The 50,303-nt window shown below is 66.2% G+C and carries 43 protein-coding genes and 3 pseudogenes; 24 read left to right on the top strand and 22 right to left on the bottom strand.

Features of this window, described 5'->3' with window-relative positions:
- From IX761_RS27230 to IX761_RS22620, 4 genes and pseudogenes are all read right to left on the bottom strand, one after another.
- On the bottom strand, positions 1-221 hold a 221-nt coding region (locus IX761_RS27230; protein WP_228533867.1), incomplete at its 3' end, for a hypothetical protein.
- Positions 222-468: 247 nt separating this feature from the next.
- A pseudogene (locus tag IX761_RS22630) lies at positions 469-639 on the bottom strand (methylmalonate-semialdehyde dehydrogenase (CoA acylating)); the annotation flags it as partial.
- Positions 640-767: 128 nt separating this feature from the next.
- Positions 768-2,261 (bottom strand): CoA-acylating methylmalonate-semialdehyde dehydrogenase, encoded by a 1,494-nt coding sequence (locus IX761_RS22625; protein ID WP_194791730.1) that lies wholly within the window; start codon positions 2,259-2,261, stop codon positions 768-770.
- Positions 2,262-2,332: 71 nt separating this feature from the next.
- On the bottom strand, positions 2,333-3,679 hold the full coding sequence (locus IX761_RS22620) for an aspartate aminotransferase family protein (protein WP_194791729.1): 1,347 nt from the start codon (positions 3,677-3,679) through the stop codon (positions 2,333-2,335).
- Between the two features lie 117 nt (positions 3,680-3,796).
- Between IX761_RS22620 and IX761_RS22615 the strand changes: the two genes are divergently transcribed.
- The 5 genes from IX761_RS22615 (at position 3,797) to IX761_RS22595 (ending at position 8,184) form a co-directional block, all read left to right on the top strand.
- Positions 3,797-4,717, top strand: a complete 921-nt coding sequence (locus IX761_RS22615) for a LysR family transcriptional regulator (protein ID WP_194791732.1) — start codon at positions 3,797-3,799, stop codon at positions 4,715-4,717.
- A gap of 85 nt (positions 4,718-4,802) precedes the next feature.
- Positions 4,803-5,465 carry a TetR/AcrR family transcriptional regulator gene (locus IX761_RS22610; protein ID WP_194791728.1) on the top strand — a complete coding sequence of 221 codons (663 nt, stop codon included), beginning with the start codon at positions 4,803-4,805 and terminating at the stop codon, positions 5,463-5,465.
- A gap of 9 nt (positions 5,466-5,474) precedes the next feature.
- A complete protein-coding gene (locus IX761_RS22605) occupies positions 5,475-6,059 on the top strand; it encodes an IMPACT family protein (protein WP_194791727.1) in 585 nt (194 codons plus the stop codon).
- 402 nt (positions 6,060-6,461) lie between these two features.
- The gene (locus tag IX761_RS22600; protein ID WP_194791726.1) at positions 6,462-7,148 is read left to right on the top strand and encodes an SDR family oxidoreductase; all 687 of its coding nucleotides are present in this window, start codon (positions 6,462-6,464) and stop codon (positions 7,146-7,148) included.
- An 85-nt stretch (positions 7,149-7,233) separates the two neighbouring features.
- Positions 7,234-8,184, top strand: a complete 951-nt coding sequence (locus IX761_RS22595; RefSeq protein ID WP_194791725.1) for an adenosine deaminase — start codon at positions 7,234-7,236, stop codon at positions 8,182-8,184.
- 16 nt (positions 8,185-8,200) lie between these two features.
- Here IX761_RS22595 and IX761_RS22590 read toward each other — a convergent pair.
- Positions 8,201-8,851, bottom strand: a pseudogene (locus IX761_RS22590) (transcriptional regulator); the annotation flags it as partial.
- 527 nt (positions 8,852-9,378) lie between these two features.
- Here IX761_RS22590 and IX761_RS27225 point away from each other — a divergent pair.
- Entirely contained in the window at positions 9,379-9,576 is a 198-nt protein-coding gene (locus tag IX761_RS27225) for a hypothetical protein (protein WP_228533861.1), read from the top strand.
- Here the strand turns inward: IX761_RS27225 and IX761_RS22585 are convergent.
- Complete coding sequence (locus IX761_RS22585) at positions 9,527-10,708, bottom strand: multidrug effflux MFS transporter (RefSeq protein WP_194791724.1); 1,182 nt, start codon at positions 10,706-10,708, stop codon at positions 9,527-9,529. The genes IX761_RS27225 and IX761_RS22585 overlap by 50 nt on opposite strands.
- Before the next feature lie 245 nt (positions 10,709-10,953).
- On the bottom strand, positions 10,954-11,151 hold the full coding sequence (locus IX761_RS22580; protein ID WP_194791723.1) for a heavy-metal-associated domain-containing protein: 198 nt from the start codon (positions 11,149-11,151) through the stop codon (positions 10,954-10,956).
- A 146-nt stretch (positions 11,152-11,297) separates the two neighbouring features.
- On the opposite strand from IX761_RS22580, the gene IX761_RS22575 reads away from it, so the two are divergent.
- The 5 genes and pseudogenes from IX761_RS22575 to IX761_RS27725 all read left to right on the top strand — a co-directional run bounded on the left by IX761_RS22575 (position 11,298) and on the right by IX761_RS27725 (position 16,822).
- The gene (locus IX761_RS22575) at positions 11,298-11,684 is read left to right on the top strand and encodes a hypothetical protein (RefSeq protein WP_194791722.1); all 387 of its coding nucleotides are present in this window, start codon (positions 11,298-11,300) and stop codon (positions 11,682-11,684) included.
- A gap of 54 nt (positions 11,685-11,738) precedes the next feature.
- A complete protein-coding gene (locus IX761_RS22570; protein WP_194791721.1) occupies positions 11,739-14,138 on the top strand; it encodes a heavy metal translocating P-type ATPase in 2,400 nt (799 codons plus the stop codon).
- Positions 14,135-14,539: a Cu(I)-responsive transcriptional regulator gene (cueR, locus tag IX761_RS22565; RefSeq protein WP_194791720.1), complete on the top strand. Its 405-nt coding sequence runs from the start codon at positions 14,135-14,137 to the stop codon at positions 14,537-14,539. Before IX761_RS22570 ends, cueR begins: the two co-directional genes overlap by 4 nt.
- A gap of 336 nt (positions 14,540-14,875) precedes the next feature.
- Positions 14,876-15,964: pseudogene (locus IX761_RS27730) on the top strand (cache domain-containing sensor histidine kinase); the annotation flags it as partial.
- Between the two features lie 90 nt (positions 15,965-16,054).
- The gene (locus tag IX761_RS27725; RefSeq protein ID WP_416366809.1) at positions 16,055-16,822 is read left to right on the top strand and encodes a methyl-accepting chemotaxis protein; all 768 of its coding nucleotides are present in this window, start codon (positions 16,055-16,057) and stop codon (positions 16,820-16,822) included.
- A 106-nt stretch (positions 16,823-16,928) separates the two neighbouring features.
- Here the strand turns inward: IX761_RS27725 and IX761_RS22555 are convergent, their stop codons facing one another.
- Positions 16,929-17,717, bottom strand: a complete 789-nt coding sequence (locus IX761_RS22555) for an AraC family transcriptional regulator (RefSeq protein ID WP_194791718.1) — start codon at positions 17,715-17,717, stop codon at positions 16,929-16,931.
- A 125-nt stretch (positions 17,718-17,842) separates the two neighbouring features.
- Positions 17,843-19,120 (bottom strand): acetyl-CoA C-acetyltransferase, encoded by a 1,278-nt coding sequence (locus tag IX761_RS22550; protein ID WP_194791717.1) that lies wholly within the window; start codon positions 19,118-19,120, stop codon positions 17,843-17,845.
- A gap of 117 nt (positions 19,121-19,237) precedes the next feature.
- Between IX761_RS22550 and IX761_RS22545 the strand changes: the two genes are divergently transcribed.
- The 7 genes from IX761_RS22545 (at position 19,238) to IX761_RS22515 (ending at position 26,020) form a co-directional block, all read left to right on the top strand.
- Complete coding sequence (locus tag IX761_RS22545) at positions 19,238-20,590, top strand: 3-oxoacyl-ACP reductase (protein WP_194791716.1); 1,353 nt, start codon at positions 19,238-19,240, stop codon at positions 20,588-20,590.
- Between the two features lies 1 nt (position 20,591).
- On the top strand, positions 20,592-21,443 hold the full coding sequence (locus IX761_RS22540; RefSeq protein ID WP_194791715.1) for a MaoC family dehydratase: 852 nt from the start codon (positions 20,592-20,594) through the stop codon (positions 21,441-21,443).
- 60 nt (positions 21,444-21,503) lie between these two features.
- Entirely contained in the window at positions 21,504-21,809 is a 306-nt protein-coding gene (locus tag IX761_RS22535) for a MazG-like family protein (RefSeq protein WP_194791714.1), read from the top strand.
- Complete coding sequence (locus IX761_RS22530; protein WP_194791713.1) at positions 21,806-22,555, top strand: methyltransferase domain-containing protein; 750 nt, start codon at positions 21,806-21,808, stop codon at positions 22,553-22,555. Before IX761_RS22535 ends, IX761_RS22530 begins: the two co-directional genes overlap by 4 nt.
- 20 nt (positions 22,556-22,575) lie before the next feature.
- Positions 22,576-23,205, top strand: coding sequence for a DUF4136 domain-containing protein (locus IX761_RS22525; RefSeq protein ID WP_194791712.1), 630 nt, complete (start codon positions 22,576-22,578; stop codon positions 23,203-23,205).
- Between the two features lie 19 nt (positions 23,206-23,224).
- Positions 23,225-23,785, top strand: coding sequence for a DUF4136 domain-containing protein (locus IX761_RS22520; protein ID WP_194791711.1), 561 nt, complete (start codon positions 23,225-23,227; stop codon positions 23,783-23,785).
- A 276-nt stretch (positions 23,786-24,061) separates the two neighbouring features.
- Entirely contained in the window at positions 24,062-26,020 is a 1,959-nt protein-coding gene (locus tag IX761_RS22515) for a pilus assembly protein TadG-related protein (protein WP_323744600.1), read from the top strand.
- Here IX761_RS22515 and IX761_RS22510 read toward each other — a convergent pair.
- The gene (locus tag IX761_RS22510; RefSeq protein ID WP_194791710.1) at positions 26,005-28,644 is read right to left on the bottom strand and encodes an ATP-binding protein; all 2,640 of its coding nucleotides are present in this window, start codon (positions 28,642-28,644) and stop codon (positions 26,005-26,007) included. The two genes, IX761_RS22515 and IX761_RS22510, sit on opposite strands and share 16 nt — an antisense overlap.
- Positions 28,641-29,084, bottom strand: coding sequence for a TadE/TadG family type IV pilus assembly protein (locus IX761_RS22505; RefSeq protein WP_194791709.1), 444 nt, complete (start codon positions 29,082-29,084; stop codon positions 28,641-28,643). The genes IX761_RS22510 and IX761_RS22505 overlap by 4 nt, the downstream gene beginning before the upstream one ends.
- Positions 29,085-29,159: 75 nt before the next feature.
- Here IX761_RS22505 and IX761_RS22500 point away from each other — a divergent pair, with 75 nt between their 5' ends.
- A complete protein-coding gene (locus IX761_RS22500; protein WP_194791708.1) occupies positions 29,160-29,630 on the top strand; it encodes an A24 family peptidase in 471 nt (156 codons plus the stop codon).
- Between the two features lie 111 nt (positions 29,631-29,741).
- Positions 29,742-30,524: a response regulator transcription factor gene (locus tag IX761_RS22495; protein WP_228533859.1), complete on the top strand. Its 783-nt coding sequence runs from the start codon at positions 29,742-29,744 to the stop codon at positions 30,522-30,524.
- 131 nt (positions 30,525-30,655) lie between these two features.
- Here IX761_RS22495 and IX761_RS22490 read toward each other — a convergent pair whose 3' ends face one another.
- The 8 genes from IX761_RS22490 to cpaB are packed head-to-tail and all read right to left on the bottom strand — an operon-like array spanning position 30,656 to position 38,107.
- Positions 30,656-30,910 carry a DUF3613 domain-containing protein gene (locus IX761_RS22490; RefSeq protein WP_194791706.1) on the bottom strand — a complete coding sequence of 85 codons (255 nt, stop codon included), beginning with the start codon at positions 30,908-30,910 and terminating at the stop codon, positions 30,656-30,658.
- A 15-nt stretch (positions 30,911-30,925) separates the two neighbouring features.
- Entirely contained in the window at positions 30,926-31,627 is a 702-nt protein-coding gene (locus IX761_RS22485; protein WP_194791705.1) for a hypothetical protein, read from the bottom strand.
- A gap of 10 nt (positions 31,628-31,637) precedes the next feature.
- Entirely contained in the window at positions 31,638-32,525 is an 888-nt protein-coding gene (locus tag IX761_RS22480) for a type II secretion system F family protein (RefSeq protein WP_194791704.1), read from the bottom strand.
- Positions 32,526-32,527: 2 nt separating this feature from the next.
- Positions 32,528-33,409, bottom strand: a complete 882-nt coding sequence (locus IX761_RS22475; protein WP_194791703.1) for a type II secretion system F family protein — start codon at positions 33,407-33,409, stop codon at positions 32,528-32,530.
- Complete coding sequence (locus IX761_RS22470) at positions 33,406-34,662, bottom strand: CpaF family protein (RefSeq protein ID WP_194791702.1); 1,257 nt, start codon at positions 34,660-34,662, stop codon at positions 33,406-33,408. Before IX761_RS22470 ends, IX761_RS22475 begins: the two co-directional genes overlap by 4 nt.
- A complete protein-coding gene (locus IX761_RS22465) occupies positions 34,659-35,849 on the bottom strand; it encodes a pilus assembly protein (RefSeq protein WP_194791701.1) in 1,191 nt (396 codons plus the stop codon). Before IX761_RS22465 ends, IX761_RS22470 begins: the two co-directional genes overlap by 4 nt.
- Positions 35,846-37,144, bottom strand: coding sequence for a type II and III secretion system protein family protein (locus tag IX761_RS22460; protein ID WP_194791700.1), 1,299 nt, complete (start codon positions 37,142-37,144; stop codon positions 35,846-35,848). Before IX761_RS22460 ends, IX761_RS22465 begins: the two co-directional genes overlap by 4 nt.
- Before the next feature lie 18 nt (positions 37,145-37,162).
- Entirely contained in the window at positions 37,163-38,107 is a 945-nt protein-coding gene (gene cpaB, locus IX761_RS22455) for a Flp pilus assembly protein CpaB (protein ID WP_194791699.1), read from the bottom strand.
- A gap of 290 nt (positions 38,108-38,397) precedes the next feature.
- Between cpaB and IX761_RS22450 the strand changes: the two genes are divergently transcribed.
- Complete coding sequence (locus IX761_RS22450; protein WP_194791698.1) at positions 38,398-38,580, top strand: Flp family type IVb pilin; 183 nt, start codon at positions 38,398-38,400, stop codon at positions 38,578-38,580.
- Positions 38,581-38,628: 48 nt separating this feature from the next.
- Positions 38,629-39,036, top strand: a complete 408-nt coding sequence (locus IX761_RS22445) for a response regulator (RefSeq protein ID WP_194791697.1) — start codon at positions 38,629-38,631, stop codon at positions 39,034-39,036.
- A 183-nt stretch (positions 39,037-39,219) separates the two neighbouring features.
- Here IX761_RS22445 and IX761_RS22440 read toward each other — a convergent pair whose 3' ends face one another.
- Both IX761_RS22440 and pbpC read right to left on the bottom strand, forming a co-directional pair.
- Positions 39,220-40,884 carry a ShlB/FhaC/HecB family hemolysin secretion/activation protein gene (locus tag IX761_RS22440; RefSeq protein ID WP_194791696.1) on the bottom strand — a complete coding sequence of 555 codons (1,665 nt, stop codon included), beginning with the start codon at positions 40,882-40,884 and terminating at the stop codon, positions 39,220-39,222.
- 87 nt (positions 40,885-40,971) lie between these two features.
- On the bottom strand, positions 40,972-43,320 hold the full coding sequence (gene pbpC / locus IX761_RS22435; protein WP_194791695.1) for a peptidoglycan glycosyltransferase PbpC: 2,349 nt from the start codon (positions 43,318-43,320) through the stop codon (positions 40,972-40,974).
- Between the two features lie 68 nt (positions 43,321-43,388).
- Between pbpC and IX761_RS22430 the strand changes: the two genes are divergently transcribed.
- Positions 43,389-43,682 (top strand): hypothetical protein, encoded by a 294-nt coding sequence (locus tag IX761_RS22430; protein WP_110992927.1) that lies wholly within the window; start codon positions 43,389-43,391, stop codon positions 43,680-43,682.
- Between the two features lie 163 nt (positions 43,683-43,845).
- On the opposite strand, the gene IX761_RS22425 is transcribed toward IX761_RS22430, so the two are convergent.
- Complete coding sequence (locus IX761_RS22425; protein ID WP_194791694.1) at positions 43,846-48,744, bottom strand: alpha-2-macroglobulin family protein; 4,899 nt, start codon at positions 48,742-48,744, stop codon at positions 43,846-43,848.
- Between the two features lie 265 nt (positions 48,745-49,009).
- On the opposite strand from IX761_RS22425, the gene IX761_RS22420 reads away from it, so the two are divergent.
- Positions 49,010-50,303 (top strand): MATE family efflux transporter (locus IX761_RS22420; protein ID WP_194791693.1); only part of this gene is annotated, 1,294 nt, incomplete at its 3' end.

The following is a 50,303-nucleotide window of genomic DNA, read 5'->3' as shown; positions in this document are numbered from 1 at the left end:
ATCTTTGTGACTATCAGTCCGTACTCACAAGCACCCACACGAATTGCTTGATTCAATTTGTTAAAGAGCGGTTGGCTTTCAGCGCTTCGCTTCAGCCGAGGCGCGCATTCTACGCTTTCCTCATTTCGTGTCAAGCGTTTATTTTGAAGTTTTTTCCGAGAAACTCGTTTAGCTTCAAACACTTGACTCGCTGCGATCTCTCGTAGCGGGAGGCGAATCATACAGCGTTACAACCTGCTGTCAACCACCTTTTTTCACCGCTATCGATCGTGAGACCGAAGCACTTCCGGATCTTTCGAATCGCTTAACTCGTTGATTATCAATGAGTTTTGCGTTCCGTTGTCGCTGGAAGTGGGGCGCATTATAAGGGGATCTGAAACCCCGTCAACCTTTAATTTTATGAAACTGTCATTTGGCTGAAAGCAAAGCGGGGAGGCCTTCCGGCCTCCCCGCTTCTATATAGCCGCCTTAAAGGCTAGGGAACGCAAACTGCGACGCCTCGTGGCTGGCACGCTGCGGCCAACGCTGGGTAATCGCCTTGCGACGGGTATAGAACCGCACCCCATCCGGACCATAGGCATGCAAGTCACCGAACAGCGAACGTTTCCACCCGCCAAAGCTGTGGTAAGCCACCGNCGTTGTCGCTGGAAGTGGGGCGCATTATAAGGGGATCTGAAACCCCGTCAACCTTTAATTTTATGAAACTGTCATTTGGCTGAAAGCAAAGCGGGGAGGCCTTCCGGCCTCCCCGCTTCTATATAGCCGCCTTAAAGGCTAGGGAACGCAAACTGCGACGCCTCGTGGCTGGCACGCTGCGGCCAACGCTGGGTAATCGCCTTGCGACGGGTATAGAACCGCACCCCATCCGGACCATAGGCATGCAAGTCACCGAACAGCGAACGTTTCCACCCGCCAAAGCTGTGGTAAGCCACCGGCACCGGCAACGGCACGTTGACCCCGACCATGCCCACTTCGATCTCGTCACAGAACAGCCGCGCCGCTTCGCCGTCACGGGTGAAGATGCAAGTACCGTTGCCATACTCGTGATCATTGATCAGCTGCATGGCCTGCTCCAGGCTGTTCACCCGCACCACGCACAGCACCGGGCCAAAGATCTCTTCTTTATAGATACGCATTTCAGGGGTGACCTTGTCGAACAAGGTCCCACCCACGAAGTAACCATCTTCATTACCCGACACACGCAGGCCACGGCCATCGACCACCAGCCTGGCGCCAGCGGCAACGCCATCGTCGATATAGCCCACCACCTTGTCACGCGCAGCCGCAGTCACCAGCGGCCCCATGTCCAGGCCACAGGAAGTGCCGGCACCGATCTTCAGCGCCTTGATCTGTGGTTCCAGCTTGGCAATCAATGCATCGGCCACCTGGTCACCGACGCACACCGCCACCGAAATGGCCATGCAGCGCTCGCCGCACGAACCATAGGCAGCGCCCATCAGCGCGCTGACTGCGTTATCCAGGTCGGCGTCCGGCATCAGCACGGCGTGGTTCTTCGCGCCGCCCAGTGCCTGAACGCGCTTGCCGCGCTTGGTGCCTTCGGTATAGATGTACTCGGCGATCGGGGTCGAACCAACGAAGCTCAGGGCTTTCACCTCTGGCGCCTCGATCAGCGCATCGACCGCTTCCTTGTCGCCATGCACGACGTTCAGGATGCCCTTGGGCAGGCCGGCTTCCAGCAGCAGCTGGGCAATGTACAGCGTCGAGCTTGGATCGCGCTCGGACGGCTTGAGGATGAAGGCGTTACCGCAAGCAATGGCCAGCGGGTACATCCACAGCGGCACCATGGCCGGGAAGTTGAACGGAGTAATACCGGCAACCACGCCCAGCGGCTGGAAGTCGGACCATGCATCGATATTCGGGCCAACGTTGCGGCTGTACTCGCCTTTCAGTACTTCCGGTGCGGCGCAGGCGAACTCGACGTTCTCGATACCACGCTTCAGCTCACCCGCAGCGTCTTCCAGGGTCTTGCCGTGCTCCTCGCTGATCATCTGCGAGATCTTCGCCTCGTTCTGCTCAAGCAGCTGCTTGAAGCGGAACATGACCTGGGCGCGCTTGGCCGGCGGCGTGTTACGCCACGCAGGGAAAGCAGCCTTGGCCGAATCGATGGCCTCCTGGACAGTGGCGCGGCTGGCCAGTTCGACCTTGCGCACCGCCTGGCCGGTGGAAGGGTTGAAGACATCGGCGGTACGTTCACCCTTGGTAACCAGCTCGCCGTGGATCAGGTGCTGAACAATGCTCATGCAGAACTCCATATAAAGAAGGCAGAGCCAGGCGCGCGTCAGTCACGCACCCGGCATCAGAATCAGAATGATCAGTCGATCTTGTTGAGGGCTTCGCCCACCGCGTCGAACAGGCGGTCCAGCTCCTGCGGCTGGGTGTTGAACGTCGGCCCGAACTGCAGGGTGTCGCCACCAAAGCGCACATAGAAACCGGCTTGCCACAGTTTCATGGCGGCTTCGTACGGGCGAACGATGGCATCACCATCGCGCGCGGCGATCTGGATCGCCCCGGCCAGGCCATAGTTGCGGATATCGACGATGTTCTTGGTGCCCTTGACGCCGTGCAGCAGCTTCTCGAAGTGCGGCGCCAGCTCGGCGGCGGATTGCACCAGGTTCTCTTTCTGCAGTAGGTCCAGCGCAGCGATACCCGCGGCGCAAGCAACCGGGTGCGCCGAGTAGGTGTAGCCGTGGGGGAATTCCACCGCGTACTCGGGCGTCGGCTGGTTCATGAAGGTCTGGTAGATCTCACCCGTGGCGATCACTGCGCCCATCGGGATGGCACCGTTGGTAACTTGCTTGGCGATGCACATCAGGTCCGGGGTCACACCGAAGGCTTCGGCGCCGGTCATGGCGCCCATGCGGCCAAAGCCGGTGATGACTTCATCGAAGATCAGCAGGATGTTGTGCTGCGTGCAGATCTCACGCAGACGCTTCAAGTAACCCTTCGGCGGCGGCAGCACGCCAGCGGAGCCCGCCAGTGGCTCGACGATCACTGCGGCGATGTTCGAGGCATCGTGCAGCTCGATCAGCTTGAGCATCTCATCGGCCAGGGCGATACCGCCCTCCTCCGGCATGCCCTTGCTGAAGGCGTTGGCCGGCAGCACGGTGTGAGGCAGATGGTCGACATCCAGCAGTTGGCCGAACATCTTGCGGTTGCCGTTGACGCCGCCCAGGCTGGTGCCGGCGATGTTCACGCCATGGTAGCCACGGGCGCGGCCAATGATCTTGGTCTTGGTGGCCTGGCCTTTCAGGCGCCAGTAGGCACGGACCATCTTCAGCGCGGTGTCGGCGCACTCGGAGCCGGAGTTGGTGTAGAACACGTGGTTCAGGTCACCCGGTACCAGGTTGGCAATCTTCTCGGCCAGCTGGAACGACAGCGGGTGGCCGAACTGGAAGGCCGGGGAATAGTCCAGGGTGGACAGCTGGCGGGTCACTGCGTCGGTGATTTCCTTGCGGGTGTGCCCGGCGCCGCAGGTCCACAGGCCCGACAGAGCGTCGAAGATCTTGCGCCCTTTGTCATCGACCAGGTAGTTGCCTTCGGCCGCCACGATCAAGCGCGGATCGCGCTGGAAGTTACGGTTGGCGGTGTAGGGCATCCAGTGGGCGTCCAGCTTGAGCTGGCTGGCCAGACCGGCATGGGCGGTTTCGGGCATGTTCATCGGGCGGTTCCTCGGAAGACGATTAGGCAACGATGGATCTTGTTGCAGCTAAATTGGCACGGCGATAAAGTCCGGAAAACCCAACAGTTCTAACCTTCAGTCAGCAATAGGCTAAACATAATGAGCCGTCGCCCCGCCCCCCTCGCCCAGGTCAGTGATTTCGATATCCGCCTGCTCAAGATCTACCGCAGCGTGGTGGAATGCGGCGGTTTCTCGGCAGCCGAAAACGTGCTGGGCATCGGCCGCTCGGCCATCAGCCAGCAGATGAACGACCTCGAGCAACGCCTGGGCCTGCGCCTGTGCCAGCGCGGCCGTGCCGGGTTTTCACTGACCGAGGAAGGCCGCGAGGTCTACCACTCGGCCCTGCAACTGCTCAGTGCCCTGGAGTCGTTCCGCACCGAGGTCAACGGCCTGCACCAGCACCTGCGTGGCGAATTGAACATCGGCCTCACCGACAACCTGGTCACCCTGCCGCACATGCGCATCACCCATGCCCTGGCCGAACTCAAGGACCGCGGCCCCGACGTGCGCATCCAGATCCGCATGATCGCCCCCAGCCAGGTCGAGCAAGGCGTACTCGACGGCAGCCTGCACGTCGGTGTGGTACCCCAGACCAGCCCGCTGTCGGGCCTGGAGTACCAGCCGCTGTACAGCGAACGCTCACTGCTCTACTGCGCGGTCGGCCACCCACTGTTCTACGCCGACGACCAGCAGATCGATGACCAACGCCTCAACAGCCAGGACGCCATCGCTCCGACGTTCCGCCTGCCCGCCGATATCCAGGCGCATTACCAGGCCCTGCACTGCACCGCGAGCGCCTCGGACCGCGAAGGCATGGCCTTTTTGATCCTCACCGGGCGCTACATCGGCTACCTGCCCGACCACTACGCCAGTTTCTGGGTCCAGCAAGGCCGCCTGCGCGCCCTCAAGCCCGCACAGCGCTTCTATGACCTTGGCCTGAGCTGGGTCACCCGCAAAGGTCGACGCCCCAACCTGGTACTGGAAAGCTTCCTGGAAAGCCTGGCTGCGACACGTTGATACGTATCTAGGCCGCAAATGCTTGTCACTTCGGCGCAGGCAGGTAATCTGTCGGACATTCGAAACGACCCGTCCGGAATCGTCCATGACCCTAGAAGTCCCTGCGCATCGCTCCCCAGCCTCGGGCAAGCCCGCCGGCCGCATCCGCCAGAAGAACGAACAGGCCATCATCCAGGCTGCCGAAGACGAATTCGCCCGCCACGGCTACAAAGGCACGAGCATGAACACCATCGCGCTCAAAGCCGGGCTGCCCAAGGCCAACCTGCACTACTACTTCACCAACAAGCTGGGCCTGTACATCGCCGTGCTGAGCAACATCATCGAGCTGTGGGACAGCACCTTCAACGCCCTGAGCGTCGAGGACGACCCGGCCGAAGCGCTGAGCCACTACATCCGCACCAAGATGGAGTTCTCCCGGCGCAACCCGCAAGCCTCACGGATCTTCGCCATGGAAGTGATCAGCGGCGGCGAATGCCTGAGCGAGTACTTCAGCGCCGACTACCGCGAGTGGTTCCGTGGCCGCGCCGCGGTGTTCCAGGCATGGATGGAAGCCGGCAAGATGGACCGGGTCGACCCCGTGCACCTGATCTTCCTGCTCTGGGGCAGCACCCAGCACTACGCCGACTTCGCCACCCAGATCTGCCAGGTCACCGGCCGTAGCCGCCTGACCAAGCAGGACATGGAAGACGCCAGCAACAACCTTATCCACATCATCTTGAAAGGCTGCGGCATCACGATGCCCGCCTGACCCAAACCTATGCCTTCTACCCTGCTCGAACTCTGCGAATTCCGCGAGGACATCCGCAAGAGCCGCTTCATCACCCTCGCCGGCCCGATCACCAGCCCCGCCGAGGCCATGGCCTTCATCGAACGCCACAGCGATCTCGCCGCCACCCACAACTGCTGGGCCTGGAAACTCGGCGGCCAGTACCGCAGCAGTGACGACGGCGAGCCCGGCGGCACGGCTGGTCGTCCTATCCTCGCGGCCATCGAGGCCCAGGATTGCGACCAGGTGGTGGTGCTGGTGATCCGCTGGTACGGCGGCATCCAGCTGGGCACTGGCGGCCTGGCCCGCGCCTACGGCGGCGGTGCCAACAAATGCCTGCAGCAGGCGCCCAAGCGGCTGTTGGTCCAGCGCAGCGAGTTCAGCTGCAACTGCACCTTCAGCGAGTTGGCACTGCTCAAGCTGCGCCTGGCCGAAGTGGACGGCCTGGTGCTGGATGAACAGTTCACCGCCAATGGCGTCGACCTGCACATCGCCCTGGGTGATGCGCACCTGCAAAACCTGCAACAGCAGTTGGCTGACCTCAGCCGAGGACGCATCCTGCTGGAACGCCGCTGAGCGTTGCCCACAACTACTGTGGGCCTGCCTGTGGATAAGCTTTGGGCAAGGTGATGCAGCCCTTACGCTACAAGGCCCGCAGAGCTTTGATCAGATTTTGATCACAATTGTGTGACAGTGACTCAAGTCACTGAAAGCCTGTGAGTTATCCCCAGGTTTGGCCTGCACGTTGCTCTGGATCGCGCCTTTAGAACTCGCGGGGCTTGCACACAATTCCTGTGGAGCAGCTTGTGGATAACCCGTGAACCACCGCACCAAAGCCCAGCGCCACCGGCCTCCCATCGTCCTGGTTACTTTTTGATCACCCTTATTCAGCACAACCGGGCAGCCCGCAAACACCTGGGATATGCTCATCAGCCTGGTTCTACTGCGTGATCGCCCCCCTCATCAAGGAGCATTGCAATGACTGCACACAAGACCGCACTGATCATCGGCGCCTCCCGTGGCCTCGGCCTGGGCCTGGTGCAACGCCTGCACGAAGATGGCTGGAACATCGTCGCCACCGTACGTGACCCGCAACAGCCCGGTGCCCTCAGCGCAGTGCCAGGTGTGCGTATCGAACGCCTGGAGATGAACGACACCGCTCAACTGGACAGCCTCAAGCAGCGCCTGCACGGCGAGGTGTTCGACCTGGTGTTCGTCAACGCCGGCGTGATGGGCCCGCTGCCGCAGGACCTGGAAAGCGTACAAGCGCAGCAAGTCGGCGAGCTGTTCATGACCAACGCCGTGGCGCCGATCCGCGTCGCCCGCCGCCTGGTCGGCCAGATCCGCCCAGGTACCGGCGTGCTGGCATTCATGAGTTCGATCCTCGGCAGCGTGACCATCCCCGACGGTGGCGAGATCTGCCTGTACAAAGCCAGCAAGGCCGCGCTCAACTCGATGATCAACAGTTTCGTGGTCGAACAGCAGCGCCCCGACCTGTGCGTGCTGGCCATGCACCCCGGCTGGGTGAAGACCGACATGGGCGGCGAGAACGCCGAAATCGACGTGCTCACCAGTACCCGCGGCATGCTCGAGCAGATCAAGGCGCACAGCGGCAACGGCGGCCTGCGCTTCATCAACTACAAAGGCGAGACGCTCATCTGGTAAGGCCCATGCCCAGGCCTGGACAGGCGCAATGCCCAGCCAGGCCCTGTAGAATGTCGGCCAACCGTACCTGATCGAGATTACACACATGTATGAATGGCTGAACGCCTTGCCCAAGGCGGAACTGCACATGCACCTGGAGGGCTCGCTGGAGCCCGAGCTGCTGTTCGCCCTGGCCGAACGCAACAAGATCGCCCTGCCCTGGGCGGACGTGGAAACCCTGCGCAGCGCCTACGCATTCAACAACCTGCAGGAATTCCTCGACCTGTATTACCAGGGCGCCGACGTGCTGCGTACCGAGCAGGACTTCTACGACCTGACCTGGGCCTACCTGCAGCGCTGCAAAGTGCAGAACGTCATCCACACCGAGCCGTTCTTCGACCCACAAACGCACACAGACCGTGGCGTTCCCTTCGAAGTGGTGCTGCGCGGCATCGAGAAGGCGTTGAAAGATGGCCGCGAACAACTGGGTATTGGCAGTGGCCTGATCCTCAGCTTCCTGCGCCACCTGAGCGAAGAAGAAGCGCAGAAAACCCTCGACATGGCGCTGCCGTTCCGCGACACGTTCATCGCCGTTGGCCTGGACAGTTCGGAACAAGGCCACCCGCCGAGCAAATTCCAACGCGTGTTCGACCGTGCCCGCAGCGAAGGCTTCCTGACCGTCGCCCACGCCGGTGAGGAAGGCCCGCCCGAGTACATCTGGGAAGCCCTCGACCTGCTGAAGATCCAGCGCATCGACCATGGCGTACGCGCCATCGAAGACGAGCGCCTGATGCAGCGCATCATCGATGAGCAGATCCCGTTGACCGTCTGCCCACTGTCCAACACCAAGCTGTGCGTGTTCGACCACATGAGCCAGCACAACATCCTCGACATGCTCGAGCGTGGCGTGAAGGTCACGGTCAACTCCGATGACCCGGCCTACTTCGGCGGTTACGTCACCGAAAACTTCATGGCCCTGCATGAACACCTGGGCATGACCCAGGACCAGGCTCGCCGCCTGGCGCAGAACAGCCTGGACGCCCGCCTGGTGCGCTAACCACAGCCCTGTCCGGCAGCCGGGCAATAGCTTCGATCTGCTGCAGTCCCACAGCAGTGATGTGCACCGCCCGGCTTCCTTCCTGCTCGCGAATCCAGCCCGACTGCAGGAACAACTTGAGCAAGGCCTGCCCCAGGCTCCCGCCCAGGTGCGGGCCTTGGTCACTCCACTCGCTGCAATGGCAGATCACGCAATTTCCCCGCTGCCCCGGCGCCAGCGCATCGATAAAGACCCCCATCGCCTCTAGCCGCGACCGGCCCTCCCGGCTCACGGTCAGGTACTGTTCACTGCCCTCGAGCCAACCGCTGGCAAGCATGCGCTGAAGGAGCTCGGCAACGATCTCTCCGCCCAGGTGGCCATCGCACAGGCGCGCCCGACGCATCGACAACGGAATCTGCATGGGCGTGGCGAGTTGCCCGGACGGGCGGTTTTCCAGCTGCACGCTGGCCAGTGCTTCCACCGCCGCGATCACGGCTGGCGTGGCCAGCCGGTAGTAACGCTTGCGCCCGCGCGCTTCGAGCCGCAGCAAGCCGGCTGCGGCGAGTAGCGAAAGATGGGCGCAGGCAGAGGATGTGCTCAGCCCGGTCATGATCGCCAGTTCATTCGCCGCACGGGGGGTGCCATCGATCAGAGCCCACAACATGGCGCTGCGTTTGGGTTCGGCCATCAGGCCGGCGGCCTGACTGATGCTACGGACTGCGTTCGTCAACCTGAAGCTCCCTGAATCTTCTCGTCTGATAACAGAGCGAGCCAGGCCAGATCCCGACATCGATGAACGATGACGATGAATGCGATCCCCCTGCAACTCCCTGAGCGCTCGGTTGCCCTCCTGGCAGGGAAGTATCGCTGGCTGGCACTGGCTGCCGCGGGCCAGTATAAGCCGACAGGAAATTCACGCCTCACCCGCGTCGGTGGCCTTGCCCGGCGCCAGGCTGGTCGCGACCAGCGCTGGCAAAAGTGCCCAGCAACAGCCCGGGCCCTTGATATGGCTGGCGCCGTGGGCATGGCCGGAAAGGCTGAGGGGCTGGCGCAGACAATACCCACATCGCCCTACGCCAATAGCACCTGACAAACCAGAAAGCTTCCCGCCCTCAGCCCGCCATGACCGTCAGTCAGTGTTCAGATATCGGTCATGCCGGGCGCTTCTGGCAGCGCTACACTTCATCGGCTCTCGCTCACTGGAGGTGGATCGCCATGAAGATTGTCGTCAGTGCGTCGAACCGAAACCCCAATTGCCCGTGGCTGGTCCAACTCGACCAGCATGTGGTGAGTTTTCGCAGCGAGGGCGAGGCGCGGGCCTTCGTCGCCCTGCTGGAAACACGCCTCAACGCCCCTCACCCGCTCACGCAGGGCGGTTGGCCTGCCAGCGCCGGGTCAGCAGTGCGACACTGACCACCAGTGCTCCGCACAGGCTGATCACCAGCGCCATGGGCACCGCGCTGCCGTCATGCAGCACCCCCACCAGCGCCGCCGCCCCTGCGGCGACGCTGAACTGCAGGCACCCCATCAACGCCGAGGCGCTGCCGGCTCGTGCACCCTGGCCGCTCATCGCGCAGGCCGAAGCGTTGGGGATGATGCAACCCAGGCTGGCGATGCACACGAACAGCGGTACCAGCAGCGGCCACAAGGCCACCGGGCGCAGTGCCGCCACCGCCAGCAGCAGCAACGCCGCCGCCAGGTACAGCCAGACCGCGCGCGCCAACAGGAACGCCGGGCCGCGCTTGGCCAGCAGCCGCGCATTGACCTGGGCCATGAGGATAAAACCGGCGGCATTGGTGCCAAACAGCCAGCCGTAGTGTTCCGGCGGCACGCCATACAGCTTGATGAACACGAATGGCGAACCGGCGATGTAGGCGAACATCCCGGCGATGGCGATACCCCCGGTCAGCGCATGGCCGACGAACACCCGATCGCCTAGCAGGCGCAGGTATTGGCGCAAGGCACCGTTAAGCGGCTGACGCGGCACGTGCGCTGGCAGGCTCTCCGGCAGGCCCAGGCCCACCGCCACCAGGCAGGCGGCACTGAACAGGCTCAGGGCGAGGAAGATCGACTGCCAACCGGCCACGTTCACCAGCACACCACCGAGCATGGGCGCCAGGATCGGCGCCAGGCCCATTACCAACATCAGTTGCGAGAACACCTTGGCCGAAGCCACCGCGTCGCACTTGTCGCTGACGATCGCCCGCGACAGCACCATGCCGGCGCAGCCACCGAGGGCCTGGACGAAGCGGGCCAGGATCAGGCTGTCGAGGTTGGGCGCATAGGCGCAGGCCAGGGAGGCCAGGGTGAACAGCCCGACGCCGAACAACAGTGGAATGCGCCGGCCAAAGCGGTCAGCCACCGGCCCATAGGCCAGCTGGCCGAGGGACAGGCCAAGGAAATACGCGGCCAGCGTGGTCTGCACGTGCTGCTCGTCGGTGGCGAATGCGTGCGCCATGGCTGGGAAGGCGGGCAGGTAGAAGTCGATCGCCAATGGCCCGAACGCACTCAAGGCGCCGAGGATCAGCAGGGTTCGCAGGTTCATGAAGAATCCATAGCAGGCTAAGCAAGTGCGTCAGTCTACCTGCATGGACCGTTCAGGCGATGAAAAGCTTTGTAATAATTCCACCACGCCTAGGCGAGGGTTGTGCTTTCGCGCAGGAGCAAGGATGCCCCAGCGTACCGCGAACCCTGTGGAGCGGCTTCAGCCGCTCCCACAGGTGCCTTAAAAACAATCGGTTACGTGCAGCCCGCTGCCACTGAGTGGGATTGCAGTCCGGAAGATGTGCATCAGGCCACTTCGGCCTGGTACCCCTCCTCTCGAATCGCCGCCAGGATCTGTTCGGCGCCCAGCGAACTTTCCACCCGCACCTGCCTGCCTGCCAGGTCGACTTCCACCCGCGCCTGCGCATCCTGCTCCTGCACCGCCCGGGTCACGCCCTTCACACAATGGCCACAGGTCATGCCTTGTACGTTGAACACTTGCATCGAGGTTGCCTCCTTGTGGGTTTTGCCCAGTCTCTTCCTTGCCATCGGGGCAAGGTCAAGTTCTGCGTTAAACGGCCGGGCTGGAAATCCGCGCTCGGCTCGGCCAAGCTGCGCCTTTGACGTTTATGCCAAGCAGGAGATTGTTCATGATCAGGACCGCATTGACCCTCGCCGGATTGCTCGGTGCCCTGGCCGTGGTGCCACCGGCCAGCGCCGAGGGCAACTCGGACTACAGCGTGCTGATCATTTCCCGGGAACGCCTGGAAGTGGCCACCAGCTGCGAAATCGGCATCTACCTCAACGACCAGTTGTCCGGCCGCCTGTTCCAGGAACAGGCGACCTCCTTCAACCTGCCGCCCGGCCCAGTGGACGTGCGCCTGCGCCTGCTGCCGGGCCAGGTGCCGGGCTGCGCGCCGGGTGTCGAGGACCAACGCAGCACACGCCTGACGTTGCAGGCGGGCCAGATCAACAAATACCGCATTGCCATGGGGCACAATGGCCTGGTGCTCAAGCGAGCCGGCCTGGGCTATTGACCTTGACCGCATGGCAAGGTTGATGCTGCTGGCACGTCCACGGAGGAATCAGCCATGCCCGCATCCACCACCTTCGACCTGCCGATCGCCGGCATGACCTGCGCCAGTTGCGCAGGTCGGGTCGAGCGCGCCCTGCGCAAGGTTTCCGGCACCCAGCACGTCAGCGTCAACCTCGCCACCGAACAAGCCCGGGTCCAGGCCCCGGCCGACAGCCTGCCAGCACTGGTCGATGCCGTGCGCGATGCCGGCTACAGCGTCCCCACCCGCACCCTCGAACTCAAGATCGACGGCATGACCTGCGCCAGCTGCGCCGGTCGCGTCGAACGCGCCCTCGGCAAAGTGCCGGGCGTCGAGCAGGTCAGTGTCAACCTCGCCAGTGAACGCGCCCATCTCGAAGTGCTGCAAGCAGTCGATGACAGCCTGCTGATCGCCGCCGTCGACAAGGCCGGCTACAGCGCCAGCCTGCCGCGCACCCACGATGACGACCTGCACCAGGCGCAACGTCGCTTGCGCAATGAGCGGCTGGCAGTCGGCGCGGCTCTGCTGCTGGCATTGCCCCTGGTGCTGCCGATGCTGGTGCAACCGTTCGGCCTGCACTGGATGCTGCCGGCCTGGGCGCAGTTCCTGCTCGCCACCCCGGTGCAGTTCATCCTCGGCGCACGCTTCTATGTCGCCGCCTGGAAGGCCGTGCGCGCCGGTGCCGGCAACATGGATCTGCTGGTCGCCCTGGGCACCAGTGCCGGTTACGGCCTGAGCCTTTATCAATGGGCCAACGCCCATACGGGCATGGAGCCGCATCTGTATTTCGAGGCTTCGGCGGTGGTGATCGCCCTGGTGTTGCTCGGCAAGTACCTCGAAAGCCGCGCCAAGCGCCAGACCGCCAGCGCCATTCGCGCGCTCGAGGCCCTGCGCCCGGAGCGCGCCATGCGGGTGGTCGATGGCCAGGAACAGGACGTGGCGATCAGCCAACTGCGCCTGGGCGACCTGGTACTGGTCAAGCCCGGCGAGCGCTTTCCGGTGGATGGCCAAGTCATCGAAGGCAGCAGCCACGCAGACGAAGCATTGATCAGCGGTGAGAGCCTGCCCGTACCAAAACAGCCCGGCGACAGCGTCACCGGCGGCGCAATCAATGGCGAGGGTCGGTTGCTGGTGCAAACCCAGGCGCTGGGTACCGAAACCGTCCTGGCGCGGATCATTCGCCTGGTCGAGGATGCCCAGGCGGCCAAGGCCCCCATCCAGAAACTGGTCGACCGGGTCAGCCAGGTGTTCGTTCCGGCGGTGCTGGTGCTGGCATTGATCACCCTGGTCGGCTGGTGGCTGGCAGGCGCGCCGTTGGAAACCGCGCTGATCAATGCCGTCGCCGTGCTGGTGATCGCTTGCCCCTGTGCCCTGGGCCTGGCCACCCCCGCCGCAATCATGGCCGGCACCGGCGTCGCCGCCCGCCACGGCATCCTGATCAAGGACGCCGAAGCGCTGGAGCGCGCCCACGCCGTAAACCGCGTGGTGTTCGACAAGACCGGCACCCTCACCTCGGGCAGCCCGCGCATCGTCCACAGCCAGTCCGCGACCGGCGACAGCGGCGAACTGCTGCGCCTGGCCGGCGCCCTGCAACGCGGCAGCGAGCACCCGCTGGCCAAGGCGGTGCTCGACGCCTGCAAAGAACAAGGCCTGGAGGTCCCTTCAGTAACCACCAGCCAGTCACTGACTGGGCGCGGCATCGCCGGGCAGGTGGAGCATCGCGAGCTGGCCCTGGGCAACCGCCGCCTGCTCGATGAAAGCGGCCTGCAACCGGGCAAGCTGGCCGACGCGGCCCACGCCTGGGAAGCCGAAGGCCGCACGCTGTCCTGGCTGATCGAGCGTGGCAACCAGCCCCGCGTGCTCGGCTTGTTCGCCTTCGGTGACAGCCTCAAACCCGGCGCCGCCAGTGCCATCGACGCCCTGCATGTCCGCGGCATCAGCAGCCACCTGCTGACCGGCGACAACCGCGGCAGCGCCAAGGTGGTGGCCGATGCCCTGGGTATCGACGACGTCCACGCCGAAGTGCTGCCCGCCGACAAGGCCGCCACCGTCGCGGCATTGAAACAGAACGGCGTGGTGGCCATGGTCGGCGACGGCATCAACGACGCCCCGGCCCTGGCCGCCGCCGATATCGGCATTGCCATGGGCGGCGGCACCGACGTGGCCATGCAGGCCGCCGGCATCACCCTGATGCGCGGCGACCCAAGGCTGGTGCCAGCGGCGCTGGAGATCAGCCGCAAGACCTACGCGAAGATCCGCCAGAACCTGTTCTGGGCCTTCATCTACAACCTGGTCGGCATCCCCCTGGCGGCCCTGGGCTACCTCAACCCGGTGCTGGCCGGCGCCGCCATGGCCCTGTCCAGCGTCAGCGTGGTGAGCAACGCTTTGTGGCTGAAAACCTGGAAACCCACCAGCACCGACCAGGAGGCCCCATGAACATCGGCCAGGCCGCCCGCCGCAGCGGGCTCAGCGCCAAGATGATCCGCTACTACGAGTCCATCGGCCTGCTGCGCCCGGCCAAGCGCAGCGACAGCGGCTACCGGCTGTACCAGCAGGACGACCTGCACAGCCTCGCGTTCATCAAGCGCTCTCGGGACCTGGGGTTCTCGCTGGAGGAAGTGGCCAAGCTGATGACCCTGTGGCAGGACCGCCAGCGCGCCAGTGCCGATGTGAAAGCACTGGCCCTGCAACACATCGACGACCTCAACCGGCGTATCGAAGAGTTGGTGAGCCTGCGCGACACCCTGGGCGAACTGGTCGCCCACTGCCAGGGCGACGACCGGCCGGATTGCCCGATCCTCAAGGACCTGGCCAATGGCAGCGGATGCTGTCACTGACCTTTGCCGTAGGATCATGCCTCCTGTGTTGCATGTCCCGGCCCATTCGCCGGCAAGGCCGGCTCCTACGGATAAAGCGTGATCCTGGCTTCGTAGGAGCCGACTTGCCGGCGAACAAAACCACGCGTTGCCAGGCACCGGCTCTGCCGGTGTTCGCCGGCAAGCCGGCTCCTACAAAAAAACTTGGTATGCCATATTAGCCTTACCCCGACCGAATCCCCCTCAAAAGCACCTTTCGTCCAATAAATACGGGCATTTCCCTTCAAGAAACCCAGACGCTGCCGATGGCCTGAGTACCTGCCTCATGTCTCGAAAAAAACAACTCCGGGAGCGTGGATGAACATCAAGCAAAAACTCACCTGGGCCTTCGCCGTCATCGCCGGGCTGCCCATCGTCATCGTCGCCACCCTGGTGGTGGTCAACCTGCGTGGCGAAGCCCGCGACGATTTCCTCGACAACAGCAGCCGCGAGATCCGCCAGGTCGGCAACGCGATGAACCTGTTCTTCCAGGGCATCACCCAGAACGTCGACTACCTCGCCGCGCAGCCGCTGGTGGCCGCCAGCGCCGACAACGTGAAAAAGCACATCAGCGCCGACGCCGCCAGCATCGCCCCCGGCGAGCAGGACAAGGCCCTGTTCGACCTGTTCAGCCGCCTGGCCCAGAGCCACCCGGACTACGCCTACGTCTCCTATGGCCTGAAGGACGGCGGCTACGCGTTCTGGCCGGGCGACCCGAAGATGGCCAACTACGACCCGCGCACCCGCCCCTGGTACCAGGCCGCCATGGCCAACCCCAACAAGACCCTGCGCACCGCCCCCTACTACTGGGCCGGTGACGACGCGGTGCTGGTCAGCACCGTGCGCGCCGTGGCCAACCAGTTGGGCAGCCCGGGCGGCGTGGTCAACATCGACGTGTCGCTCAAGGGCCTGACCGAGATCGTCAAGCAGATCAAGCTGGGCGAAAGCGGCTACCTGATCCTGATGGAGAACAACGGCAACGTCATGGTCGACCCCCGCGACGCCAGCCACAACTTCAAGCAGCTCGCCAGCTTCGGCGACGGCTATGCCGAGCTGGCCAAGGCCGGCAAGGGCCTGGTCGAAGTCCAGATCAACGGCGAGCGCTACATGGCCAACATCTACCCCGACGAGCAACTGGGCTGGACCTTCATCGGCCTGATCCAGCACGACGAAGTGATGCAGACCACCACCCGCCTCACCTGGCTGATCGGCGCCGTGGCGCTGATCCTCGCCGCCGTGTTCGCCGCGGTGGGCACCGCCTTCGCCAAGCTCATCGTGCGCCCGATCAACAGCGTCACCAACGGCCTGGAAGACATCGCCCAGGGCGAAGGCGACCTGACCCGCAACCTGGAAATCCGCGGGCGCGACGAAACCGCGCAGCTGGCCAGCTGGTTCAACCAGTTCCTGGGCGCCATTCGCAGCCTGATCCAGCACATTGGCGCGGCGGCCAACAAGATCCTCAGCACCTCCAGCAGCTCGACCCGGGTCTCCGGCGACATGGCTGAAGCCGCCGGGCGCCAGCGTGAAGCGGTGGACATGGTGTCGACCGCCTTCCACGAAATGGTCGCCACCGCCAACGAAGTCGCGCGCTCCTGCAGCCAGGCGGCGATGTCCGCCGACAGCGGCCAGCAGCAGGCCCGCGAAGGCCAACAGCAAATCGACGCGGCGGTGCAAAGCGTCGACCGCCTGAGCCAGGAGATCGAGCAGTCGGCGCAGTCGATCCAGCAACTGGAGCGCGACAGCAACGCCATCCAGTCGATCCTCGGCACCATCCGTTCGATCGCCGAGCAGACCAACCTGCTGGCGCTCAACGCCGCCATCGAGGCCGCCCGCGCCGGCGAGCAGGGCCGCGGGTTCGCCGTGGTCGCCGACGAAGTGCGCGCGCTGGCCAAGCGCACCGCCGACTCCACCGCCGAGATCGACGGCCTGCTGGGCAACCTGGCCAGCCGTACCGCCGAGGTGGCGCAGCAGATGCACGCCAGCATCGAAGTGTCGCAGCAGTCGGTCAGCCGCATCGGCCTGGCCCGCGACAGTTTCGGCCAGATCCGCGAGTCGGTGGATGTCATCCGCGACATGAACACCCAGATCGCCACTGCCGCCGAAGAGCAGCACCAGGTGGCCGAGGACATCAACCGGCACATCAGCCAGATCCATGGTGACGCGCAACTGGTGGCCGAACTGGCCCAGGCCGCGCGCCAGGACTCCGAAAGCCTGGCCGGGCTGTCCAACGAGCTGGATACGCTGGTGCGCAGGTTCCGTACCTGACAGTGCCCCCTATCGCCGGCAAGCCGGCTCCCACAGGTCTGCTGCAATCGCGAAACCTGTGGGAGCCGGCTTGCCGGCGATAGGCCCTCCCGATCGTGCGGTATCGCTACAACTTCAATTCCCCCGGCGTCGCCCCGAACAGTTGCCTGAACGCCGCGATATAGGCCGAAGTCGAGTCATAACCACACCCCAACGCCGCCTGGGTCACACTCTCCCCCGCCTCCAACAGCGCCAGCGACGACAACAGCCGCATGCGCTGGCGCCAGTTGCGAAAACTCAACCCCGTCTCGCGCTGGAACAGGCGCATCAGGGTCTTCTCCGACACCCCCAACTGCACGGCCCACTGCTGCAAGGTCTGCGGCTGGTCTGGCGCGGCGATCAGGCCATTGCACAGCGCCAGCAACCCGGGGTGGCGAGGCAACGGCAGGCAGAAGCCCACCTGCGGCAAAGTCCGCAACTGGTCGAGCAACACGGCCACCAGCCGCGCCTCGGCACTGTCCCCTTCCGGGTAGTCGACCGCAAACGTACAAAACTGCTTGATCAATTCACGGGCCAGCGGCGTGACTTCCAGCACACGGCATTCATCCGTCGCCCAGGGGCAGGCATCGCGGCGCACATAGAGGCTGCGCATCTCGGCCTGCATCGACGTCACCACTTCGTGCTCGGCCCCGGCCGGTATCCACACCCCCCATTGCGGCGGTGCGAAATAGCTGCCGTCGCGGGTGTAGACGCCGAGCACTCCGCTGATGGCATAGGAGAACTGCACCCAGTCATGCTGGTGGCGCGTGGTCCAGGAGCCGGCGCCAAGGCTTTCGGCGCGGGCATAGAGCGGCCTGGGCAACGCGTCCAGGGCCGGAATCGCTCGGGGGGCGGGAATGTGTCCGGTGGCCGACATGATCTCCTCACAGTGTTTCCGGTCGGACCAGACTATCAGGTAAGTGGCAGCGCATCGCGGGGCAAGCCCGCTCCCACAAGATCCGTGGAGCGGGCTTGCCCCGCGATGAGGTCTCTGTCTGCTCGCTATCGCTCGACGATCGCCGTCACCCCCTGCCCACCCGCCGCGCAGATCGAGATCAACCCGCGCCCCTTGCCGCGCTGCTTCAGCAACTTGGCCACGTTGGCCAGGATGCGCCCACCCGTCGCGGCGAACGGATGCCCCGCCGCCAACGAGCTGCCCTTGACGTTCAGCTTGCTACGGTCGATGGCCCCCAAGGGCGCGTCGAGCCCCAGGCGGGTGCGGCAATAGTCGGGGTCCTCCCAGGCCTTGAGCGTGCACAGCACCTGGGCGGCAAAGGCTTCGTGGATCTCGTAGAAGTCGAAGTCCTGCAGGGTCAGGCCATTGCGCGCCAACAAGCGCGGCACCGCATAGACCGGCGCCATCAGCAGCCCCTCCTGGCCATGCACGAAATCGACAGCGGCGTTTTCGCCGTCGACCAGGTAGGCCAGCACCTCCAGCTCATGGGCCTGGGCCCACTCATCGGTCCCCAGCAACACCAGCGAGGCGCCATCGGTCAGCGGTGTGGAGTTGCCAGGCGTCAGGGTGCCCTGGCCACTGCGGTCGAATACCGGCTCGAGCCTGGCCAGTTGCTCCAGGGTGAGGTCGGGGCGCAGGTTGTTGTCGCGGGTCAGGCCCAGGTAGGGCGTGAGCAAGTCGTCATGCCAGCCCTCGGCGTAGGATGCCGCCAGGTGCTGGTGGCTGCGCAGTGCCAGCGCGTCCTGCTCGGCACGCTCGATGTGCCAGGTTTGCGCCATGCGCTCGCAATGCTCGCCCATCGACAACCCGGTGCGTGGCTCGCCATTGCGCGGCAACGCCGGCTGCAGATGGCGCGGGCGCAGTTTCAGGAATGGCTTCAGGCCCTCCCTCAGGGTTTTGCCCCGATGCGCCTGCAACAGGATCTGCCGCAACCCCTCGTTGACCGCGATCGGCGCATCGGAGGTGGTGTCGACGCCACCGGCAATGCCACTGTCGATCTGCCCCAGGGCGATCTTGTTGGCCACCAGCAGCGCCGCCTCGAGCCCGGTGCCGCAGGCCTGCTGGATATCGTAGGCCGGCGTGCACGGCGACAAGCGGGAGCCGAGCACGCATTCGCGGGTCAGGTTCATGTCATGGGAGTGCTTGAGCACCGCGCCCGCCGCCACCTCGCCCAGGCACAGGCCATGCAGGCGGTAACGCTCGATCAGCCCTTCCAGCGCAGCAGTGAGCATCGCCTGGTTGCTGGCCCTGGCGTAGGCGCCGTTCGAGCGCGCGAAGGGGATCCGGTTGCCGCCCAGAATCGCGACCCGACGAATAGAACGCATGCCTGTACCTCCCAAAGCAAATAGATCCGTAAGCGTAGGTTCTTTTAGCCCGGTCGAACGCCCCTGCCACAAACTTGGTCCACACTTGCATGCTTGCCATCAGGGAGAGACCCACACATGAGCGATCGCTATCTCGGTTTTGCCAATTCCAACCTCGGTCGGCGCCTGGTCGATGCCCTCGGCCTGCCACGCCCGGTGCCGCTGGAGCGCTGGCAGGCCGGCCGCCTGCGCCCGGTGGAGGGCGCGCTGGTGCTGGGTGGCGGGCCACTGGCCAAACAGGTCGAGGCATTTGCTGCGCGCCTGACCGGCGAATGCTACCGCTTCGATGACGACACCCTGGCATCTCCCGCCTGGGTCGCCGGGCTCGGGCCCAAGCTCAAGGCCCTGGTGTTCGATGCCAGTCATCTGTCCGACAGCGACCAGCTCAAGCAGTTGCGCGAATTCTTCCAACCCCTGCTGCGCAGCCTGGCGCCCTGCGCGCACATCGTCATCCTCGGCCGCCCGCCGGAAAGCCTCGACGACCCGCAGGCGCTGGTCGCCCAGCGCGCCCTCGAAGGCTTCAGCCGGTCACTGGGCAAGGAACTGCGCAACGGCGCCACCGCCAACCTGCTGTACGTCGGCAGCGATGGCGAGGACCAGCTCGAAGGCGCGCTGCGCTTCTTCCTCTCGCCCAAGAGTGCGTTCGTTTGCGGCCAGGTGCTGCGCCTGGGCCATTGCACCGCGCACGTCGAGGACTGGACCCGCCCGCTGGCCGGGCGCCGCGCGCTGGTCACTGGCGCCGCCCGTGGCATTGGGGCGGCCATCGCCGAAACCCTGGCCCGTGACGGTGCCCAGGTGACGCTGCTTGACGTGCCCCAGGCGCAAAAAGACCTCGACGCCCTCGCCGAACGCCTGGGCGGCCGCGCCCTGGCCCTGGACATCTGCGCCGCCGACGCCGCCACGCAGCTGGTCGAGTCGTTGCCCGAAGGCCTCGATATCGTCGTGCACAATGCCGGTATCACCCGCGACAAGACCCTCGCCAACCTCACCCCCGAGTACTGGGACGCGGTGCTGGCGGTCAACCTCAAGGCCCCACAGGTGCTGACCCAGGCACTGTTCGAGGCCGGCAAGCTGCATGACGGCGCGCGTATCACCCTGCTCGCCTCGGTCAGCGGCATCGCCGGCAACCGCGGCCAGGCCAACTACGCGGCGAGCAAGGCCGGGCTGATCGGCTTCGCCCAGGCCTGGGCGCCCAAGCTCGCCGAACACGGCGCCAGCATCAACGCCATCGCCCCCGGCTTCATCGAAACCCATATGACCGCCGCCATGCCCATCGGCCTGCGCGAAGCCGGGCGGCGCCTGAGCTCGCTGGGCCAGGGCGGGCTGCCACAGGATGTCGCCGAAGCCATCGCCTGGCTCAGCCAGCCGGGCTCGGGCACGGTCAACGGCCAGGTCCTGCGCGTCTGCGGCCAAGCACTGATGGGGGCCTGACATGACCGTTACCTGGCATGACCTGCACAGCCCCGACAACCGTGCGAGCCTGTACCTGCGTGCGCTGCGCAAGCGCAGGATCAGCGGCAGCCGGCTGCCGGAGCAAGGCCTGCGCTGCTTCCTGCGGGTCGACACAGGCAACCTGGCGGCCTATCGCAGGCTCTGCCACTTCGCCGACGATGGCCGCCTGCCGGGCACCTACCCGCACATCATGGCGTTCGCCCTGCAGCTGCAATTGCTCACCGCCCACGGTTTCCCGTTCCCACTGCTGGGCATGGTGCACCTGCACAACCGCATTGACGTGCTGCGCCCGCTCGGCGGTATCGACGGGCTGCGGTTTTCGGTGCATGCCGAAAACCTCAAGCCCCACGAAAAAGGCGGCACCTTCGACCTGATCACCGAGGCCGAAGATGGCTTGGGCCTGCTCTGGCGCGAAAACAGCCGCATGCTCGTGCGCGGCCTCAAGCTCGAGGGCAACAGGCACGCCGCTACCGAAAGCGAACCCGCCGAGATGCCCGAAGCCACCCGATGGTATGCCGACAGCGATATCGGCCGGCGTTACGCACGGGTGTGCGGCGACTACAACCCGATCCACCTGAGCGCAGTCAGCGCCCGCCTGTTCGGCTTCCCCAAGGCCATCGCCCACGGCATGTGGAGCAAGGCCATGGCGCTGGCGGCGCTGCAAGGTCATCTGCCCAAGGCGGGCTACAGCTTCGAGGTGGATTTCCGCAAGCCGGTGCGGCTGCCGTCGGAGGTGGTGCTCAGCGCCAGCGCGGCGGCGCCTGAGGGCGAGCTGCGGCTGGATGGGCATGGCGGGTTGCAGCACATGGTCGGGCGCTGGCGTTCCGGCTGAGTGATGTCACTTGCTTTAGTGCACGCCTCGCCGGAAGCTATGCGCCACGAGGAGAGCCCGATGAACCTGCAAGCACTGACCGAGCGTCTGCACCGGATCCGCGACAGCAACGACTGGCGCGGTTTCCACAGCCCGAAGAACCTGGCCATGGCCGCCAGCGTGGAAATGGCCGAACTGGTGGAAATCTTCCAGTGGCTCAGCGAAGACCAGTCACGCCAACTGCCCCCCGAGCAACTCGCCCACGCAGGCCAGGAAGTCGGCGACATCGTCCTCTACCTGTTGCTGCTGTGCAGCGAACTGGGCCTGGACATGAACGAGGTGGTGCAGGCCAAGCTGGCCGACAGCGAGAGGCGCTTCGCCAAATGAACGACCGTCACTTCGATGAACTGGCCACCCGCTTCGCCGAAAAGATCTACGGCGGCGCCAAAGGCGCGATCCGCCTGGCGGTGCTCCAGGCCGACCTGGCCGAGGCCCTGCCCGACCGCCCGCTGCGCATCCTCGACATTGGCGCCGGCCTTGGCCACATGGCCTTGTGGCTGGCCCAGCGCGGCCACCAGCTGACCTTGGCCGAGCCCGCCGAACCCATGCTCGAAGGCGCCCGCGCACGCTTCGCCGAGGCCGGTGTGCAGGCCACGTTCATCCAGGCGCCATGGCAGGATTTGCTCGGCCAGCTCACCGAGCCCTACGACCTGGTGCTGTGCCACGCCGTGCTGGAGTGGCTGGCCGAGCCGGAAACCATCCTGCCAGTGCTGCACCAACTGACCGCGCCCGGCGGCTGGTTGTCGTTGGCCTTCTACAACCGCGACGCACTGGTCTACCGCAACCTGCTCAAGGGCCATTTCCGCAAGTTGCGCAGTAACCGCCTGGCCGGCGAAAAGCAAAGCCTCACCCCGCAAAAACCGCTTGATCCACGCCAGTTGCGGGCGCAACTTGAACCTCAGTGGCAAGTCGAATGCGAAAGCGGCGTGCGCGTGTTCCACGACTACATGCCCAAGGAGTTTCAGGACAAGGCCGAGCTGCTCGACCTGCTGGAGATGGAACTGGCGCACCGTCGCCACCCAAGCTTCGCCGGGCTGGGCCGCTACCTGCACTGGATCTGCCGCCCGCACTGACATCAACGCCAGGAGGAACCATGCCGTACCGCTTGCTCTGCCTGGCCCTGTTGCCCCTCGCCCTGGCCGCCTGCCAGGGCAGCAACCCCTACGTGGCCAGTGGCAATCCGATCCCACCGGCGCCGCCCCAGGCCGCCGGCACGTTCGATGCCAGCGCCTACCCATCACCGCCCCGCGACTATGGCCGCTATCGCAGCTGGCGCTGGCGCGAGCAACCCGCGGGCCTGGCCAACGCCGCACCTGGCCAGCTCGCCGATGCCGTCAGCGGCGCCCTCGACCAGCATGGCCTGCGCCCGGCCCACAGCGGCGCGGCCGACCTGCTGGTGAGCGCCGACATCCGCCTGGAGCGGCGCCTGCGCCAGGTGCGTGACTACGACTACTACGACCCCTACTACGGGCCTTACCCCTATGGTGGGGTCGGCGTGGGCGGCTACCGCAACGGCTATGGTGGCTACGCCAGCGTGCCCATCGTGCGCACCTACGAAGTCGAAGTGATGGTGGTGCGCATCGACCTGTTCGACGCCCGCGACGGCCAACCGGTGTGGAGTGCCAGCGCCGAAAGCGGCAGCGACAAGGACTCGCCGCGCGATCGCGAAAACGCCCTGCGCGAATCCGTGAGCAAGGCGCTGAGCGGCTATCCTCCCAGTTAACATTTAACGGAGAACCATCATGTTGCGCCGTCTCGTGCTTCTGTCCTTCGCGCTACTGCTCACCGCCTGTTCGAGCAACAACGTCCAGCAGGATTTCGATGCCAGCCGCGATTTCGCCGCCTACCGCAGCTGGGCCTGGCAGGAACCCGCCCTGCAGTACCGCCCGGATGACCCACGGATCAAGAGCGACCTTACCGAACAACGCATCCGCCAGGCCGTCGCCGACCAGCTCGACCAGCGTGGCCTGCGCCCGGCCCAGGGCAACGCCAAGGCCGATGTTAAGGTGCGCGCCTACCTGATCGTCGAGGACCGCCAGCAGCAGATCACCACCAACTACGGCGGTGCCTGGGGCGGTTACTGGGGTGGCTACTGGGGCGGGCCGATGTACAACGAAACGCGCAGCGTCGACTACAAGGTGGCGACCATCCAGGTCGACCTGTTCGACGGCCGCGACGGCAAGCTGGTGTGGCGCGGCAGCGCCGAGCAGATCATGAACAACTACCCGCCCAGCCCGCAGGAGCGCAACGCCGCGATCCAGAAGACCGTCACCCAGGTGCTGAGCCACTACCCGCCGCACTGAGAGCGCCGTTGCCCCGACAAACCGTCTCCTACAGCTTTAATTTTGCACATTCCCTGTAGGAGCGGCCTTGTGCCGCGAAAGGGCTGCATCGCAGCCCCGGCTATCTGTGGCGCACGCTAGGGCCATGGGGCCGCTTTGCGGCCCTTTCGCGGCACAAGGCCGCTCCTACAGGGCGAACAGCCACGGTAACGCCACCAAGGCAACGTGCCATCACCTTGACTACACTCCTTGCACCGCCGCCGCGCTGCCGGGCCACTGGCCGGCAAAGGAGTGCCCGTGGTTCCCCGATTCGCTGTGCGCCAACGCGGCGCAATCGGCCTGATGGCCGCGCTGACCCTGGGCTTGGCCCTGTTGTTCATGCTGCTGAGCGTCGACAGCGGGCGCCTCTACCTCGAGCAGCGCAAGCTGCAGCGTATCGCCGACATGGCCGCGCTGGAGGCCGCCGAACACGCTGGAGTCTGTACCGGCAGCGGCCCGCAGGCTTCGGCCTTGGCCCGCACCGCCGCCACCCGTAACGGTCATGCCGTCAGCGACCCGCTGGTGGCCAGCTGCGGCTACCTGACCACCGGCGCCGGCAACCTGCGCAGTTTCACCGCCGACGCAAACCGCCCCGAGGCGATCAAGGTCGAAGTCGGCAAGCAGGTGACCACCAGCGTCGGCGGCGGGTTGTTCAGCTGGATCGACGGCAACTTCGCGCGTACCACCAACTTGCATGCCAGCGCGGTGGCGGCCAAGGCCAGCCCACCGCAGGCGATGCTGAGCATCCGCAGCAGCCTGGCCACGGTCAACTCGAACCAGGGTGCCGTGCTCAATGCCCTGCTAAAGGCCTTGGGTGGCAATACGCAGCTTGACCTGCTGGGTTGGCAGGGCATCGCTAACACCCAGCTCAACCTGCTCAAGTACCTTGATCAACTGGCGGTGGACCTGCACCTGGATGTGGGCGACTACCAACAACTGCTGAACCTGGACACCAGCGCCACCACCTTGCTCAAAGCCGCAGCCACCGTGCTGCAAAAAGGGGGCGTCGCCGCCGACGTGACGACCAATCTGCTCAAAGTAGCGCTTGACCTCCCCGATCAGATGACCGTCGGCCAATTGCTGAATATCCAGAGCGGTACCGCCCAGGCCGGGCTGGATACCAGCATCCAGCTGTTGCAGCTGGTGCAGGGCGTCATTCTGGTAGCGACCCAGGAACGCGCGGTCAATGCCGAGCTGCCCATCAGTATCCTGGGGTTGGCGAGCGGTAAAGTTCAGCTGCGCATAATCGAGCCGGCCCAAATGTCCGCAATCGGTGATCCACGCACCGATACATTGCGGGTACACACCGCCCAGATCCGCGCACTGATATCACTGGACCTGCCCGTCTTGCAGTTCGTCACCGGTCTGCTCAATGCCGTCCTCGACCTGGCGGCCCCGCTGACCAATGTCCTCAACAACCTGCTCAGCCTCAACCTGCTGGGCACCGTCAACTCGCTGACCTGCGCACTGGGTGTTCCCTGCAAGGTCAGCGACATCATCCTGGTACCCGGCAACGCCAGCTTGCAGGTCGGTCTGGAGGTGGCACAGGCCAGCAGCCGGTTGCGGCCAGCCCCCCCTGACAACTACAGCTGCTCACCGAAGAGCCTGACCACCCTGACCCAGCGCTCGGCGGCAAAGCTCTCTGTCGGCCGTTTCGACTCACCGCAACGGTTCCTCGAACAAGGCAGCGACCCCATCAACAACCCGGTCAGGCCCCTGCCTCTCATCGACATCGGCACCAACGTCTGTAGCCGCATCCTGTTCCTGCCGCCTGCCTGCGGCACTCGAGTACCACTCGCTGGCGGCGGTATCGGCGTACGCATCGACAGCACCGTGCTCGCAGGAGCGCCGGGCGAAAAGCTGCTGGTATTCGCCAGCAACTTCGCCCCATCGAACATCGGCCAGAGCCCGACCTGGCAGTTGATGGACAGCAATCAACCCCAGGTAGTCGCCAGCCTCTCGAACACACTCCTGGGCGTCCATCTGGAAGCGTACAAGCCGAAAAGCAGTACTGTACTTGGCGACGTTCTGGTGCTCACCGCCGGCCTGCTCGATGGGGTGAAGAACATCCTCGAGCCGCTGATCAAGAACCTGTTGAGTACCCTGCTCGACCCGCTGCTCAATGGTTTGCTCAAAGGCCTCGGTATCGACCTGGCCACTGCCCAGGTCGGCGCCAACCTCAGTTGCACCAGCGGCCACGCTCAACTGGTGCAGTGAACCGGCAACTCGATCCGGAAGCACGCCCCCGCTTCGCCGTTGCTCACCGTCAGGCTGCCGCCCATGTGGCTGACGATGCCATGGCTGACAGACAAGCCCAGGCCAGTACCCACCCCGGCCGGCTTGGTGGTGAAGAAGGGTTCGAAGATGCGCTCGTGCAGGTGCGGGTCGATGCCGCCGCCGTTGTCCTCCACCTGCAGGCACAGGCGTGCGCCTTGCAGGCACTGGCGCACCCGGATCCAGGGCTGTGCACAGCGCTGTTCGAGCAGCGCGTCGCGGGCGTTGACCACCAGGTTGATCAGCACCTGCTCCAACTGGTCTTGCTGGCCCAGCACCTGCGGCTGCTCGGCGGGCGCGTCGATATGCAGACTCACGCCCTTGCCACGCAGGCCCTCCTCGAGCAGTGCGCGCGCCCCCTCTACCGCGCCCCAGGCGGCAAAGCCCACGCGCTCGACCGCCGAGCGCCGGCCATACACGCGCATATGCTCGACCAGCCGCGCAGCACGCTCCACCTGGGCCTCGATACGGCGCAGCTTGTCTTGCAAGTAGGCCGGGTCGGCCGCACCGTTCTCCAGGCGCTTGAGTGCATTGACCACCGCCATGCGCATCACGTTGAGCGGTTGGTTGATCTCGTGCACCAGGCCCGTTGCCAGCTCGCCCAGGGTGGCCATCTTCGCCCCCTGCAGCAGTTGTTGCTGGCTGCGCCGCACCTCGGTGTTGTCGCGGCCCACCGCCTGAATCTCCAGCAGGCGCCCTTGCTCGTCGAACAGCCCACGGTCCGCCCACACCCACCAGGCATGCTCGCGGCCGGGCAGCTCCAGGCAGATTTCCGCACTGCTCTGGGGCTGCTCTGGTGTCAGTGCCCGCAGGCGTTGGACGAAGGCCTCGCGCTGGCTGGTGGACATCCATTGGCCAAGGTCGGCGCCCACCAGTTGCTCGGGCGTGCAATGCAGATAGTCGGCCAGCGGCCGGTTGCCGAATACCAGGGTCAGGTCAGGGCGGTAGCGGCAGATCATCGCAGGGGAATCCTCCACCAGCAGCCGGTAGCGCTCCTCGCTCTGGCGCGTGCGCTCGGCGGCCTCGGTGGCTTCGCTGACATCCAGCCACAAGCCCACCACCTCCTGCGGTTGGCCGAGGTCGTCGCGCAGCAGGCGCGCTTCGTCGAGCATCCAGTGATACCCACCCAGCTGGTCGCGCAGGCGATAGCGGCAGCGCACCTGGCCCTCGCGCAGCAGGCAACGGGTGCGCTCCAGCCACAACGGGCGATCGTCCGGGTGCACCGCCAGGCCCGGCTGACGTGCCAGCTCGCCATCGGCCGGCCACCCCAGCAGCGGCCCCAGGCTGGCACTGAAGAAGGTGCTGTGCAGCGCCCCGTCGACGCAGGCCTGCACGTAGATCACCGCCGGCGAGCTGGCGATAAGGTTTTCCAGCCGCGCACGGGCGGCGCCGGCCTGTTGCTCCTGGGCCTTCAGCGCGCTGATGTCGAGCAGAAAGCCGCGCAACTGCCGGCCCTGCAATTGCCCCACCCAGTGGAACCAGCGCGGCGCGCACGCGGTATCGGCTTCGCACACACGCAGGCTCAGGCTCAGCGCCTGGCCCTCGCGGGCCTGCTGCAACGCCAACTGCGCAGGCTCACGGTCAGCCGGGTGCAGGTGCGCCAGCCACTGCTCCAGGCCGAGCTGGCGCGGCAAGCCCAGCGTCGCCGCCAGTGCCGGGTCCAGTTGCAGCGCGCCCTCCAGCGGCCACTCCCACCAGCCCGCGCCCAGCTGCTGCTGGAGGTCGTCGAGATGGCTGGCCTGTTGCCCCAATTGCTGGCGACGATGGCGGGCCAGCAGTGGCTCGACCAGGGTTCGCGCCAAGGCCAGCGCCATGTCGGCCGGGGGTACCTGGGCGGCGCCTGCGCACAATAACCAAGCCTCGGCATCCTGCCCCTGCCGATAGGGCAGCAGGAACAACGAGACGCCACCACACAGGGCCAGCAGCTCGGGGTCATCGTTCACTTCGATCAGGGTTTGCGCAGGCAGGCGCAGCAGCCAGCGCTGCAAGCGGCCATCGTCCGGCCACGGCCAGCGGCCCTCGCTGCTGGCGAAATGGCGCCAGCCGCCGTGCTCGCGCAGCATCAGGCGCAACGACGTGGCCTGCCAGTGCTCGGCCAGGGTTTGCAACTGCTCGCTGGCGGTCTGCACCAGGCGCTCGGCACCGCATTCGCGCAAGGCGTGGCCGATTTCACCGAACAAGGGGCGTTGTCGGTCCCAGCGCTGCTCGCGCAACAGGTCGCCAATATCGAACAGCTGCAGCAGCCAGGCCTGGCCATGGCGTTGCAACCAGCCCCGGGTATGCAGGTCGTGGCCCATCACGGTATGGAAGTCCAGGTCCAGCGGCTGCCCTTGCCAGTCGCCGGGCTCGCCCTCGATCACCAGCCAGCTGTGCCGTTGCAAATAGTCATGCAGCCGCGCACCAGGCTGCCCGGGCAACGCCAGCAAGGTGCGCAGCGGCCCCGCCAGGCGCAGCACCCGGCCTTCGTCGTCGAGCAGCAGCTGCAAGCCGACGGCAGGCAAGGGCTCTGGCTCATAAGCGGCTGGCGCTGGCGGCGTGCGCCAGCGGTCGAACAGGCTGCCGCTCACAGTTGCAGGCTCGCCTGGGCCTGCAAACGCTCGGGCAGCTTCGGCACTTCGCCGATCACCGGCAGCACCAACACCGGCACCACCCGTTCAAGCCGCTCACGCGGGTAGTCGATGGCCACCGTCAGCAGCTTGTCCGCCCCCACGGTGACCCGGGTGTCACCCGCGACGCTGAAGCCCAGGGCCGCCGGCATCCAGGCCAGTTGCTGGCCGATCACCTGGCGCGCCACGCCCTGCACGTCGCTGGCGTAGGTGGCGCTCGCCGGGTCGACGGCCACGCAACGGCGCACCGCCTCGCTGCTGGCCTGGTTGAACGACTGCAGCATGAGCATCGGCAGCGCATAGCTGACCACGCCATAGAACACCGCGAAGAACACCATGAACACCGCGACAAACTCGATGGCTGCCGCGCCTTTTTGCCGTCCCGCCGGGCTTGCTTGCATGATCGCGTCTACCCTGACTGTGAGACCTGTCTGACAGCATAGAACCGTTCAACGAATAGGGATGGCAATTTGCCAATGCAAAGCATTGTTCTCCTGATGTGGCTTGCCTTGTGCACCGAACAAGATGTCCGCGAACGACAGATTTCCAACGCCCTGACCCTCGGGGGCGCGGCCTGCGCGCTGCTGTGGCTGTTCAGCACCGGGCACAGCTGGATCGGCGCCGATGCCAGCGAAGCCGGCTGGGCCTTGGCCATCGTCATGCTGCTGACGCTGCCCGGCTACATGCTCGGCCGCTTCGGCGCCGGCGACGTCAAGCTGATGGGCGCCCTGGCCCTGGCCACCAGCCCGCAGTACGTACTGGGCACCTTCATCGGTGCCGGTATCACCGTGCTGGCCTGGCTGCTTGGCCGGCGCCGGCTGTGGACCCTGCTCAACCCCAAGCTGAAGAAGCGCTTGCAGAAGCTCGCCGAAGAAGTCGGCGACAAGCAGCCCTTTGCCCCCTATGTGCTGGCAGGCTTCCTGCTCACCGCCGTTTGGATCCAATAGCGACTGAACCACCGGAATAGGTGTAGAGTCCATGTACATAATTGCAAAGTGCGACTACTTTTCTTGCTGCCATCGCCTCTGGCCCGGGAGCGAGGCCGATACGACAGGGAGTTGATCGTGAACAAGTCCGTCAGTGAGGTTAAGGTTCTGGTTGTCGACGATCAGCCATTGATCGTCGAAGAGCTGTGCGATTTTCTTGAACATGCCGGCTACCGCTGCATCCCGGCTCATTCCACCGACCAGGCCATCGAGTGTTACATCGCCGACGAAGCCATCGGCCTGGTGCTGTGCGACCTGCACATGCCCGAGCGCGATGGCATCGAACTGGTTCGCGCCTTGAAGCAGATCACCGGCAGCCAGCGCATGTTCGAGGCGATCATGCTGACCGGCCGCGCCGAAAAGCAGGACGTGATCCGCGCCTTGCGTGAAGGCTTCGCCGACTACTACCAGAAACCCATGGACCTCGACGAACTGCTCGAAGGCATACGCCGCCAGGAAGAGGCGTTGCTGGAGCGGCAGCGCAACGTCCACGTGCTGGGCAGCCTCAACCAGCGTTTGCAGGAACTGGCGGAGTCCATCGACGACCTCTACCAGGACCTGGAAAAAGCCCGAGGCCAGGGTACCCACCGCAGGTCCACGGATGTCGAAGACACCGAGCCCGAGCTGCCACCGGCCTTCGAAAAGTTGTCACCCCGCCAGCTGGAAGTGGCCAAGCTGGTGAGCAAGGGCAAGACCAACTACCAGATCGCCTGCGAGCTGGGCATCACCGAGAACACGGTCAAGCTCTACGTCTCGCAGGTACTGCGCCTGACCCACATGCACAACCGCACCCAGCTGGCGCTGGCGCTGACACCCCGCTCCTCGCCCGTGCATCAGCGTTTCATCACCCACTGAACAACAAGCATGCGCGGTCGCCGTAGGAGCCGGCCTTGCCGGCGAACACCGGCCTAGCCGGTGCCATGCCCCGCGTTGCCTGGTTCGCCAGCAAGGCTGGCTCCTACGGGATGACGCTGTCCGGCCCCCTCTCACCCGCCATTGTTCGACGAGCTGATCTTGGTCCAGCGATAGAAGTCGGGAATCTCGTACTTGTAGGTGTCCAGCCAGCGCTGCATCGACTGGTCCCGCTCCTTGTCGGTCTGTTGCTGAAGCACGGGCGACGCCTGGCGGTTGCTGGCCTGTACCCGCAGCAGCGCTTCGGTGGCCGTTTCGGCCCTTGGTTCCTGGGCCTGCGCCAGCAGTGGCATGGCCAGGCACGCCATGAGTGTCCAGGGTCTGAACATGATCACCTCCCCTCTTTAATTGATGGCCGTCGCCGGTGTGCTGCTCACCGCCAGCCGGCCGCGCCCGCTGGCCTTGAGCTGCGTGGCACGGGCCTGGGCCTCGGCGAACTGCTCGGGCTTCAGGTGCAGGCGCTTGACCAGGTCCTCGGCCTGCGCCCAGTTGTCCTGCACCAGCGCCAGGGTGACCAGGTTGACCGCTGGCAGGGCGTTGTCATCTTTCAGCTCGATGGCGGTGAGGAACTCGAAGCGCGCCTGCTCATGGTTGCCCAACTTCATCTGCACCAGCCCCAGGTCGTTGCGCACTTTCTCGTCGGTCGGCGCCAGGCGCACCGCCCGTTGCAGGTTGCGCAGGGCCTGGGTGTCATCGCCGCGGGCCGCAGCCAGCTGGCCAAGGCCATGTTCGCCCTCAGCCGCCAGGCAGCCACCCACCAGGCTGCGGTAGAGCGGCTCGGCCTCGCCGCGCCCGAGCAGGCGCAACACCTTGGCCTTGCGCAGGCGCACCTGGTCGAGGGTTTCAGGCAGTTGTTCCAGGTGCGCAAGCCCGGCATGCGGGCGGCCTTCGCTGATCATCTGGTCGGCCATGTCCAGGCTCAGTTGCTGGTCGGCGTCGGGCTTGCCACAGCTGCCACCGCTGAACAGGCGGCCCAGGCTTTCACTCGACTGGCCGGCACAGCCGGTCAACAGCAACAGGCCCGTCAACAGCATGATCGCTTTCATCCATTCCCCCTCAGGATCCCAATGCCCGCGCCAACGCGGAAAAGCCCGGCCCGGCCAGCACGATGAGCAAGGCCGGGAACAGGAACACCATCATCACCGCCGACATTTTCGCCGACATCTTCGACACCCGCTCCTGCAGGCCCGTCAGGCGCCGGTCGTCGAACAACGCCTTGAGCGCCAGCAGCGACTTCATCGAGCCACTGCCCTGCACCAGCAACTGCTGCAGCACCACACAGGTGTCGATGAACTCGTCCACCGCCAGCAGGCGCGCGGTCTTCTCAAGCTCCGGCCCCAACGCCAGGCCCGAGTCGACCCGCTGCAATACCAGGCGCAACTCTTCGCTGATGTTCGGCACCAGGCCACGCCCCTCCTGGGCCAGCACCCGCAAGGCCTGCTCCACCGCAAGGCCGGTCTCGAACAGAATGCGCAGCAAGGGGATCAGCAGGCTCACCTCCAGGGCGATCCGCCGCTGGCGGCGCGCGGCGGCGGCCGCCAGCAGGCGCTTGGGCAGCAGGTAGCCGGCGCCCAGCGCGCACAGCACCAGCACCATCCAGTTGCCACGGCGTTCCCCCGGCAAGCCATGCACCATCACCAGTACCACCCCGGTCAACAGCAGCGGCAGCCCCAGTTGCAGGGCGGCGAACAGCGCCCGCTGCCGGCTGCGCCGCCAGCCCAGGCGATCGAGCAGCGCCTGGGTTTCGCCATCCAGCCGTTGCAGGCGCTGCCCCAGCGGGCTGCTGCCCAGCCAGTGCAGCCAGTCCCCCAGGCGCTCGTCCCGGGCCAGCCGGCCTTGCAGGCGCCGCGCTACCCGCTGACGGGCGCGCAGTTGGCGTGCCGCCTGCAAGGCCAGCAGGGCGAAGGCGGCGAACAGGCACAAGGCACTGAGCAACAGGGCCATGGTCACAGGCTCCTCATCATGCGCCACAGCACCAGGCAACCGATGGCTTGCAGGGCGAAGGCCAGCAGCAGCATCGACTGCCCGTGGCTGTCGCGCCACATGGCCAGCAGGTAGCCAGGGTTGGCGAGCAGGAAGTAACCGACCATGCCCAGCGGCAGCGCCCCGAGAATCCATGCGGTGATGCGGGTCTCGCCGGTCATCGCGCGCAGTTGGCGATCGCCCTGTTCATGCTCGCGGATCAGCTTGATCAAGTTCTCCATCAGTTCGCTGGCGTTGCCACCGTGGCGCTGGTTGATGCGCAAGCCCAGGGCGAACAGGCGCAGCTCGTCCTGGCGGTACAGCTCGGCCAGCTCGCTGACCGCATCCTCCAGCGCCACGCCCAGTTGCACGTTGCGCCGCACCCGCAGCATCGCCGAATGCAGTGGCTCGCGGGTGCTGTCGATGCCGCCCAGCACCGCGTCGCTGAGCGTGCGCCCGGCCTTGAGGCTGCGCACGCTGTAGTCGAGCAACCCGGGCAGTTGCTGGACGATGCGTTGCAGCCGGCGCCGGCAGCGCCAGACCAGGTAGCCATAACCGAGCAAAGGCAGCCCCGCCAACACCAGCAGCGCCGCCCTCCAACCACCGGCCAAGCCGGCCGCCAGCGCCAGGCCGAACCAGGCCATCAGCCAGTAGCGCAGTCGTAGCTCGCCCTGGGCCAGGCCGGCGCGCTGCAACAGCGGGTCGAGCCAGTCGCGCCGGGCGCTGCCGGCACGCACCGCGCGGTAGGCCCGGCCCAGGCGTTGCAGGATGCGTTCCTCGCCGCGCTTGCGCAGGGCCAGGCGCCACAGCAACAACGCCATGCCCAGGCACAGCGGTGCCAGCGCCAGCAGCAGCGGGCCGATCACAGCACGCCCTCGTGGCGCAGCTTGGCCCCGGCCGGGTGCGGCGCCTCGCGCAGGAAGACATCGCCGCCGCGCCGATCGAGGCGGAACAGGGTGTTGGTGACGTACACGTCGTCGCGCACACCGACCACCTCCAGCACCTCGCTCACACAACGCCGGCCATCGGGCAGGCGGGTCAGCTGGATCACCACGTCCAATGCCGCGCAGACCATCTGCCGCAGGGTTTTCTCGGCCACCTGGCGCCCGGTCAGGCCAACCAGGGTCTCCAGGCGCAGCAGCGCGTCCTGGGCACTGTTGGCGTGCACGGTGCTCATCGAGCCGTCGTGACCGGTGTTCATCGCGGTCAGCACATCGACCACCTCGGCGCCACGGATCTCGCCGAGGATGATGCGGTCGGGGCGCATGCGCAGGGCATTGCGGATCAGCTCGCTGGCCTTGATCTCGCCATGGCCCTCGGCGTTCGGCGGACGGGTTTCCAGGCGCACCACGTGGGGGTGGTGCAATTGCAGTTCGGCCACGTCTTCGATGGTCACCAGGCGCTCCTGGGGCGCGATCATCTGGCTGAGGATGTTGAGCAAGGTGGTCTTGCCGGTGCCGGTGCCGCCGCTGACCAGGATGTTGCAACGCAGGCGCACGGCACGTTCGAGGAAGTCGAAGATGGCCTGGTCGATGGCCCGGGTGGCGAGCAGGTCGGCGCTCTTGAGCATGTCCTGGCGGAACTTGCGAATCGACAGGCAGGGCCCGTCCAGCGCCACCGGCGGAATGATCGCGTTGACCCGGCTGCCGTCGGGCATGCGCGCGTCGACCATCGGCGACGACTCGTCCAGGCGTCGGCCCAGCGGCGCCAGCACCCGCTGCATCACCCGCTCGACATGGTGCGCATCGATGAAGCGCAGGTCGGTCTGCTGCAACAGGCCGCCGCGCTCGACGAACACCCGGTACGGGCCGTTGACCAGGATCTCGGTGACGGTGGGGTCGCGCAGCAGCACTTCGAGCGGGCCGTAGCCGGTCAACTCATCGACGATCTCTTCGGCCAGGCGCTCCATCTCGTAGCGCGACAAGGCCAGGCGCAGGCGGGCGACATAGTCGCCGACCTGTTCAAGGACGAATTGCGCCAAGGCCGGACGCGCGCCTTCAAGCAGGTTGCGCCCGGTGTCCTCGATGGCATCGATGACATGCCGGTGCAGGGCGCGCTTGAGCACCTGCGGATCGTTGGCCGCATGGCGCGGCCCGCCAAAGGGTTCTTCGCTGCTCATCGGTGGCTCCACAGGCGGCGCAGCCAGGCATGGGTCGGGGGCGCCAGGTTTTCCGAACGCCTTGCCAGGCGCTCGCCCAGCTCGCGCAAGGCCTGGCTGAGGGCCTCGCGCGGGGCCAGCTCGAACAGGCTCAACCCCTGGTTCTTGGCATTGAGCCGCAACTCGGCGCTGTACGGCATGACCTTGAGCAGCGCCAGCCCGTAGCGCTTGGCCAGGGCCTCGGCGTCTGGTGCTACATGGCGCATGAAGCGGTCGACCAACAGGCTGGCGTGGTCGAGCTTGATGCCCCGGTCACGCCACTGCTCGAGCACTTCCAGGTTGCGCCGGCAGTCGAGGATGTTCTGGTCGGTATACAGGATCAGCTTGTCGCAGTGGCTGACCAGGGTGCGCAACGCTTCGCTGTCGGCCTGCCCGGTGAGGTTCAGGACGATGTGCTGGAAGTGCTGGCGCAGGGCGCTGAGCAGCATGTACAGCTCGGCGGCGCTGGTCTGCTCCAGCGCGTCGTCGCTGGCGGCATAGGCGAGAATGCGCAGGCCGCCCTTGTCGCGGGTGAAGGCACTGTCGATCAGGGTAGCGTCGAGGCGGCGCAAGTGGCGCAGGGCATCACCGAAATGGAACGACGCCTCCAGCCCCAGCAGCGCCAGGCTGTCGCCGCGCGGCAAGCCCAGGTCGAGCAGCAGGGTCTGCTGGCCGCTGTCCTGCACCACCCGCGCCAGGTGCGTGGTGAGCAGCGCGCCATCGGCCCCACGCTGCGCCCCATAGAGCACGCTCAGGCCACCTAGGCTGGGGTTGCTGGCCACCGTCGGCAGGCGCTTGCCCAGGCGCCGCACCAGCCCGGCCACTTCGCTGGCACGCGAACCATAGGCGACGAAGTCGCGGGCGCCGGCGCGCATGGCGTGCAGCACCAGCTGGTTGTCCATGCCATCGCCCAGGGCGACGATGGCCAGCATCGGCTTGGCCTCGAGCATGCCTTCGATCAGCGCGCACTGAGCGATCAGCTGTTCGCGGTCCAGGCCAATGAACACCAGGTTGCTGAAGGTCATGTCGACCAACGCCAGCAACTCGTCGAGGGTGCCACCGCTGGCACCAATTACTTGCCCCAACGGCGCCAGGGCGCCCTGCAACCAATGCAGGTCGTCCTCGTTGCGGGTCAGGGCGAGGTAAGTCTGGTTCTGGCTTTCGCTCATCGGGACAACCCACCTTGGCCGTCGAAACTGCCGTTTTCCATGAAGAACAGCCGGCCCCAGCTGGGGTCGTAGGTGCGCAGCCCCTCGCCCGGCAGCTCCGGCAGGCGCGCGTCGGCGGCCAGCGGCTGGACCAGGTGCGGGGTGACGATCATCAGCAGTTCGGTCTCTTCGCGGCTGAGCGCCGACTGGCGGAAGAACGCACCGATGATCGGCAGGTTGCCCAGGCCCGGCAGCTTGTCCACACCAGACCGCACGTTGCTGCTGATCAAGCCGCTGATGATGAAGCTCTCGCCATCGGCCAGGGAGATGCTGGTGTCGGTGCGCCGTACACTGAGCGCCGGCACCTGGGTGCCGGCAATGACCACGGCGTTGGTGTAGTCCAGCTCGCTGACTTCAGGCGCCACCTTGAGGGTGATGCGGTCGCGGCTGACCACCGTGGGGGTCAGTGCCAGGCGCACACCGAACTCCTTGTACTCGATCGACACGTTGTCGCTGCCGCTGCTGGGCACCGGGATGGGCACCTCGCCGCCGGCCAGGAAGCTGGCGGTCAAACCGCTGAGCACGGTCAGGCTGGGGCGTGCCAGGGTGTAGGCGAAACCGCTGTTCTCCAGGGCGTTGATCATGGCCAGGAAGCGGCTGCTGCCACCGCCCCAGACGATGTTGAAAACGTTGTTGTCGAGCGGGATGCCGGGGCGCACGTCGGCATAGGTGACCGGGTTGGTACCGGTCTGGATACCGGGGACGTAGCCAGGCCGAACCACGGTGTTGGGTACCGTCCCAGGCGAACCGATGAGGGTGTTGTTCGAGCCCTTGAAAAACAGCCGGGTACCGGCCTCCTTGAACTTTTGCCGGCGCACTTCGACGAAGCGAATATCGGCCTGCACCTGGATCGGCAACGGCTCCTGCCCGGCAGGCGGCTGCGCCACCTCGGCCATGTCGGCGCTGGCCCGGCCCTTGACGAACAGCATGGCGCGGTGCGGCTGCGCCGCGCAGGCCGTCCACAGCATCAGGCTGGTAGTGCCCTGCCCCACCGCGGTCAGCAGCACCGCACGTTCACCGCTGGGCTGCACGTCGGCGACCTTGGGTTCGCCCACCGCCGCACGGGTGATCGCCACCGGCAGGCGCAGTTCCTGTTGCAGGCCCTGGTCCATCTCGATCACCGAGGGCAACTGGTCGAAGCCCGAGCAGCCCTTGCCAGCGGCCAGGGCTTGCGGCACACACACCGCCAGGGCGATGCCCAGCAGGCTCGGGAGCGCCACAAGACGGCGCGAAGAACGACGCAAAGAACTACGCATGAATGCATCCTTGCCGGGTCAGGGAGTCTTGTTCGGGTCGCCCGCCTGGGCGCCGCGAATGATCTGCATGGTGGGAGCAGCCGCAACGGCGGTCGGGCTGGCCAGCGGTACCTGGGACAACTGGCTGAAGCGGTAGAGTTCGCGGCTGGCGGCGTCCAGTTGCAGGTTGGCATCCTGGCCCGACCAGTAGCGCGCCAGCAGCTGCTCGTCGGCGCTGCGCACGGCCAGGCGCAAGGTGCCGGCCTGGGCGGCCAGCATCAGCCGGCTGGCAAGGCTCTGTGGTACCGCCAACCCGACGGTGCGGGTGGGGTTGCTGTTCAGCGCTTGCAGGTCGCGACGCGCCTTCTGTTCTTCGGCGGTCTGCGCCGGGCGGCCGTCGTTGGCAAGGCCGGTCTGCTGGTCGACGCTGAGCACGCGCAGGGCCGGCAGCACCACCTGGGCGGAGGACTGCGGGTTGTTGGTTTCTTCACGCAGGAACAGCAGCACATCGACATAGTCGCCGGGGCGCAACTGCCCGCCCGCACCGATCACATCGTCCACCGCCACCGCCACCGCGCGCTCGTGGGGCCGGATCATCCGCGCCAGCGGCCCACCCGCCTGGAAGCTCGTCTCGTCGAGCCAGTTGCCGGCGGCCAGGGGCCGCGAGCTGCTGCGCCCGAGTACTTGCTCGGTTTGCTGGAAGGCGCCGGCGGGTACCACTTGCAGGCGCTCGACCAGTACATCATCCGCCGTCAGTGGGGTGTTGGCCGGCACGGCCCTGCGCAACACCACGATGGGCGTACGGGGAGGTTCGGGTGGAGGGGCCGGCTGCGTGGCGACAACAGGGGCGGGAGCGTCAACGGGCGCAGTGGCCGGTGCTGGCACAGGCTGCGCCGGGCGGCTCAGGCGCAAGCCCCAGTAGCCGGCGAGCAGGGCAGCGAGAAGAAAGAAGCCAGCGAGGATCATGGTCAAGCGACTGCTCATTTCCGCCCTCCCTGCGCCCCTGGAGCGATGCTGGCAAAAAGAAACTATTTCGCTATTGCACGGTAGCCGAGCCCAGTCGATTCGCCATTAACTGCACCGCGTTTTTTGAGCCATGAAATTGACGCATAGCCAAAACAGAAACTTAGCCGCGCTGATCACGATTACTACTTTTGGACTAATGCTTTGTTACATTTGCAGCCCGCCATGGCTTGGCGATGCTGTGATGGCAAAGGGGTGTCACTTTTCAAGCCCCGCCGACCAGCGCCGATCGAGCGCGAGGAGCTGCCGCCATGCTGCTGCAAAAAATCTTCGTTCACTGCATCACCTTCCTGCAACGCAAAGACGGTGCCTCCGGCATCGAGTACGCGGTGATCGCGGCCATGGTCGCGGTGGTGATGGCCGGCTTCGTCACCCCCATCGGCGATGAGGTGAAGAGCATCATGCAATCGATCCAGACCGCTATCACCCAGTAACCCCCTGCTGCGTGCATGCCGTTTGATCAAGACCTTGGGGAGCCGACCATGCCGACCTCTTTCTTGCGTCAACAGATACTGCTGGTGGATGACGAGGAGGAGGCCTTGCTGGAGCTGGCCGAGCTGCTGGAGAACGAAGGCTTCTGCTGCCACACCGCCAACTCGGTGAACGCCGCCCTGCACCAGCTCACCCGCCACCCCGATGTCGGCCTGGTGATCACCGACTTGCGCATGCCCGAGGAGAGCGGCATCGGCCTGATCCGGCGGCTGCGCGACCACACCGCGCGCCAGCACCTGCCGGTGATCGTCATGTCCGGGCACGCCGACATGGACGATGTCAGCGACCTGTTGCGGCTACAGGTGCTGGATTTGTTCCGCAAGCCGATCTACCACGCGCGCCTGCTGGAGACGCTGGAGAACCTGTTTCCCAAGCCGCTGTTGCAAGCGGTGCCCTGACACAGTCCTCTGTAGGAGCGGCCTTGCCGGGGCGCCGGACCGGCCGGAAAGGGCTGCGTAGCGGCCCCGGCAATCTTGAGGTGTATTTGAAATCCTGGGGCCGCTACGCAGCCCTTTCGCGACACGAGGCCGCTCCTACAGGGGCGTGCGAGCCATCAGGTGGAGCCGGCTCGTTCGACGTAATCAAAGCTGGACGCTGACACTCAGCGTCAACCGCGGCCGCCGGTCGAGGCTATCCAGGGCAACATCCGCCATCGGCTTGGCCACCTCGACCGCGATGTTGCAAGCACGCCCATCGCCAAAACGCAGGCCGAGCGCAGCGGAGGTCATGTGCGCGGCCTGCACCTCCCACTGGTTGAACCAGGCCCGAGCAGTGTCGAGCACGGCATAGGGCTGCAAAACTTTCAGCCAGCTGCCATCACGATGGAAGCTGTAGTTCACCTCGTAGGCCAGGCCCCAGCCTTTGTCACCAGCAGCCTGGTCGCTGGGGTAACCCCGGCCGAAATACTGCCCGCCAAACAAGACGCGCTCGCTGTCGGGCAGGCTGTCGTTGCTCCAGTACGCCGCTGCCGAGCCCACGCCCTGCCAGTTTTCGGTGAAATTGTCGCTCTGTACGCCGGACACACGCAGGCGAAGGAAGTCCAGGTCGTCATCGGTATTGCTGCGCGCCCCGAACTGATCCAACCCCTGGTACACCCCGGCACTGACCATGCGCAGCCGGCGAGCCTCGGCCTTGCGCCAGTCGCCTTCGAACGACAACACACGCAGGTTGGTCTCGCTGTCCAGCGCAAAGGGCGCGCCGGTCACCGGGTAGTCGACACGGTCGCGAGCCACGTAGAAGCGTGCCACCGCGTCTAGCCACTCGTTGCTCGAGGCAATCAGCGGTTGGCTGAAGCCGATCGCGTAGCGTTGGTTCTCCCGGCGTTGGTCCAGGTCGCGGCCGTTGCGCAGGCGCACGCGCGTATTGGGCTCACTGCGGTAGCGTGAGGCGGACACCTGCAGCTGCGAGCCTTCGCTGTCGAGGTACTGGGCGTAGCCGAGGCGGTAGTAACGTGCGTGTTCCTCATCCGGGGGCACCAGCACGCTGGCGCTCAGTTGCTCGGCCATGCGGGTCTGGGCGTTGCGGCTCACACCCAGCAGGGCCTGCGGCTCGTCGCGGCTGCCGTCATTGACTTGCAGGCTGGCGCTGTAAGGCTTGCGCGTAACCTGCCCGATCAACTGCGCGCCCTCTTCACCGGCAGTGGATGGCTGTACCTGGGCCTGAAAGGTCACACCGGGAATGCGGTTGGCCAGGCTGGTGTAGCGTTCGAGCGTCTCGCGGGTCAGTGGCCGCTCGGCCATGAGCCTGGCCATGAACTGGTCCAGATAAGCACGTGCCGGGCCGATCTCACCCTGCACCTGGTAGTCGTGGATATACCCTTCGACCAGCACCACGCGCACCCGCCCGTCATCGAAGTCCTGCGGGGGCAGGTAGGCGTACGAGAGCAGGTAGCCCTCCTGCTGGTAACGCTGGGTGAGGCGCCGGGTGACATCCGCCAGCTCGGCCAGGCTGACGTCGCGGCCGATCAGCGGCTGGTAATGGTCACGCAAGTCGCTCAGGGAGAAGACCGTGCCCCCCTCGAAGCGCACCTTGCGCACGTGCACGCGGGCCTCCATCGAGACCGACTGCGGGGCACCCGGCACCGACACCTGCAACCTGGAGGCGTCTGGGCGGTAGCTGTCCAGCGGGCGGTTTGCCGTGGGCAGGCGGCGCTCGGTTGCCGTGCTGTCGAGGAACGTCGGCAGGGGCTCTGCACGGGCCAGGCCGCTCCAGTACAGCAACACCATCGTCATACCCAATCGACGCATGCGGACGCTCCATGATCCGTTGGATACCGGGGCACCGGCTGGGCGCCCCGTGACAGCAAGCGTAGGTGCAGGCACGGCAAACAGCCACTACTGGCTGACCTGGAACGCCACCCGCGCCGTTTCGCCGCTCTCATCCAGTGCGCTGACTTCCATCTGCCCAAGCTGTTCGAAGCGCACCAGCAGGGTGTCCTGGCCCTGGGTTTCCCCCAGCGGCTGGCCATTGAGGAACCACCAGCGCCGGCCTCCCCCACCCAGCGCCGACAGCCACAGTTGCAGCGGCTCGCGGCTGGTGGCCGGGCGGCGCAGGTTGTCGCCCGGACGCACCCCGACGATGGACAGTGGCGGCGCAGTGCTCGCCACCTGCGGCGGGCAGGCGGGGTCGGCCGCCGGCAAGCGCGCGGCACGCCGCTCCATGCGTGGCAGCCAAGGCTCCAGCGGCGCCGGCCACAGCGCCACGTCACGGGCGACAGCGCCCGGGCAGCCGGCATCGACCCGCAGCCCCTGGTCGTTGACCCACACCGTCTCGCGCAGGCCCAGCCCCAGCGGCTGGTCGGCCGCCTGCAAGGTGGGCGGCGTGGTGTTGTCGAGCGTCCAGGCGAAGCGCTGGCGCCGGCAGTTAATGTCCTGGCGGTTCATCGGCTGCCCCAGCGGCCAGCAGATCGCCGCCACGCCCACCGAAGCCGGCACCGCCTCGACGGGCACCTCGATACCGCGCTGGCTGTCGCGGTTGCTGAGCAGGTCATGCACCTGCAGCATCAGCGGCGCCGCCGAGGCCAGGCCGAACTGGCCCGGCACCGGGGTGCCGTCGGGGCGGCCGATCCACACACCGATCAGGTAGCGTGGGCCGACGCCCACCGACCAGGCGTCGCGAAAGCCATAGCTGGTGCCGGTTTTCCAGGCCAGCGTCGGGCGCTGCACCAGTTCGGCGTGCGGGTCGCGGTCGGGGCGTGCCTGGCCGCTGAGAATGCGCCGGGTGATCCATGCCGAACCTGGGGACAGCAGGCGCCGCTCGACCAACGGGTCCTGGGGTTGCAGGCGGATTTTGGCGCTGCGCCCATCACGGGCGAAGGCGGCGTAACCACCCACCAGGTCCTCCAGGCGGCTGCCCGCCCCACCGAGGATCAGCGACAGGTTCGGCTCGGCCAGCGGCGGCAGCACCAGCGGCATGCCGCCCATGCGCATCTGCGCGGCGAAGCGTTTGGGCCCGTAGGCCTCCAAAAGCTGCACCGCCGGCAGGTTGAGCGACAACGCCAGCGCCGAACTGGCCGACACCGGGCCGCTGAAGCCCATGGAGAAATTGCCTGGGCGGTAATCGCCGTAGCGCCGCGGCACATCCTGCAGCAACGACTCGGAATGGATCAGGCCGTCGTCCATGGCCATGGCATACAGGAAGGGTTTGAGGGTCGAGCCAGGCGAGCGCAGGGCGTGGATCATGTCGACATGCCCGAAGCGGCGCTCGTCACCCAGGTCGATGGAGCCCAGGTAGGCACGCACCGCCATGTTCTGCGTCTCCACCACCAGCAGGGCCGCCGAGGTGCGCTCGGGCAGGCGCGCGCGCCAGCCCAGCAGCAGGTCTTCCAGGCGCCGTTGCAACGCAGCATCGATCGTGGTGCGGATCAGCGGCGGGCTGTCGACGGTGTTCAATCGCCGGGCCAACAACGGTGCCAATGCCGGCTCCTGGCGCGGCGCCAGCAGCAGTGGTTCTTCGCGGGCCTCGGTGATGCGCTGGGCGGGCCACACCCGATACTCGTCCAGGCGCTGCAGCACTTTGTCGCGGGCACGCTGGGCGCGTTCAGGATGGCGGTCCGGGCGCAGCCGGCTCGGCGCCTGGGGCAGCACGGCAAGCAAGGCGGCCTCGGCCGGCGTGAGGTGCTTGGGCGACTTGCCCAGGTACGCCCAGCTGGCTGCCGCCACCCCCTGCAAAGTGCCGCCGAAGGGTGCGCGATCGAGGTAGATCTGCAGGATCTGCTGCTTGGACAGGTGCCACTCCAGCTGGGCCGTGCGCCACAGCTGGCGCAGTTTGCCCGCCAGGGTGCGGTCGTGCGGGTCGAGCAGGCGCGCCACCTGCATCGACAGGGTGCTGCCGCCGGAGACCACGCGCCCGCCCCGCAGGTTGAGCCAGGCCGCCCGGGCCAGGGCCATGGGGTTCACCCCGGGGTGGTGGTAGAACCAGCGGTCCTCGTAGGCGAGCAAGGCCTCCAGGTACAGCGGCGAGACGTCGTCCGGGCTCACCGGGTAGCGCCACACGCCCTCGGCATCGGCAAAGCGCCACAGCGGCGTGCCGTCCTCGGCCAGGACCACCCGTGCCAGGTCGTCGCCCGGCAACGGCAGTGGCCACAGGCGGTCGGCCAGCCACAGCAGGGCCAGGGCCAGCAGCACGCCAACGGCGCCATGGCGCAGCAGCCGAATCAGGCGAGGGCGCGCTAAGCTAGGCATCGGGAACCGACCGGGCCAGGTGATGGCCAAAGGCTGGGATTCGCCGATTCGTTGATCAGGAAGCGACTATGCATGTAGAAGGTTTTTTCGAGTGGCTGGGGCAGGTACTGGGGTCGGTGATCCGCTTCATCGTCGACGGTCTGGGTGGGTTGTTCAACCTGTTGGCCAACGCCGGCGGCAATTTCATCGATGGCCTGGCGCGCACGTTGGGCATGGACACCTCGCTGGTCAGCATCCTTGCCCTCATCGTCGGCCTGATGCTGCTGTACTCGGCGGTGCGCGCGTTCATGCGGGCATCGATCATCCTCGGGATCATCTGGGCGTTGCTGGGGTTGTGGGTGTTGAGCTGGGTGGTGCATTGAAGGCCTGACGCAGCGCTCTGTAGGAGCGGCCTTGTGTCGCGAAAGGGCTGCATAGCAGCCCCAGCATCTTCGCACTGATGCTGAAATCCTGGGGCCGCTTTGCGGCCCTTTCCGGCCGGTCCGGCGCCCCGGCAAGGCCGCTCCTACAAAGGCACGCGCCGGCTCAGCGGGCGCGCACCGTCATCTCACCCTGGCTCTCGCCCACCGCCTGCAGGTTCGGCCGGTACATCGACTCCACCTGCGGCGGCGGGATGCGGTAGCTGCCCGGGGTCACCGCCCGCGCCAGGTACAGCAGGTGGGTGGTGCCGTAGCTGTCGAGCTTGAGCGCGGCCACGTAGCGATCATCGCGATATTCCTGGTGCACCACACTGGCGTTCTGCATCGACTCGCGCCATTGCTTCACCGCGCTGCTGGCGTTGTCCAGGCTGGCGGCGCTCTGCGCCAGGTTCTGGTTCTCCAGCTCCAGGCCCGCCGGCAACAGGTCCACCACCAACGCATCGGGCACGCGGTCCTGGGCCTTGAGCGCCAGGTGCACCAACACCAGGTCACCGCTGCGCAGGTTGCGCACATCCAAAGGCTCACCGTTCATGCCCAGGTACTCGCGGCGGATCTCCATGCCATTGCCGCCGGCAGCCGGGGCCTGGCGCGGGTAACCGGACAGCGTCAGTTGCTGGTACAGGGTGTCGCCGCTCTGGTTCTGCACGGTCAGCGGTGAGGCCAGCAACGGGCCTTCGAGCTTCATGCCGGCATCGCTGTTGTTGAACTCGCGGACCTCGCCAGCGCTGTCCAGGCGCGCCTTCCATTCGCCCTCTGGTTTACCCAGCAGGCCACGGCCGGCGAGGAACAGTGCATTGCGCTCCTGGGTCGACAGCCAGCGGTTGGCCGCCAGCTCGTCAGACAGGGCGAACAGGCGCTGGTCGACCTGGTTACCGCCCAGGTTGTTTTCCTGCAACAGGGCCAGGATCAGCGCCTGGTCACGCAGGGCGCTGCCGTAGTCGGCCATCCAACCCTTGCCACGGCTGACCGCCAGCCCCGCCTGCAACGCCTGCTGCGCACGCGGTTTGTCGCCCATCTTGTCCAGCGCCACCGCCAACTGCACCAGCGGCAGGCCGGAGCGGGCATCGGCGCGGCGATCGAACAGCCCGCGCAAGGCACCCAGCGGCGCCTGTTGGCTGCGCGCCAACACCAGGCCGGCGTAGGCCTGCACGGCGAAGCGGGTGTGGTCGGCGTTGTCGCTGTAGTCCACCTCGATCAGGTTGCGCTCCTGCACATAGCGCAGCAGGCGTTCGCTGGCCTTCTTCAAGGCTTCGGCCGGCACGCCGTAGCCCTGCTCGCGGGCGCGCAGCAGGAAGTCGCTGACATAGGCAGTCAGCCAGTACTCCTCTTCGCTGTCCGAACTCCACAGGCCAAAGCTGCCGTTGTAGCGCTGCATGCCCAGCAGGTGTTCGATACCCATCTCGATCTTGCGCTTGCGCACGTCGGCCGGTTCACCCTTGATGCCCAGGCGCTTGAGGCTATCGGCATCGGCGTACAGCGACGGGTACAGGCCGCTGGTGGTCTGCTCCAGGCAGCCGTACGGGTAGGCCTCGAGGGCGCGGATCTGCTCGGCGAGGTTCAGTGGCGGGCGGCTCGACAGCACCAGGCTGGCCTCCAGGCCCGCCGGTTCGAACGCAGCCAGGTCGCTCTCTGGCAGGCTCCACGGCTGGTCCTTGAGGGCCACGCGGTAGTGCTTGAGCAGCGCCGGATAGGCCGGGCGAATGCCTAAAGTCCATTCACGCTCGAAGGCGTTGGCCGGCTCGCCCGGCAGTTGCAGGCCATTGACCTGTACGCGCACCTTGCCCTGGCCGAGACCGCCCTGGGCCTGCACCGGGATCATCAGCGTAGTGCGCTGGCCCTCGGCGAGCGTGACGTTCTGCTGGGCACCGGTGGCCAGGCTCAGCTGGCCTTCGGCGGCCAGTTGCACGGTCAGTTGCTGGGCACGGCCGGACAGGTTCGCCAGGTCCAGCGCCAGGCTGGTGCGGTCGCCGCCGGCGAGGAAGCGCGGCGCCGACAGCTCGGCGATCAGCGGCGCGGCGACCACCGTCTTGCCTTCGGCCATGCCGAAGTGCTCATCGGTCCAGGCCTGGGCCATCAGGCGCAGTTCGCCATTGAAGTCGGGGATGTCGACCGTAGCCTGCCCCTCGCCCTTTTCATCCAGGGTTACCGGCACGCTCTGCTGGGCAACGATGGTCACCGTGGTGTTCGGGCGCTTGCCGCCCTTGGCCATGGCGGCGTCACCGCCGAAGGCCAGGCTGGCCAGGCGGCCCTGCCCGGCCTCGATCAGCTGGCCGTAGATATCCAGCTGGTCGGCGCCGTAGGCCTTGCGGCCGAACAGGCTGGCGAATGGGTCGGGGGTCTTGAAGTCGGTGATGTTGAGGATGCCCACGTCCACCGCGGACAGCAGCACATGGATCTGTTTCGGTACGCTGCCATCGGCGTTGGTGGCCTTGAACTTCACCGTCAACGGTTGCTTGGGCCGCATCTTCTCCGGCGCCTGGAGCGTGACGGCGAGCTTGCGCTCGGCGCGGTCCAGCGGCAGGTGCAGCACGCCCACGGCACGTTTCGGGGTGGCATTGGCCTTGCGCTCGCCCGGGCGGATCACCAGGGCGCTGATGTACAGGTCGTGGCGCGCCCACTGTTTATCCAGCGCGACATCGAAGGTCTTGCCCTCGGCGGGCACGTCGATCTCCTGCCACCACAGCGGGCCATCGGCGGACTCGATCATCAGGTAGCCACTACCGGCGGCGGGCGGAGTGACAGTGACCTTGGCGGTGGCGCCGTCTTTATAAGCGGGCTTGTCCAGGGCGATCTTCACCTGGTCGGGGCGCACGGCGCCGCCCTCGGCGTTGTCCTGGGCGCGGTAGCCGGCCCAGAAGCGCTGGCTGGAAACCAAACCGGTCTGCGGGTCTTCCACTTCGACGCGGTACGGGCCCCACTCCACCTGGAAGTTCAGCTTGGCGGTGGAGCCGGCCTTGACGCTGACGGTCTCCTCGGCCTGGGTGAGGAATTTCTCGTTGTAGTTGTAGCTCCAGCCGTCGCTCTGCGAGTAGTTCCAGTAGTAGTCACGGCGCTCGCGCACCAGGCGCACCTTGAGGTTGTCGGCAGCCAGCTTGTTGCCGTCCTGGTCGGCGACCAGGAACTCGAACTCCACCGGGCCGTCACCGTCGGTTTCCTCACCGTCGAACAGGCCACGCAGGCCCGGCAGGCGCTCGGCGGGCCAGATCGGCTGCTCCAGGCGGCGGGTGATCGGCCGCCCCCCGGACTCCTGCAGGCTGGCCTGCACGGTCAGTTGCAGCGGCGAGCGGGCTTCGCTCCAGCGGCTTTCGATGTCGATACGGGCCTTGCCGTTCGGGTCGAGGGTGACCTCGTCCAGCTCCAGGTCCTGGTTCAGCTCGGTCTCGGTGACCGCGCCGAACTGGTAGCCCGGCAACGCCTTCACCGCTTCGCGCAGGGGGCGCACATAGGCCTGGCCGCTCAGGCGATTGCCGGCGGCCGGGGCGCCATAGAGATAACGGCCGTTGACCTGCACGGTGGCGGTTTCTTCAGGCGACAGCGGTGTGCTGCTGCCCTTGAGCTCCAGCGCCAGGCGCTCGGGCAGGAAGTCCTCGACGAGAAATTCGTAGACCTGCTTGCGGCCACCGCCCAGGTCCAGTAGCAGTTGCCAGCGGCCGGTGGGGGCCTCCGTGGCCAGTTGCAGCTGGTACTGGAACAGGCCGTTCTGGTCGGCCTCCCAGACGAACTTGCGGCTGACTTGCTCATCCGGGCGGCGCACTTCGACGTTGACCGGCTGGGCCTTGATCGGCTTGCCGTCCTGGTCGCGCAGCAGGCCGTTGAGCAGCACCGTCTCCCCCGGGCGGTACAGGTCGCGAGGGCCGAAGATGAAGAATTGCAAGGGGTTGGCCTGGGGGCCGGTGATGTCGAACTCGGCGAGGTCCAGGGCAGCGGTGTTCAGCCGCAACAGGGTGGTGTGCACGCCCTGGGTGGCGATCAGGGTGTCGGCCTTGGCGGTGATCGGCAACTGCGCATGGCCATCGCCATCGGTCTTCGCCTGCGCCAGCAGCTTGCCCTTGTCGTCATGCAGTTCGAGGGTGACGTCCTTGAGCGCCTTGCCACCTTCCAGGGCTTGGGTGAACACGTCGATGCGGTCGCGGTAGCGGTGGGCGGAGACGCCGATGTCGCTCAGGGTGAACAAGGTCGCCGGCTGCGAATAGTCATAGGTGCCCGAGGCACGCATCACCGCCAGGTACACGCCTGGTTCTTGCAAGGGTTTGATCCCGGCGATCGGCAGCAGCACGGTCTCGCGGGTGTTGCGCGCAGGGTTCAGGTCGAAGCGGCCGCTGTACACCAGTTCGGCCATCTCCAGGGTCTCTTTGGACTGGTAGTAGTACAGGCTGGAATTGCGCCCCCAGTTGACCAGGAAGCTCGACAGCATGTCGGGCTTGACGCGGAAGAACTCGACATCGACCTTGTCGACGTTCAGGGCGATCACCGGCAGGCCTTCGGCCAGGCGCGTGGGCAGCAGCGAGCCGCGGCTGGCGAAGCCCACGGTGGGCTGCATGTCGCGGGTTTCGAAGCGGCTGACCGACTCGGCCTCGAGCGTGTTGCCGTTGACCGCCAGCAGGCCCTTGTCGATGGTCAGGACCATCTTGCGCTGCGGCTCGAGGTGGCGCAGGCGCAGCTCCATCTGGTTGTCGGAGAGTTCCCAGGCGCCGTCGACCTTGCCCTTGACCGTGTCGACCAGGTGCAAGCGGGCGGCGAAGTCTTGGTTGGCGTCCAGTGGTGCGGAGACGCTGACCGACAGGGTGCTGGCACCGTCGAGCTGCACTTCCGAGACATCCAGCACGGTCAGTTCGCGGCCGGCGTAGCGCTTGGCGAGCACGGCCGGGTCTTCGCGCTTGGCCGTCGGTTGTTCAACGGCGGCGGCGGGTTTCTCGGCGGGCGCCGGTTGCTTGTCCGGGGTGGACGAGTCACAGGCACTGAGCAGGGCCAGCGCGCAGGCCAGCAACAATCCTTTGTTGAGCATTTGAGAGGGAACTCTTCGGCAGCGTGTACGTGAGGGGGCAACTATAGCGCATGGCCGGGGGGGCTTACCTGGCGCAGCGCGGCAAGTGAGACCCTGTTCGCGCGGATTGGTTGCCGGGCCGGTACAATGGCCGACCTTCATACAAGGGGCCGCTTCGCGCCCCATCGCTGGCAAGCCAGCTCCCACAGGGTTCGGCGCATAGCCTGTGGGAGCTGGCTTGCCAGCGATGGGCTGCGAAGCGGCCCCAAGCACTCCCGGCCTACGCATGTCTGAACTGTCCACCGCCTGGCACCACCGCCCCACCCACCGCAAGGTCTGGGCCCTGGCCGCGCCGATGATCCTGTCCAACATTTCAGTACCGCTGGTGGCGCTGGTCGACAGCACCGTCATCGGCCACCTGCCCCACGCCCACCAGCTGGGTGCGGTGGCGGTCGGTGCCACGCTGTTCACCTTCATGGTCGGGCTGATGGGTTTCCTGCGCATGGGCTCCACCGGCTTCGCCGCCCAGGCCGCCGGCCGCGCCGATGGCGCCGCACTGCGCCAGGTACTGGTGCAGGGGCTGCTGCTGGCGCTGGGCTTCGCCCTGCTGATCGGCCTGCTCGCCCTGCCCTTCAGCCAGCTGGCGCTGCACGCCATGCAACCCAGCCAGGCGCTGCACGCGTCCACCGAAGCGTTCTTCCACACCCGCCTGCTGGGGTTGCCGGCGGCGTTGGCCAGCTATGCCTTGGTGGGCTGGTTCCTCGGCACGCAGAACGCCCGCGCGCCGCTGGCGATCCTGCTGAGCACCAACCTGCTGAACATCGCCCTGAACCTGTGGTTCGTCCTCGGTTTGGACTGGGGCGTGGTCGGTTCGGCGCGGGCCTCGGTGATCGCCGAGTGGAGCGGCGCGTTGCTCGGCCTGGCCCTCACCCGCCCGGCGCTGCGCGCCCACACCGGGCAGATCGCCTGGGCGGCCCTCAAGCGTTGGCAGAGCTGGCGCCCGTTGCTGGCGGTCAACCGCGACATCTTCCTGCGCAGCCTGGCGTTGCAACTGGTGTTCCTGCTGCTGACCGTGCAGGGCGCGCGCCTGGGCGAAGCCACGGTGGCGGCCAACGCCCTGCTGCTCAATGGGCTGATGCTCACCGCCTACGCCCTGGATGGCCTGGCCCATGCGGTGGAGGCCCTGTGTGGCCACGCCATCGGTGCACGTGATCGTCACGCGCTGAAGCGGGCACTGGTGGTGGCCTGTGGCTGGTCGCTGATCGTCAGCCTGGGCTTTGCCGGGGTGTTCCTGCTGGGCGGGCACCTGTTCATCGACCTGCAGACCGATATTGCCAGCGTGCGCGACGCGGCGTATCCGTACCTGCCCTACCTGGCGCTGCTGCCGTTGATTGCGGTGTGGAGCTATCTGCTGGATGGATTGTTCATCGGCGCCACGCGGGCGCGGGAGATGCGCAATGCGATGCTGCTGTCGGTGCTCATCGCCCTGCCTTTTGCGCTGGCGCTGAGCGGGTTGGGCAACCATGGATTGTGGCTGGCCTTCCTGGGCTTCATGGCATTGCGGGGGGTAACCCTGGGGT

It is taken from the genome of Pseudomonas sp. UFMG81 (assembly GCF_015354575.1).
GTDB lineage: Bacteria > Pseudomonadota > Gammaproteobacteria > Pseudomonadales > Pseudomonadaceae > Aquipseudomonas.
This window is presented reverse-complemented; position numbering and strand designations above follow the sequence as displayed.

What these genes read in the sequence shown, in the direction of transcription:
- IX761_RS22625 (WP_194791730.1), bottom strand. Translation starts at nt 2,261, where the DNA reads ATGAGCATTGTTCAGCACCTGATCCACGGCGAGCTGGTTACCAAGGGT.
- IX761_RS22620 (WP_194791729.1), bottom strand. Translation starts at nt 3,679, where the DNA reads ATGAACATGCCCGAAACCGCCCATGCCGGTCTGGCCAGCCAGCTCAAG.
- IX761_RS22610 (WP_194791728.1), top strand. Translation starts at nt 4,803, where the DNA reads ATGACCCTAGAAGTCCCTGCGCATCGCTCCCCAGCCTCGGGCAAGCCC.
- IX761_RS22605 (WP_194791727.1), top strand. Translation starts at nt 5,475, where the DNA reads ATGCCTTCTACCCTGCTCGAACTCTGCGAATTCCGCGAGGACATCCGC.
- IX761_RS22600 (WP_194791726.1), top strand. Translation starts at nt 6,462, where the DNA reads ATGACTGCACACAAGACCGCACTGATCATCGGCGCCTCCCGTGGCCTC.
- IX761_RS22595 (WP_194791725.1), top strand. Translation starts at nt 7,234, where the DNA reads ATGTATGAATGGCTGAACGCCTTGCCCAAGGCGGAACTGCACATGCAC.
- IX761_RS27225 (WP_228533861.1), top strand. Translation starts at nt 9,379, where the DNA reads ATGAAGATTGTCGTCAGTGCGTCGAACCGAAACCCCAATTGCCCGTGG.
- IX761_RS22585 (WP_194791724.1), bottom strand. Translation starts at nt 10,708, where the DNA reads ATGAACCTGCGAACCCTGCTGATCCTCGGCGCCTTGAGTGCGTTCGGG.
- IX761_RS22580 (WP_194791723.1), bottom strand. Translation starts at nt 11,151, where the DNA reads ATGCAAGTGTTCAACGTACAAGGCATGACCTGTGGCCATTGTGTGAAG.
- IX761_RS22575 (WP_194791722.1), top strand. Translation starts at nt 11,298, where the DNA reads ATGATCAGGACCGCATTGACCCTCGCCGGATTGCTCGGTGCCCTGGCC.
- IX761_RS22570 (WP_194791721.1), top strand. Translation starts at nt 11,739, where the DNA reads ATGCCCGCATCCACCACCTTCGACCTGCCGATCGCCGGCATGACCTGC.
- cueR (WP_194791720.1), top strand. Translation starts at nt 14,135, where the DNA reads ATGAACATCGGCCAGGCCGCCCGCCGCAGCGGGCTCAGCGCCAAGATG.
- IX761_RS27725 (WP_416366809.1), top strand. Translation starts at nt 16,055, where the DNA reads ATGGCTGAAGCCGCCGGGCGCCAGCGTGAAGCGGTGGACATGGTGTCG.
- IX761_RS22555 (WP_194791718.1), bottom strand. Translation starts at nt 17,717, where the DNA reads ATGTCGGCCACCGGACACATTCCCGCCCCCCGAGCGATTCCGGCCCTG.
- IX761_RS22550 (WP_194791717.1), bottom strand. Translation starts at nt 19,120, where the DNA reads ATGCGTTCTATTCGTCGGGTCGCGATTCTGGGCGGCAACCGGATCCCC.
- IX761_RS22545 (WP_194791716.1), top strand. Translation starts at nt 19,238, where the DNA reads ATGAGCGATCGCTATCTCGGTTTTGCCAATTCCAACCTCGGTCGGCGC.
- IX761_RS22540 (WP_194791715.1), top strand. Translation starts at nt 20,592, where the DNA reads ATGACCGTTACCTGGCATGACCTGCACAGCCCCGACAACCGTGCGAGC.
- IX761_RS22535 (WP_194791714.1), top strand. Translation starts at nt 21,504, where the DNA reads ATGAACCTGCAAGCACTGACCGAGCGTCTGCACCGGATCCGCGACAGC.
- IX761_RS22530 (WP_194791713.1), top strand. Translation starts at nt 21,806, where the DNA reads ATGAACGACCGTCACTTCGATGAACTGGCCACCCGCTTCGCCGAAAAG.
- IX761_RS22525 (WP_194791712.1), top strand. Translation starts at nt 22,576, where the DNA reads ATGCCGTACCGCTTGCTCTGCCTGGCCCTGTTGCCCCTCGCCCTGGCC.
- IX761_RS22520 (WP_194791711.1), top strand. Translation starts at nt 23,225, where the DNA reads ATGTTGCGCCGTCTCGTGCTTCTGTCCTTCGCGCTACTGCTCACCGCC.
- IX761_RS22505 (WP_194791709.1), bottom strand. Translation starts at nt 29,084, where the DNA reads ATGCAAGCAAGCCCGGCGGGACGGCAAAAAGGCGCGGCAGCCATCGAG.
- IX761_RS22500 (WP_194791708.1), top strand. Translation starts at nt 29,160, where the DNA reads ATGCAAAGCATTGTTCTCCTGATGTGGCTTGCCTTGTGCACCGAACAA.
- IX761_RS22490 (WP_194791706.1), bottom strand. Translation starts at nt 30,910, where the DNA reads ATGTTCAGACCCTGGACACTCATGGCGTGCCTGGCCATGCCACTGCTG.
- IX761_RS22485 (WP_194791705.1), bottom strand. Translation starts at nt 31,627, where the DNA reads ATGAAAGCGATCATGCTGTTGACGGGCCTGTTGCTGTTGACCGGCTGT.
- IX761_RS22480 (WP_194791704.1), bottom strand. Translation starts at nt 32,525, where the DNA reads ATGGCCCTGTTGCTCAGTGCCTTGTGCCTGTTCGCCGCCTTCGCCCTG.
- IX761_RS22470 (WP_194791702.1), bottom strand. Translation starts at nt 34,662, where the DNA reads ATGAGCAGCGAAGAACCCTTTGGCGGGCCGCGCCATGCGGCCAACGAT.
- IX761_RS22465 (WP_194791701.1), bottom strand. Translation starts at nt 35,849, where the DNA reads ATGAGCGAAAGCCAGAACCAGACTTACCTCGCCCTGACCCGCAACGAG.
- IX761_RS22460 (WP_194791700.1), bottom strand. Translation starts at nt 37,144, where the DNA reads ATGCGTAGTTCTTTGCGTCGTTCTTCGCGCCGTCTTGTGGCGCTCCCG.
- cpaB (WP_194791699.1), bottom strand. Translation starts at nt 38,107, where the DNA reads ATGAGCAGTCGCTTGACCATGATCCTCGCTGGCTTCTTTCTTCTCGCT.
- IX761_RS22450 (WP_194791698.1), top strand. Translation starts at nt 38,398, where the DNA reads ATGCTGCTGCAAAAAATCTTCGTTCACTGCATCACCTTCCTGCAACGC.
- IX761_RS22445 (WP_194791697.1), top strand. Translation starts at nt 38,629, where the DNA reads ATGCCGACCTCTTTCTTGCGTCAACAGATACTGCTGGTGGATGACGAG.
- IX761_RS22440 (WP_194791696.1), bottom strand. Translation starts at nt 40,884, where the DNA reads ATGCGTCGATTGGGTATGACGATGGTGTTGCTGTACTGGAGCGGCCTG.
- pbpC (WP_194791695.1), bottom strand. Translation starts at nt 43,320, where the DNA reads ATGCCTAGCTTAGCGCGCCCTCGCCTGATTCGGCTGCTGCGCCATGGC.
- IX761_RS22430 (WP_110992927.1), top strand. Translation starts at nt 43,389, where the DNA reads ATGCATGTAGAAGGTTTTTTCGAGTGGCTGGGGCAGGTACTGGGGTCG.
- IX761_RS22425 (WP_194791694.1), bottom strand. Translation starts at nt 48,744, where the DNA reads ATGCTCAACAAAGGATTGTTGCTGGCCTGCGCGCTGGCCCTGCTCAGT.